At 41.4% G+C, this 57,671-nt stretch carries 48 protein-coding genes and 1 tRNA gene (2 of these 49 only partly in view); 13 read left to right on the top strand and 36 right to left on the bottom strand.

What is annotated here, in order from left to right; all coding sequences use genetic code 11:
* Both ACWATR_RS25860 and ACWATR_RS25855 read right to left on the bottom strand, forming a co-directional pair.
* Position 1 carries a 1-nt sliver of a vWA domain-containing protein gene (locus ACWATR_RS25860; protein ID WP_069071218.1) on the bottom strand. The gene continues 605 nt to the left of window position 1, outside the view, so only 1 of the gene's 606 nt is visible here; its start codon straddles the left edge of the window (only 1 of its three bases is visible, at position 1); its stop codon lies off the left edge, out of view.
* 218 nt (positions 2-219) lie between these two features.
* Positions 220-1,173, bottom strand: a complete 954-nt coding sequence (locus tag ACWATR_RS25855) for an NAD-dependent epimerase/dehydratase family protein (RefSeq protein WP_460338660.1) — start codon at positions 1,171-1,173, stop codon at positions 220-222.
* 429 nt (positions 1,174-1,602) lie between these two features.
* Here ACWATR_RS25855 and purD point away from each other — a divergent pair, with 429 nt between their 5' ends.
* Positions 1,603-2,880 carry a phosphoribosylamine--glycine ligase gene (gene purD / locus ACWATR_RS25850; RefSeq protein WP_460338658.1) on the top strand — a complete coding sequence of 426 codons (1,278 nt, stop codon included), beginning with the start codon at positions 1,603-1,605 and terminating at the stop codon, positions 2,878-2,880.
* Positions 2,881-3,033: 153 nt separating this feature from the next.
* Complete coding sequence (gene nblS / locus ACWATR_RS25845) at positions 3,034-4,980, top strand: two-component system sensor histidine kinase NblS (RefSeq protein WP_460338656.1); 1,947 nt, start codon at positions 3,034-3,036, stop codon at positions 4,978-4,980.
* Between the two features lie 77 nt (positions 4,981-5,057).
* Here nblS and ACWATR_RS25840 read toward each other — a convergent pair whose 3' ends face one another.
* Positions 5,058-5,429, bottom strand: coding sequence for a hypothetical protein (locus ACWATR_RS25840; RefSeq protein ID WP_460338654.1), 372 nt, complete (start codon positions 5,427-5,429; stop codon positions 5,058-5,060).
* 456 nt (positions 5,430-5,885) lie between these two features.
* Here ACWATR_RS25840 and ACWATR_RS25835 point away from each other — a divergent pair, with 456 nt between their 5' ends.
* The gene (locus tag ACWATR_RS25835) at positions 5,886-5,990 is read left to right on the top strand and encodes an IS1096 element passenger TnpR family protein (protein ID WP_460340680.1); all 105 of its coding nucleotides are present in this window, start codon (positions 5,886-5,888) and stop codon (positions 5,988-5,990) included.
* Positions 5,991-6,018: 28 nt separating this feature from the next.
* Here the strand turns inward: ACWATR_RS25835 and ACWATR_RS25830 are convergent, their stop codons facing one another.
* From ACWATR_RS25830 to ACWATR_RS25800, 7 genes are all read right to left on the bottom strand, one after another.
* Positions 6,019-6,786 (bottom strand): phosphatase PAP2 family protein, encoded by a 768-nt coding sequence (locus ACWATR_RS25830; RefSeq protein ID WP_460338652.1) that lies wholly within the window; start codon positions 6,784-6,786, stop codon positions 6,019-6,021.
* A gap of 36 nt (positions 6,787-6,822) precedes the next feature.
* Positions 6,823-8,064, bottom strand: a complete 1,242-nt coding sequence (locus tag ACWATR_RS25825) for a hypothetical protein (RefSeq protein WP_460338650.1) — start codon at positions 8,062-8,064, stop codon at positions 6,823-6,825.
* A 244-nt stretch (positions 8,065-8,308) separates the two neighbouring features.
* Complete coding sequence (locus tag ACWATR_RS25820; RefSeq protein WP_069071209.1) at positions 8,309-9,043, bottom strand: redoxin family protein; 735 nt, start codon at positions 9,041-9,043, stop codon at positions 8,309-8,311.
* Between the two features lie 75 nt (positions 9,044-9,118).
* A complete protein-coding gene (gene tnpB / locus ACWATR_RS25815) occupies positions 9,119-10,354 on the bottom strand; it encodes an IS200/IS605 family element RNA-guided endonuclease TnpB (protein ID WP_460338648.1) in 1,236 nt (411 codons plus the stop codon).
* Between the two features lie 98 nt (positions 10,355-10,452).
* A complete protein-coding gene (locus ACWATR_RS25810) occupies positions 10,453-11,382 on the bottom strand; it encodes an alpha/beta fold hydrolase (RefSeq protein WP_460338646.1) in 930 nt (309 codons plus the stop codon).
* 22 nt (positions 11,383-11,404) lie between these two features.
* Positions 11,405-12,229: an SDR family oxidoreductase gene (locus ACWATR_RS25805; RefSeq protein WP_460338644.1), complete on the bottom strand. Its 825-nt coding sequence runs from the start codon at positions 12,227-12,229 to the stop codon at positions 11,405-11,407.
* 132 nt (positions 12,230-12,361) lie between these two features.
* Positions 12,362-12,847, bottom strand: coding sequence for a glutathione peroxidase (locus tag ACWATR_RS25800; protein WP_069071206.1), 486 nt, complete (start codon positions 12,845-12,847; stop codon positions 12,362-12,364).
* 841 nt (positions 12,848-13,688) lie between these two features.
* Between ACWATR_RS25800 and ACWATR_RS25795 the strand changes: the two genes are divergently transcribed.
* The 3 genes from ACWATR_RS25795 (at position 13,689) to ACWATR_RS25785 (ending at position 17,856) form a co-directional block, all read left to right on the top strand.
* Positions 13,689-15,182 (top strand): ammonium transporter, encoded by a 1,494-nt coding sequence (locus ACWATR_RS25795; protein ID WP_460338642.1) that lies wholly within the window; start codon positions 13,689-13,691, stop codon positions 15,180-15,182.
* 393 nt (positions 15,183-15,575) lie between these two features.
* A complete protein-coding gene (locus ACWATR_RS25790; protein WP_460338640.1) occupies positions 15,576-17,132 on the top strand; it encodes an ammonium transporter in 1,557 nt (518 codons plus the stop codon).
* A gap of 268 nt (positions 17,133-17,400) precedes the next feature.
* Positions 17,401-17,856: a DUF2141 domain-containing protein gene (locus tag ACWATR_RS25785; RefSeq protein ID WP_460338638.1), complete on the top strand. Its 456-nt coding sequence runs from the start codon at positions 17,401-17,403 to the stop codon at positions 17,854-17,856.
* A gap of 347 nt (positions 17,857-18,203) precedes the next feature.
* Here the strand turns inward: ACWATR_RS25785 and ACWATR_RS25780 are convergent, their stop codons facing one another.
* The 4 genes from ACWATR_RS25780 to ACWATR_RS25765 form a co-directional block, all read right to left on the bottom strand.
* Positions 18,204-19,313 carry a peptidoglycan-binding protein gene (locus ACWATR_RS25780; RefSeq protein WP_460338636.1) on the bottom strand — a complete coding sequence of 370 codons (1,110 nt, stop codon included), beginning with the start codon at positions 19,311-19,313 and terminating at the stop codon, positions 18,204-18,206.
* 166 nt (positions 19,314-19,479) lie between these two features.
* Positions 19,480-20,547 carry a DMT family transporter gene (locus ACWATR_RS25775; RefSeq protein WP_460338634.1) on the bottom strand — a complete coding sequence of 356 codons (1,068 nt, stop codon included), beginning with the start codon at positions 20,545-20,547 and terminating at the stop codon, positions 19,480-19,482.
* A 436-nt stretch (positions 20,548-20,983) separates the two neighbouring features.
* Positions 20,984-21,187 (bottom strand): hypothetical protein, encoded by a 204-nt coding sequence (locus ACWATR_RS25770; protein WP_460338632.1) that lies wholly within the window; start codon positions 21,185-21,187, stop codon positions 20,984-20,986.
* Between the two features lie 812 nt (positions 21,188-21,999).
* Positions 22,000-23,652 carry a Ppx/GppA phosphatase family protein gene (locus ACWATR_RS25765; protein ID WP_460338630.1) on the bottom strand — a complete coding sequence of 551 codons (1,653 nt, stop codon included), beginning with the start codon at positions 23,650-23,652 and terminating at the stop codon, positions 22,000-22,002.
* 359 nt (positions 23,653-24,011) lie between these two features.
* On the opposite strand from ACWATR_RS25765, the gene ACWATR_RS25760 reads away from it, so the two are divergent.
* A complete protein-coding gene (locus ACWATR_RS25760; RefSeq protein WP_460338628.1) occupies positions 24,012-24,893 on the top strand; it encodes a 4-hydroxybenzoate solanesyltransferase in 882 nt (293 codons plus the stop codon).
* Between the two features lie 199 nt (positions 24,894-25,092).
* Positions 25,093-25,860, top strand: a complete 768-nt coding sequence (locus ACWATR_RS25755; protein WP_460338626.1) for a DsbA family protein — start codon at positions 25,093-25,095, stop codon at positions 25,858-25,860.
* Between the two features lie 422 nt (positions 25,861-26,282).
* Here ACWATR_RS25755 and ACWATR_RS25750 read toward each other — a convergent pair whose 3' ends face one another.
* From ACWATR_RS25750 to ACWATR_RS25730, 5 genes are all read right to left on the bottom strand, one after another.
* Positions 26,283-26,726, bottom strand: a complete 444-nt coding sequence (locus ACWATR_RS25750) for an acyl-CoA thioesterase (protein ID WP_460338624.1) — start codon at positions 26,724-26,726, stop codon at positions 26,283-26,285.
* A gap of 111 nt (positions 26,727-26,837) precedes the next feature.
* Positions 26,838-27,227, bottom strand: a complete 390-nt coding sequence (locus tag ACWATR_RS25745) for a tautomerase family protein (protein ID WP_460338622.1) — start codon at positions 27,225-27,227, stop codon at positions 26,838-26,840.
* A 4-nt stretch (positions 27,228-27,231) separates the two neighbouring features.
* A complete protein-coding gene (locus ACWATR_RS25740; protein WP_460338620.1) occupies positions 27,232-27,819 on the bottom strand; it encodes a TetR family transcriptional regulator C-terminal domain-containing protein in 588 nt (195 codons plus the stop codon).
* Between the two features lie 227 nt (positions 27,820-28,046).
* Positions 28,047-28,118, bottom strand: a tRNA-Val gene (locus ACWATR_RS25735).
* A gap of 136 nt (positions 28,119-28,254) precedes the next feature.
* Complete coding sequence (locus tag ACWATR_RS25730; protein ID WP_460340677.1) at positions 28,255-28,743, bottom strand: DUF1499 domain-containing protein; 489 nt, start codon at positions 28,741-28,743, stop codon at positions 28,255-28,257.
* 323 nt (positions 28,744-29,066) lie between these two features.
* Here ACWATR_RS25730 and ACWATR_RS25725 point away from each other — a divergent pair, with 323 nt between their 5' ends.
* On the top strand, positions 29,067-29,330 hold the full coding sequence (locus tag ACWATR_RS25725; protein ID WP_460338618.1) for a hypothetical protein: 264 nt from the start codon (positions 29,067-29,069) through the stop codon (positions 29,328-29,330).
* A 32-nt stretch (positions 29,331-29,362) separates the two neighbouring features.
* Here the strand turns inward: ACWATR_RS25725 and ACWATR_RS25720 are convergent, their stop codons facing one another.
* Both ACWATR_RS25720 and ACWATR_RS25715 read right to left on the bottom strand, forming a co-directional pair.
* Entirely contained in the window at positions 29,363-30,358 is a 996-nt protein-coding gene (locus ACWATR_RS25720; protein WP_460338616.1) for a 2-oxoadipate dioxygenase/decarboxylase family protein, read from the bottom strand.
* 129 nt (positions 30,359-30,487) lie between these two features.
* Complete coding sequence (locus ACWATR_RS25715) at positions 30,488-31,807, bottom strand: acetyl ornithine aminotransferase family protein (protein ID WP_460338614.1); 1,320 nt, start codon at positions 31,805-31,807, stop codon at positions 30,488-30,490.
* A gap of 814 nt (positions 31,808-32,621) precedes the next feature.
* Here ACWATR_RS25715 and ACWATR_RS25710 point away from each other — a divergent pair.
* The 3 genes from ACWATR_RS25710 to ACWATR_RS25700 all read left to right on the top strand — a co-directional run bounded on the left by ACWATR_RS25710 (position 32,622) and on the right by ACWATR_RS25700 (position 33,504).
* Complete coding sequence (locus ACWATR_RS25710; protein WP_460338612.1) at positions 32,622-32,894, top strand: DUF2281 domain-containing protein; 273 nt, start codon at positions 32,622-32,624, stop codon at positions 32,892-32,894.
* Positions 32,895-32,896: 2 nt separating this feature from the next.
* Positions 32,897-33,202 (top strand): type II toxin-antitoxin system VapC family toxin, encoded by a 306-nt coding sequence (locus tag ACWATR_RS25705; RefSeq protein WP_460338610.1) that lies wholly within the window; start codon positions 32,897-32,899, stop codon positions 33,200-33,202.
* Positions 33,203-33,282: 80 nt separating this feature from the next.
* Entirely contained in the window at positions 33,283-33,504 is a 222-nt protein-coding gene (locus ACWATR_RS25700) for a PIN domain-containing protein (RefSeq protein WP_460340674.1), read from the top strand.
* Positions 33,505-33,646: 142 nt separating this feature from the next.
* Here ACWATR_RS25700 and ACWATR_RS25695 read toward each other — a convergent pair whose 3' ends face one another.
* Positions 33,647-34,213, bottom strand: a complete 567-nt coding sequence (locus ACWATR_RS25695; RefSeq protein ID WP_460340670.1) for a DUF2808 domain-containing protein — start codon at positions 34,211-34,213, stop codon at positions 33,647-33,649.
* Positions 34,214-34,235: 22 nt separating this feature from the next.
* On the bottom strand, positions 34,236-34,673 hold the full coding sequence (locus ACWATR_RS25690) for a DoxX family protein (protein WP_460338608.1): 438 nt from the start codon (positions 34,671-34,673) through the stop codon (positions 34,236-34,238).
* A gap of 223 nt (positions 34,674-34,896) precedes the next feature.
* Between ACWATR_RS25690 and fabG the strand changes: the two genes are divergently transcribed.
* Positions 34,897-35,592 carry a 3-oxoacyl-ACP reductase FabG gene (gene fabG, locus ACWATR_RS25685; protein WP_460338606.1) on the top strand — a complete coding sequence of 232 codons (696 nt, stop codon included), beginning with the start codon at positions 34,897-34,899 and terminating at the stop codon, positions 35,590-35,592.
* Positions 35,593-35,961: 369 nt separating this feature from the next.
* Here fabG and ACWATR_RS25680 read toward each other — a convergent pair whose 3' ends face one another.
* The 13 genes from ACWATR_RS25680 to ACWATR_RS25620 form a co-directional block, all read right to left on the bottom strand.
* Positions 35,962-37,137 carry a homospermidine biosynthesis protein gene (locus ACWATR_RS25680; RefSeq protein ID WP_460338604.1) on the bottom strand — a complete coding sequence of 392 codons (1,176 nt, stop codon included), beginning with the start codon at positions 37,135-37,137 and terminating at the stop codon, positions 35,962-35,964.
* 366 nt (positions 37,138-37,503) lie between these two features.
* Positions 37,504-37,965 carry an ImmA/IrrE family metallo-endopeptidase gene (locus ACWATR_RS25675; RefSeq protein WP_460338602.1) on the bottom strand — a complete coding sequence of 154 codons (462 nt, stop codon included), beginning with the start codon at positions 37,963-37,965 and terminating at the stop codon, positions 37,504-37,506.
* A gap of 4 nt (positions 37,966-37,969) precedes the next feature.
* Positions 37,970-38,389, bottom strand: coding sequence for a helix-turn-helix domain-containing protein (locus tag ACWATR_RS25670; protein WP_460338600.1), 420 nt, complete (start codon positions 38,387-38,389; stop codon positions 37,970-37,972).
* Positions 38,390-38,498: 109 nt separating this feature from the next.
* Positions 38,499-40,409 (bottom strand): ATP-binding protein, encoded by a 1,911-nt coding sequence (locus ACWATR_RS25665; RefSeq protein ID WP_460338598.1) that lies wholly within the window; start codon positions 40,407-40,409, stop codon positions 38,499-38,501.
* Positions 40,410-40,450: 41 nt separating this feature from the next.
* Complete coding sequence (locus tag ACWATR_RS25660) at positions 40,451-40,684, bottom strand: hypothetical protein (RefSeq protein WP_460338596.1); 234 nt, start codon at positions 40,682-40,684, stop codon at positions 40,451-40,453.
* Positions 40,685-40,824: 140 nt separating this feature from the next.
* The gene (locus ACWATR_RS25655) at positions 40,825-45,039 is read right to left on the bottom strand and encodes an FG-GAP-like repeat-containing protein (protein ID WP_460338594.1); all 4,215 of its coding nucleotides are present in this window, start codon (positions 45,037-45,039) and stop codon (positions 40,825-40,827) included.
* 480 nt (positions 45,040-45,519) lie between these two features.
* Complete coding sequence (locus ACWATR_RS25650) at positions 45,520-49,980, bottom strand: DUF4347 domain-containing protein (RefSeq protein ID WP_460338592.1); 4,461 nt, start codon at positions 49,978-49,980, stop codon at positions 45,520-45,522.
* A gap of 326 nt (positions 49,981-50,306) precedes the next feature.
* Complete coding sequence (locus ACWATR_RS25645) at positions 50,307-50,489, bottom strand: hypothetical protein (RefSeq protein ID WP_460338590.1); 183 nt, start codon at positions 50,487-50,489, stop codon at positions 50,307-50,309.
* Between the two features lie 332 nt (positions 50,490-50,821).
* The gene (locus ACWATR_RS25640; RefSeq protein ID WP_460338588.1) at positions 50,822-52,132 is read right to left on the bottom strand and encodes a histidine phosphatase family protein; all 1,311 of its coding nucleotides are present in this window, start codon (positions 52,130-52,132) and stop codon (positions 50,822-50,824) included.
* Positions 52,116-53,966, bottom strand: coding sequence for an ABC transporter ATP-binding protein (locus ACWATR_RS25635; protein WP_460338587.1), 1,851 nt, complete (start codon positions 53,964-53,966; stop codon positions 52,116-52,118). The genes ACWATR_RS25640 and ACWATR_RS25635 overlap by 17 nt, the downstream gene beginning before the upstream one ends.
* Before the next feature lie 71 nt (positions 53,967-54,037).
* Entirely contained in the window at positions 54,038-55,024 is a 987-nt protein-coding gene (locus ACWATR_RS25630) for a glycosyltransferase family 2 protein (RefSeq protein ID WP_460338585.1), read from the bottom strand.
* Between the two features lie 304 nt (positions 55,025-55,328).
* Positions 55,329-56,540: a glycosyltransferase gene (locus ACWATR_RS25625; RefSeq protein WP_460338583.1), complete on the bottom strand. Its 1,212-nt coding sequence runs from the start codon at positions 56,538-56,540 to the stop codon at positions 55,329-55,331.
* Between the two features lie 23 nt (positions 56,541-56,563).
* Positions 56,564-57,671, bottom strand: partial view of a glycosyltransferase family protein gene (locus ACWATR_RS25620; protein WP_460338581.1) — the 3' portion only. 80 nt of this gene lie beyond the right edge of the window; 1,108 of the gene's 1,188 nt are visible here — the last part of the coding sequence; its start codon lies off the right edge, out of view; its stop codon occupies positions 56,564-56,566.

Raw genomic sequence — 57,671 nt, 5'->3', positions numbered from 1 at the left:
TAATCTTCCTCTAATTGTTACCCTGTAATTCTAGTCTAGTCCACGATTTTAACGATACAGCAAGCATTTTAAGGTTTCGTATTAATACCGCTACTCATTTGCTACTCAAATCAACAAATCGGGGTTAATTACGTGGGTGTTATTAATTGCAATGATGCCGATTACGAAGCAATTTCTTCTTTCCCAGACGAACATTTTCTCAATCAGCCATCCAAATTACTAGAGTAAATACAAAGATTTAATCCACTCCAATTCCTCTGCCAAACCCTCTCTCAGGGAGACTTGCGGCTCATATCCCAGAATTTTCTCTGCTTTAGATATATCAGCAGCGGTGTGACGGGCGTCTCCCATTGCCTTTTCTATGTAGTTTCTTTTGATTGCTTTCCCGACAATTTCTTCAATCGTATCCAAGACTTCTGCTAAAACCACTCTGCTACCACCACCAATATTAAAGATTTCTCCTACTGCTTGGGGTGCAGCAGCGGCAGCTAAATTGGCAGCGATGATATCACTAACAAAAGTAAATTCCCGCGTTTGTTGTCCATCGCCGTAAATAGGAATTGCCTCATCTTGCAAAATGGATTTAAAGAACTTATGAAATGCCATATCTGGACGCTGTTTGGGGCCATAAACAGTGAAATAGCGCAATGTCACACAAGGCACGCCAAAGTTTTTGTGATATAGTTCACACAAAAACTCTGCTGCTAGCTTAGTAATACCGTAAGGAGAAACTGGTTGAGGAGAAATCCCTTCGTGAGTGGGTAATGTTTCCGCATCACCATATACACTCGACGAAGAGGCAAACACTAATCTTTTTAGGTGTTTAGCATCCTTAGCTGCTTCTAGCAAAACTTGTGTAGCATTAACATTCCTTTCTGTATAATCTCGAAAAGCTTTACCCCAACTTGCTCTGACACCTGCTTGTGCCGCTTGATGGTAAACTACATCAACATCTTTTAGGAGTTTCTGCCAATCTAAAAACTGAATATCTCTTTCAATTAATGTAAAGCCAGGTGAACGATGTAAGTGTGCAACATTGTTACGCTTTAATATAGGATCGTAATAATCATTGAATTCATCAACCCCAATCACTTCTTCTCCTTGTTGTAGCAATGTTTCTACAAGATGAGAACCAATAAAGCCTGCTGCTCCAGTAACGATAATTTTAGCCATGTCGCCTATTTTTTATATCCCGATTTATCTCTATATTGACAAGTTAATAATTATAATCAATATTTTGCTATTAATTGAAAATTTTTTAATCTATTACTATCGGTCTATCAACATAACAGATAATCAAACTAATATACTTGCATTCAAAATACATTATTAAGTCTGTTGAGCAATAGGTAACAATAAAAATTATCAATTCATTCATTAGTGAATTGATAATTTTCAAATTGAAGAAGAATTCAGAAGTCAGAATTAAGGAGCGGAGCCGGAGACTCCGAAAGCTCCGGTCAGAATTTAGAATAACTATATGAGTTTATGCCTATATACTTAATTATAAAGGGCTTGCACAAGTGTAAGAATTGATGAAAAAATTGATCCGCGAGAACCGCTAAGGTATTCTCGTTTCGCAAGGAACGCACGAGGAAATCTGTGAAAGTTTTAGTTGTCGGTAATGGGGGGCGCGAACACGCTCTAGCATGGAAACTGTTGCAATCTAAGCAAATTGAGCAAGTTATCTGTGTACCAGGGAATGGGGGCACGGCAAGTATGGAACGTTGCCAGAACTTGCCCTTAGCAGTAGATGATTTTGAGGGCATGAGCCGATATGCTTTAGAACATGGCATAACTCTGGTTATAGTTGGGCCAGAAGTCCCCCTATCTAAGGGAATTACAGATTACCTCCAAGACAAAGGATTGATGGTATTTGGGCCAGTCAGAGCGGGAGCGCAAATTGAAGCGAGTAAAGCTTGGGCAAAAGCCTTGATGCAAGAAGCAGGGATTCCGACGGCACGGGCAGCGGTATTTACGGAGGCAGCAGCAGCAAAATCTTACATCAAATCTCAGGGAGCGCCAATTGTTGTCAAAGCTGATGGCTTGGCAGCTGGTAAGGGTGTAACGGTGGCTGAAACACTTGCACAAGCAGAAAGTGCCGTTGATGCGATTTTTCAGGGACAATTTGGCAGTGCTGGTGAGTTTGTCGTCATTGAAGAATGTTTGATTGGGCAAGAGGTTTCAGTTTTAGCGTTGACTGATGGGTTAACAATTAGACCCTTGCTGCCAGCTCAAGACCACAAGCGGATTGGTGATGGCGATACGGGGGAAAATACTGGTGGGATGGGAGCATACAGCCCAGCACCCATTGCTACCCCAGAGTTGATGGCACGCATTCAAACAGAAGTCTTAGAAAGAGCGATCGCCACCTTACGAGCTAAAGGCATTGATTACCGAGGCGTACTGTATGCTGGATTAATGATTGCACCCGATGGCGACTTGAAGGTTTTGGAATTTAACTGTCGCTTTGGCGATCCCGAAACCCAGGTAATTTTGCCACTGTTAGAAACACCCCTAGAAGAGTTGATTCTAGCCTGTGTACAACAACGATTAAGTGAATTGCCGCCCATTGCTTGGAAAGGGGGAGCATCTGCCACTGTCGTTGCAGCTTCAGGTGGTTATCCAGGAGAATATGAGAAAGGCCAGATCATTACTGGCATTGGTGAGGCAGAGGCAACAGGAGCAACTGTATTTCATGCAGGTACGAAGTTGAATCAGCAACAAGAAGTAGTGACAGATGGGGGTCGAGTATTAAATGTGACTGGAATTGGAGAAAATTTTGAGCAAGCGATCGCCCAAGCCTACGCTGGTATCAAATATATTCAGTTTGATGGGATATTTTATCGGCGAGATATCGGTCATAGAGTTAGGAGTTAGGAGTTAGGAGTTAGGAATTGGGAATTAGGAGTTATTCCCCATGCCCAATGCCCCATGCCCAATGCCCCATTTCCCTAACATATTTGTCAAATTAACTGTTAATTTTTTAGTTGTTGGGCTTTATAACAAAGACTACTAACAACTTTATTTAAGATGCTAACTCTGTTAAAAACAATTCGACATGCGATCGCTAGTTGGTGGTCAGAGTTCACACTCCAGACCAAACTGCTGGCTGTTGCCACGTTGGTGGTTTCATTGGTGATGAGTGGTCTGACCTTCTGGGCTGTAAATACAATTCAGCAGGATGCGCGGATGAATGACACCCGCTTCGGTCGTGATTTGGGGCTGTTGCTTGCTGCCAACGTTGCGCCCCTAGTCGCTGACAATAATCTCACTGAGGTTGCCCAATTTTCCCAACGTTTTTATAGCAGCACCTCTAGTGTGCGTTATATGCTCTACGCCGATGAAACCGGGGAAATCTTTTTTGGCATTCCTTTTTGGGATGCCGAGGTAGAAAATTCCCTCACCATTAAACGGCGAATACAACTGCCTGAAGATTACCCTGGTGATGGGGAAAAGCCGATGGTGCGGCAACACATGACTCCAGATGGAGCAGTTACCGATGTATTTATTCCCCTGATCGTCAATCAAAAATACTTAGGTGTATTAGCGATCGGGATCAATCCCAATCAGACCGCTGTTATCTCCACCAATTTTACCCGCGATGTCACCATTGCCGTTTTTATCACGATTTGGGTAATGGTGATTTTGGCAGGAGTGATTAACGCCTTGACCATCACCAAACCCATTAAAGAACTGCTAGTGGGGGTGAAGCAAATTGCTACCGGGAATTTCAAGCAGCGTATTGATTTACCTTTAGGGGGCGAACTGGGGGAGTTAATTTTAAGCTTTAATGAGATGGCAGAGCGATTAGAGCGCTATGAAGAACAGAATATTGAGGAACTGACCGCAGAAAAAGCCAAGCTAGAAACCCTAGTTTCGACGATCGCAGATGGTGCCGTGTTGATTGATAACAACATGCAGGTGATTTTAGTCAACCCCACAGCGCAGCGAATTTTTGGCTGGGAAGCCGCTGATGTGGTAGGGCACAATGTTTTACATCACTTGCCCCCATCAGTACAAATGGAAATCACCCGTCCCTTGTACGAAATGGCAGCAGGCGAATGTGAAAGCGCCGAATTCCGAATTTTTATTAACCAACCCACCCCACGGACGATCCGCATTCTCTTGACTACAGTACTCAATCTGCAAAGGGAAAGCATCAAAGGTATTGCAATCACTGTCCAAGATATAACCCGTGAGGTGGAATTAAATGATGCAAAAAGCCAATTTATCAGCAACGTTTCCCACGAACTGCGAACGCCTCTATTCAACATCAAAACCTATATTGAAACCCTGCACGACTACGGCGAAGACTTAGGTTTAGAAGAACGGCAAGAGTTTCTCCAAACTGTGAACCATGAAACCGATCGTTTAACCCGCCTAGTTAACGATGTTTTGGATTTGTCAAAACTAGAATCTGGTCGTAACTACAGCTTCGATGGCGTGGATTTAGCCCAAGCGATCGAGCAAACACTGCGTACTTACCAACTCAATGCTAAAGATAAAGGTGTTGAACTCCTTCAAGAAGTTGCTCCTAATTTGCCACTGGTAATGGGTAATTATGATCTGTTAGTACAAGTGTTTGGCAACCTGATTGGTAATGCCCTTAAATTCACAAAAGCCGGTGGGAAAGTAGCAATCCGCGCCTACCAACTGGATTTCATACCCAATCACACCCAATCTTGTCCAGTGCGGATTGAAATTTCCGATACTGGAATTGGCATTGCCACAGAAGATCAACACTCAATTTTTGAACGCTTCTTCCGCGTAGAAAACCGAGTTCACACCCTAGAAGGCACAGGTTTAGGTTTATCGATTGTCAGAAATATCATCGACAGACATCGTAGTAAAGTCCATCTGGTGAGTGAAGTTGGTATAGGCACAACTTTTTGGTTCGACTTAGCCGCATTTGAAGAAAAAGCACCACCGATACAAGTTGAAGCGATTGCGGAAGCATCCAAAATCACCACAGCTTGAAAGATTGGGCATGGGGCATTGGGCATGGGGCATTGCTTTTCCCTATTCCCTATTCCCTATTCCCCAGAAAACCCAAATCAAGACTTTAATATAACGAACAATAAACAGACCAATAATAAACCTAATAGCAACAGCAAAGCCTGATTGCGTTTTACCCAACTTTTCACAGTTATTGCAAAACTGTTAGTGTAACGCTGCTGTTCCAACTCTAACTTTGTCTCTTCAATATTTTGATAGAGAGTACAGTCTTTGGCGTAGGGACGCTGGGGAAAATTGCAAGTATCATCAGCGTGATAGGTGCAGGTGTCGCACAGATACCCGTCCCCAGTGGCGCGGTGCAATGGAATACCGGGATGACCGTAAGCTTTGAGTGTTGTCCGACAATAGGGACAACTAATAGCTTGATTATCAACGAGTTGATGGCAGTGGGGACAAGATACAGTAGCCAAAACCTTTAGCGCAAATAGGTAAACACTTTGATTCTAGCCATTTACAAAGGTAATGGGAAAATCACTCTCAGAAGTGGTTACTGTATCAGCAAAAGTACTAATTTTATGATGATTATTTATATTATTATAAGTTATTTATATCACTCATAATAATTAAGTGTATGCCATAATCTAGCAAATATGAGGTTTTATCCTAAGTCCAATAATTATTTAGAGGTAGAAAAATATTGCCTTTTAATCCTGAGCTATGCCGTAACGAAAGCGAAGTTGAAAGCAAACTCATAGTGCAATATTTGCTACCGCAGCTAAGTTAATCTTTATGCTAATTGACGAATTATGGAGTGGGTTGCAAGGTTAGTGAATCTCAAAACCTATTGAAAAACGTACTTATATGATCTTATCTTGGGCATCAGCACCATGATTTGGGGTAGAGTCAAAATCCGCAGCGACAGCACAATCGTCGATTTGCACTACATCATCCAGATAGCAATCAGATGGACAGATTCCCACTTACATCGTTTCATAATCTTGGTGGGAATCAACAACTGCCTAAAATTATAGCCAACCACTTGTCAAACATCCTGTAATATTAATCCTCATTTATCAACTTTCTCTCTTCAGGGAGTAAGGTAATTTCATCTTTAAGGCGATCGCTATCAAGGGATTTGGCTTGAGTTCTATACGGTTTGATAATTAGACTGACGCCTATTGTCCAACCTAATGCAACCATCCAACCTGCGAGAATGTCACTGGGAAAATGAACGCCCAGATAGATACGACACCACGCAATAGCTATGATGTATAAGCTACCCAATAGGAGAACCAGCAAGCGCCAGGAACTAGCCCAAGTGAAGAATAGCAAAATTGCTACCAAAGTTATACTTGTCATGGCATGAGCACTGGGAAATGAAAAACTAGACTCAGGTGCAATGGAATGCCACAATTGTGGACGCACTCGATGCATTAATTCCTTTGCTGTGCGGTTGATGATCACACTTCCCAATGAGGCGGTGAGTAAATAAGCTAGCGATCGCCAGCGTTTTTGACGTAGTAGTATTATTGCGATCGCACCTAAAATCGGTATCGCTGTCCAAGGCAATCCAATTATAGCTAGCGTCACGGCTAAAAAATCAAGCTGTGGGTTGGCTGTAGAATGAACCGCTAACAAAATAGGCACATCCCACGGAAAGCCTGCTTCATTCTCCCATATCTTCGCTGTCAGTATTTCAAAGACCTGCAAAGGTAAATATACTCCGATTAAGAGGAGTAAGAGCGATCGCCAATGAGCAATCAATAAGTTTTTCAGAAAAGAAAGCGGCGACTGACTCTCTTTATTCGCTATTTTCTCTTTTTCCATATCTAAGTTAAAAAGACTGAACAACGACTTCACTGATTACAAATTACTTAAATCTTGAGAAGTTCCACAATGTTTACAGTATGACAAATGTTTATAAGTAAGATTATGACAGTTTTGGCATTCAATATACTGATAATAACCACAGTGCGGACAGTAGGTATCAAGATGTTGAATTTTCTTGGCACAATTGACACAGCGTGATTTTTGGACTCTATTAGCTGCCTGAACTTTAGTATTAAAGACAACTTTTTGAAAAAACTGGATAATTCCAAAACCAATAATTGGAATCAGCAAGATATAAACATAATTTATCAGGAAAAGCAAACCACCAAAAAGGGCGCTAATAATCTCAAAGAGAAATTTAAATATTACACCTATTTGAAGAAACTCCAATATTTTAACGATTAGTGGGATAAAAAATATAACTAGCAAATGCCAGCTAATTAGCGAGATGAGTCCATATCCTCTTCTTTGAGCAAATTTGTGAACTGATAAGGCAATGATAATCAGCGGTAGAAGGAAGAGAGACTGAAAAGCAAGCTGGATACTTGGATACCAAAATGACGCTTGCTGATAGCCTTTGTCAACTTCTCGGAATTGATTGTCATTTTTAAGAAAAGCTATAAAACTAATACTTTCCGGTTTGGCAAGCAGTTCATTTTTAAGAGTATAAATTTCTTGTTTAAGAGTAGAAATTTGGCGATTATTTTGTTCTAATCTCTGTTTAGCTTTTTCAGCACTGACTTGATTAATTGATTGTTCACGACCCTGACCTGCAATTTTTTCTAAAAGCGTTGAGTCATATTGGGATTTAATAGTGCTATTGGCTTGTTCAAGGGTATTGATTTTAGCTTGTCTCTGATCAATAGTTCTAATGATTTGCTGCTTTTCAGGATTGTTAATTTTATCTTTGTAGTCTGCATATTGCAAGCACGTTGTAGAAACCTTACCCAGGTGACCTGCTTCAGCTTGTTGATAGTTTCGCTGAAAACTCAGTTGATTGTTTGTAGTATATGGCAATGAAAGTTTAATAATTTCATAGTCTTTATCTTGAGTGGTTTTTGCTCGGTAATTTTGCCACTCTGAATAACATGGATAAGCCTCGGTTGGGCTGATATGCCATCTGCTAATATCATCGAGTCCGGTAAAAACATTAATTAAGATAAAAATATCAATTATAATAACGACTATCAAACTCACCTTATTCAGTGGTTCGTTGTTGATTTTCCTTGATTTACTAAAAAACTGACTCAAAAGACGGCGAATTCTAGCAAACATATTTTTTTTGAATAAATTGAAGTGTAATCCGAATTAATTTTATATGATCGGTAGTGAATAGCTAGGCAAAAATACATCTATTCATCTGAAGATTTATTAATTACTGACTTTTGAGAAATAAAATCCCCAACTTCTTTGAAAAGTCGGGGATTTTATTTCAATTCTTACAAATCAGGCTGCGGTCAAAATACCATGACTTCATCTGAAGTTGATATAGGTGACAGATGTGTGCGCCCACTGAAACCTATTTAGCAGCAAAGTAGGCTTCTAGTGCTTCAGAACCACCAATTAATTTACCATCGATAAATACTTGAGGAACTGTTGTCGCACCTGTAACTGCTCGTAAAGACCGTGTGGTGATATCTTTACCCAAGGTAATTTCTTCGTAGTTCATGCCATGTTCTTTGAGCATTGCCTTAGCACGAGCACAGAAAGGACAACCCACTTTGGCAAACAGGGAAACTATTTCCGGCTTCACTGCTTGGGGGTTGAGATATCTGAGCATTGTTTCAGCATCGGACACCTTAAAGGGATCTCCTGGCTCATCTGGCTCAATAAACATTTGGTTAATTACACCATCTTTCACCAGCATCGAGTAGCGCCACGATCGCTTCCCAAACCCCAAGTCTGATTTATCTACCAGCATACCCATGCCTTCAGTAAATTCACCATTACCATCAGGGATTAGTGTGATATTTTCTGCTTCTTGATCCTTTGCCCACTCGTTCATCACAAAAGCATCATTGACAGAAATACAGATAATGTCATCGACACCATTTTCTTTGAAAACCCCAGCCAACTCGTTATAGCCAGGGAGATGAGTTGATGAACAAGTCGGAGTATAAGCACCTGGTAAAGAGAAGACAACCACTGTCTTATCAGCAAACAATTCATCGGTTGTCACATCTACCCACTGGTTGTCCAGACGAGTATGAAAAGTGACATTGGGAACTCTTTGTCCTCGGCGATTGGGGAACATAATTTTGCTTGCCTTTAGTAATCAATTCCAGTCATAACCTATCATGGGAGAACTGGTATGATCTAACTTTGAACCTCACACGACTTGAAGTCGCGTGATTCCTGCTTCAACGATCTCTGCCTGAATTGCTCCAGGACTGACGAGTTCTCCACAGGCGCTTTTTATAACCTCCGGCGTACCGACGGCGGTTAATAATCTCAAACCTTCGCTTAATATATTCAGTGCTGCGTTTTTATCCCTCAAATTATAGCTATTGCAACTAGGGCAAGACCATTCACGCAAGTTTAAATTCTTGACTAGTGGATTAATAAAACCACAACAGTTGCAAGTTTGAGAGGAGGGATAAAACATTCCGACTTTCTGCACAATTCTGTCATGCCATAAAGCTTTATATTCGAGCATGGTAATGAACTTCGACCAACTAGTGTCTGAAATACTCAGTGCTAACTTGTGGTTTTTCACCATATTGGCAACTCGTAAATCCTCAATGCAGATAATACTGTAATATTTGATTAGACGAGTTGATAGTTTATGCAGAAAGTCATCTCTGAGATTGGTAATTCGTGAGTATGTACGAGCCAGCTTGATTTTCGCTTTGACTCTATTACTACTGCCTTTTACAGTGCGAGATAGTTTCTTATGTGCCTTGCGTAACTTCCTTTTTTGAATTCTGTAATATTTTGGGTTATCTACAACTTCACCATCGCTAGTAACGAGATAGGACTTTATTCCCAAATCCAACCCGATATTCTGTGTTACTTGGGGATATTTCTCTATCTCGGTTTCACACAAAATACTGGCAATATATTTACTAGAAGAAGTGCGAGTTATAGTAACGTTGATAAGCTTCCCCGTAATGTCTTGCGACTTATGAAACTTTACCCATCCACACTTTGGAAGCTTTAAACGATTATCTATTACCTGAATATTACCGTTGGTAAGGTTGGTTTTGTAAGACTGCTTACAACCATGCTTCTTTTTGAACTTGGGGAAGCCGACACCTTTTTTATTTTTAGACTTCTTCAAGCCAGCAAAAAAGTTTTTGTATGCTGTCTCTAAATTCTTGAGTGAGTTTTGCAGAGCAAATTTATCTACTTCCTTTAACCACTCAATCTCCTTTTTGAGTAGAGTTAGTTGCTGGCTGCAAGTATTATAGTTTAAAGTCTTCTGCTCCGTGGCATATAACTCCTGTCTTAGTGCCAAAAAGCGGTTATACACATATCTGGCACAACCAATTGTCTTGTTGATTAAGACTTCTTGATTATGCGTGGGTATGAGAGTAACTTTAAATGCTTTTTGGATGGATGACAATTTCTTGAATTTGCTGAATATCATTCAATTTTAACTAATATAGAGCGCCTAACTCATGACTGGAAGTCACGAGTGTGCGGCTTGAAGACATCAATTAGCTAAGAAACTTCATTAATAAAGGTCGCGATCGCAGCTACAAATTCCGCAGTTGATTCATAGGGTAAAACATTCCGCCCATTTATTTTTATACCTCGACCTTGAGGCAAACAAGCGAGGTAGTGAGCCAAGCGTTCATCTGGCGTTTCTTTTTTATTGTCTTGGCTAATACTCGATGCAGTTTCTCCCATAACCGCTAATGTTGGTTGCTCAATAGAGGCGATAAAACTAGTATAATCATCTCGCCAAAATCCTGCTAAAAAAGAAAATACTGCATGGCGACTAGCAAGATTTTCTGCACCTGCAATCAATGTATTCAACCACTCTGTATCTACAGCATTCTCAGAGGCAAAGAGTTGACGAGTTGAAAAAGAACGCAAAAATTTTGGGGTGCGTGCATAGCGATAAAAAGCACTCCCAAAAGGCGAATCTAACACATTCCAAAGGAATTTTTCCTGCCATTTTGGTGGTTTATTTGTCATCAAATCCCACGCTGGCGGCCCAGAAAGTACCAAGCCGGCAATTAAATTTGATTCCTTTTGGACTAATTGGATAGCAACTGGTAATAAAGCACCTTGTACTACTACAATGACAGGTCTTTGCACTACTGTTTGTAAAAAGTACTGCAACTGTTCTGCCCAATCACTAGGAGTGTAAGCTACATGAGGCATATCACTTTCACCACATCCTAGTAAATCAGGATTGTAAATTGAATTACGCTGACCTTTATCATACCATTCGCGACAAAATCGCTGCCAAAATTGCCGCGACAATCCGACGCCAATCGGATGAATTAATAGTAAAGGAACGCCTTCAGACGTTGTATTAATTGGTTGATGAATTTCGTAGGCGCAACGATAATTCTGCCAACTGTAAAACTGGCTAGGAGATGCTGTCAAATTTGTTGTGTTCGCTACAGCAGATGGTTGCATAATTCCTAGTGGTTAATACTTCCTAAAAAATTATCTGTGGATGAATGAACTGGTATCCAGCCTCTTTGAGCTTTTCATTTGATACCCAAGCATTATATGGGCGGGTACTCTTAACAGAAGTATCCCATTTAACTTTGGGTAAATTATGTTTTTCAAATAAGCTATCTAACAATTCTCGGCTAGTGAGATGTGCATCATCTACTAGATTATAAATCCCTTGTAACCGACGTTGACGGGCAAATTCTATTGCACCAACAATATCATCTAGATGAATCCAATTTGTGATATCTTCGCCATTGCCAGGACGGACTGTATCAGAATATCTACTAAAGATTTTCACTAGTTCCCTACCAGTCCCATAAATTCCTCCTAAGCGGAAGATACAAACACGGAGATTTTCGTTAGATGCTGATAGCAAAACATCCTCTGTTTTCCGGAGGATTTGTGCATTTAAGTTAGCCGGTGCAAGTGGCGTTTCTTCATCTACCCATACACCATTTCTGTCACCATACACAGCATAACTACCTGTGTATATTAATTGTTTTACACTTTGAATTTGCTGCAAGGATGAAACTAAAGTCTGGGCGGTTTGTAGATAAGTTTCTTCATAAACTTCTCCACCTTTTGCACCAACACTCAAAAGTACAACATCTTGATTGTGCAAAACTGATTTTAGACTATCTAAGTTATTCCCATAGGTAACTACAACTCTTTGGGATACTGATTGTAATGCAGGGACACGCTCAGGGGAAGTTGTGGTTACACTAACAACAAAATTCATATTTTGATGCCAGTATTGAGCAACTTTATAACCAACATAACCACAACCAATGATTGCAACGTTCATGACAGATTCGACACAAATAAATTAAACTACTCATTGAGACAATATTCTCAATTAAAGAACTGGACGTCAATAAATTTGACAGTCCAGAAATAACAGTCAATAGTTAATAGTACAAAATTTTTTACCTAATGACTATTTTGCTAATTCTTTCTCAATTGCGGCAATTATCTCTGGTGAATTTGGCTGGACGCTACTATTAAATCGAGCGACTACTTCACCTTGTTTATTAACTAAAAATTTTTCAAAGTTCCAAGCAACAGTTCCCGTTGGCTCAACGGCTTTGGTAAGTCGTTCATAAAGTGGATGCTGCTGTGAGCCTTTGGCATGAACTTTATCGAATAGTTCAAAGCTAACGCCATATTTACTTGTGCAGAATTGCACAATTTCTTCATTGCTTCCTGGTTCTTGCGCTCCAAAATCGTTACAAGGGAATCCTAAAATATGTAATCCTGCTTCCCCATACTTCTGGTTCAACTTTTCTAACCCCTCGTATTGAGAAGTATAACCGCAGTAGGAAGCCACATTCACAATTAAGAGTACCTTCCCGGTGTAGTCGTTTAATTGCTTATCCTCACCATTGATGGTTTTAACCGCAATGTCTGAAATTGTGTTGCTCATCTTGAATCTGATTTATAGGGAATATTGCCAAGTCTCCCATATTACAGGTACTCTAAACCCGGTTTGTTTAAGGAATTTAGGTTTGTTAAGCTTGTTACCCATACGATTCTGTTTAACTCAGGCTACAAGGTTGTATGGAAGTTTCGATAGATGGTTCTGCTACTCGGTTAGGCGATGTCTAAAGATTAGCCAGAAGGCGGCGCGTCTCTACTCAACTGGTACACCCGATCAATTAAAATAGCGATCGCCTGTGATCACTCTTCTATCAATACCTCGACTCATCCTCTCTCAGGATCGGTTTTGGAAATCTGCGTTGCTTTTAATACAAACCTTTTCTCGCAGAGATGAATTAGGAGAATTATTGGTTTTCAACGCATCTTTAAAGTAACAAGTAATTAACTTTTTGTATAAAAAGTTAATTGTATGTATCATTGTCCGATGCTGATATCGGAAAATACTTAGCCAGAAAGGATATAGTCACTTATTTTGTTCTATCAGCAGCTATCCTCCATAACAGAATTGAAAAAATGTACTCTACGATACAGTTTTTTGGTGTAAGTAAATAGACAATCAATCAAATTTATCCGTTTAGGCATAAATTTACCAAAGTGAAACAAGAAGTAGTCTCATAATTTCTGTGAAGGAATGTTTATGTTTTTTGATCAGAGTTTTTGATATTAGAAAAAGTTGGTTCCCACAAAAATAACTGACACAGACAATGAGATAATGATTGACCAAAGTGTTTTCTAAAATCTTACTTGGCTAATCTAATTAAGTTAATTGATTTTGCTAAGTCTATTACCAACATCAATTACCGCTTTTCCAGCAGGAAAAAGTAGCAATGAGTAAGCATATTCGACCCTGGCATCGCCTACTGGCGCTAGCGATCGCTTCAATAGTGTTCGCAGTTTTTGCCCCCGCAATTGTACAGGCGGTAGATCCTCCCACCGTTCAGTCTTTATCTGAAACTACAACGAAACTGCAAATTTCCATTGATACTATCTGGGTACTAATCACTGGGTTTTTAGTATTTTTCATGCAAACCGGCTTTGCCATGTTAGAAGCAGGTTTAATCCGGCAAAGAGGTGTAGTTAACGTTTTACTAGAAAACTTCATTAATGCCGCTGTAACTATCTTAGTGTGGTGGGGAATCGGCTTTGGGATTGCCTTTGGTACAAGTGCTGGCGGGTTAGTTGGCATAGATAACTTTTTCCTCAGTCAGCTACCTGGTGCTGATGGTAGCTATATATTAGGTGCGCCAGGTTCTACAGCCGCCATCAATACCTATACCTTGTTCTTCTTCCAGTTTGCCTTTGCTGCTACCGCCAGTACAATCACCACTGGTTCAATGGCTGGAAGAACCGACTTTATTGGCGACTTAATTTACAGCGGCATTATGGGGGCAAGTAGCTACCCAATCATCGTTCACTGGGTTTGGAACTCCGGCGGTTGGTTAGCCAAATTGAGTTATCACGACTTTGCTGGTAGTTCTGTTGTCCACACCGTTGGTGGCTGGACAGCGCTAGTAGGTGCTTATTTGCTTGGTTCCCGTCCTGATCGTCCTGGTTGGGGAAGATTACCACCAGCACACAATTTAGGGTTAGCAACTCTCGGAACAATGATTCTATGGTTTGGCTGGTACGGTTTTAACCCTGGTTCAACCCTCAGTACTGGGAATCCAGGATTGATTGGTTTGGTCACAGTTAACACCACACTGTCCGCTGGAGCCGGAGCATTATCAGCACTAATTTTTCAATATACCCGCACAGGTAAGTGGGATTTGGTTTATTCTCTTAATGGTTCTCTAGCAGGATTAGTGGCAATTACAGCTCCTTGCGCCTATGTTTTACCTTGGGCTGCGGTTTTGATTGGGTTAACGGGTGGTATTTTGGCTACTTTGGGAGTGGATTTAATTGAGTCACTTCACATTGATGATCCGGTGGGGGCATTTGCTGTACATGGGATCAATGGCATGATGGGTACTCTATCCGTTGGCTTTTTAGGTCAAGGAGAACTCACCCTCAACAAAAAAGCAGGGTTATTTTTAGGTGGTGGCTTTGATTTATTAGGTATACAACTTTTGGGCGTAGTAGCGATCGCAGTTTTTACTGTTGGCTTTAGCTTTTTGATGTTCGGTGTTCTAAAAGCACTGGGACACCTACGTGTCCATCCTGAAGGCGATCGCATTGGTATTGATTTCTATGAACATGGCGCGTCAATATGGCCTGATGTTTATGCGATCAAGGAATTTATTGAAGAAGAAGACAAAAATCGCAATCAGACTCCTGAAGTCAGCGGTTTCGACACCGAAGAGAGCGAACAATCACGCTTTTAGCTGAAAAACAGCCATTTTACAGTAGTCATAATTCATATTGCACAAATTTGTTGTCACTTCCTACTGTATTTTTCATTGAGATTATCAAGACAATTTTGGGCAATTTACTCGCCAAAAACCCTTCTTCAAAAGATTAAAGATTAAGTGAAGAAGAGTTGACTATTTCAGAAACTACATCATAAATTTCTTACGAAGAACTACAAAAAATATTTACAGATGTGCCAATAGTTTCTTAAACTCCTATTAAGGTTATTTGAGTTTCTGTTTTTTAAACAAGTGGTCTAAAGGAAAAATATCAAAAACCACTGGATCTAACTTCGGACGCTAGTTTTTTTCTGTTTAACCTGTCTTTTCCCTTTTTTAAGGATGGTTTAGAGGATGATGCTCAAATTCATGTACAAACAAAAATCGAAAACAAAAAATAGGTATTCGTCTGCGAGAAATCAGGCTATCAACTCACAACCCAACTCTAAAGTCAAGCTATTTGATCGAGTGATGAAGCGGCTTTCTCCCAGTTGGCAAGCTTGTTTACCTATAGCTTGTTTGATTGTGTTGGGTTGGGGTTATGCCGCAGTCGCTCAGACTCCAGCCGCAGGGCCGACGACAGCAGAACTTAAAGTTGCTCTTGACACCCTGTGGGTTGCGATCGCAGCCTTTTTAGTGTTCTTCATGAACGCTGGTTTTTGTATGTTAGAGACGGGCTTCTGTCGTCAGAAAAATGCTGTCAACGTTCTTTCCAAAAACTTGATTGTATTTGCTCTGTCCACCGTTGCCTTTTGGGCCATCGGTTTTGCCTTAATGTTCGGTGATGGCAACGACTTCATTGGATTGAATGGGTTTTTCTTAGGAGGAGCAGATAACAGTCCCGCCACAGGAGACGCTTATAAAGGTGTCTTTGGTGCTCTTAATTGGGCTGGTGTACCTTTAGCAGCCAAGTTTTTATTCCAGCTAGTGTTTGCTGGAACAGCAGCAACAATCGTTTCTGGTGCAGTAGCCGAACGGATTAAGTTTGCTGACTTCCTAATTTTCAGCCTCTTACTTGTAGGTATTGCCTATCCCATTACCGGACATTGGATTTGGGGTGGTGGTTGGCTAGCAGACAGAGGCTTTTGGGATTTTGCCGGTTCTACGGTGGTTCACTCCGTAGGTGGCTGGGCAGCTTTAATGGGAGCAGCATTTCTTGGGCCCCGTCTTGGTAAATATCAAGACAAGCAAGTTGTAGCACTGCCCGGTCACAACATGAGTATTGCTACCTTGGGTTGTTTGATCCTGTGGTTGGGCTGGTTTGGTTTCAACCCCGGTTCTGTAATGGCTGCCGATCCTGGTGCGATCAGTCACATTGCTCTAACCACTAACATGGCTGCTGCTGCCGGTGGAATTGCCGCTACTATTACAGCTTGGTTGTATTTAGGTAAACCAGACCTGTCAATGATTATCAATGGTATTTTGGCTGGCTTGGTTGGTATTACAGCGCCTTGTGCTTACGTAAATATCCCTAGTTCTTTATTAATTGGCTTCATTGCTGGAGTACTGGTAGTTTTCTCTGTAACCTTCTTTGACAAACTTGGCATTGATGACCCAGTGGGAGCTACCTCAGTTCACCTAGTTTGTGGTATCTGGGGAACTCTAGCAGTGGGTCTATGGTCTGTCGGCCCTGGTGTTTATTCTTGGTATGCACTTGGCCCAGAAAAAGGTTTATTTGCAGGTGGTGGCTTTGGACAGTTTGGTGTTCAGTTGCTAGGCGTTCTCTCAGTAGGTGGCTTCACTGTTTTACTCAGTAGTATTTTTTGGTTGGCACTGAAAGCTACTTTAGGTATTAGAGTATCTAAAGAAGAGGAATTAGAAGGTTTGGATATCGGTGAACACGGTATGGAAGCCTACAGTGGATTTCTCAAAGAAGGTGATGCAACTGGATTTTCTGAAGGACAAGGCTCAATTGGGAGATTGTAGGGTAAATATTTTTTGGTTTCTCATGTGAGCTACCAACACACTATTAGTAGATTGAACTGATCCCGCAAAATTCTCTATCCAAGCGGGAAAAAGTAGGGGGTTTTATACCTCCTACTTTTCTAATTTTTTATCGAGGAAGGCAGGAGGCAGCCATCTATAGAAAAAATATGCCAGGATGCTTGCGATTATTGACCGAATAATGTAATCTCACGATGAGCCTGCGTGATCTGAATCAAAGTGAAAACTTATTTTACATTGTAGAAATTTTATGGTGAGAGGATTGAGAGGTAGGATGCTGCTATTGGCAGTTCTGGGAAATCTGGTATGGCCATTTGATGCCAAGGCAAATTTTAACGGCAAACTCACCGTGGAAATTGATGGCTTTAAGAATAAAGAAGGACAAATCTGTGCCAGTATATTTGCTAACAGTGAAGGATTTCCTGGCGATCGCGATCGCGTCTTACAAAAGCAGTGTACCAAAATTACTGACACTCCATTCCCCATTACCTTTGATAACTTGAAAGCAGGTAGGTACGCCGTTGCTGTCTTCCACGATCAAAATAATGACCGCACTCTCAATAGCAATCTTCTTGGTATACCAAGCGAAGGCTTTGGATTTTCCAGCAACCCAGAAATTCTGGCAAGAGCGCCCAAATTTAGCGAAGCAGCATTTTTAGTGGCAGGCCCGGATACCAATATCCAAATCCAGTTGAAATATTTTTAGAGCAGATTTAAACTTGGTGCATTTCCAGCACAACTGAGATTTTGGATTTTGGATTAGACATCTGGTGAAAATTAAATATGCATTACCTGAAACCCTTTGTAGGGACAATTCATGAATTGTCTCTACGCCTTTTCTGGAGATGTCTATTGAAAGAAAAATCTAAAATCTAAAATCTAAAATTGAACGAACTTTGGGGGTTTAAGTCCCCAACAAGACAAACAGCCCGTTTTGGGTGGGGGTCTAAATCCCCGGACGCTCGCAGACTCGCTAACGCAAAACGTAATTGCGTTAGCGGAGCGGGGCGTTAGCAAGAGTGCGAATTGCGAATTGTTTTAATAGCTCTTGCTCTATTGTTGTGAATCGTTGTGTGAATCTTCCGTTAAACTTTGTTGTTCCGATAAGCCACGCATTCGATTCATCTGAGTTAAAGCATATCGTGCTGTTGCTTGCACTTCGGCATCTGGGTCTTCCAGCGCATGGCGCAACATCTGACTCATTTGACCCATCATGTCATAAACGCGCGTCAGGTCACGAATCGCATTTTGCCGCACTTGTGGACTTTCATCTTGCAATGAAATTGCTAAACCACGATTCATCGGCTTGAGTGTGCGGATGCCAATTTCTGACAAAGCTGCCAAAATTAAACTGCTTTCTTGAGAATCAGCATCAATCATCAGGTCAACCATCGGCTGAATTGCCCGCGAATCTCCCTGCTGACCCAAATCCCAAATAGCCTTGCGCCGCTTCGTTGGGTCAGGACTGCGTAAGTCTTGAATTAATTCATCAACGATATTGAGTTTAGCAAGTCGGGAAGTTTTTTCTGGTAGTAGCAATTTTGTAGACAGTGGTGGTGTAGCTGTTTGTGGATTATTTGCTATCTCTGGTAAGTGTAATGTAATCGGTTTTATATTCGCTTCAGTCAGACTTTCATCATCTAATATTTCGGACTTTTGAACTTGTTTAACCTGACGAAACCACCTTAGCAGGTAAAAAAGTGCTCCCATACATCCCAGGACTCCAATGGCAAATATTAACCACCAGACAATGCCTCTCTCAGTTGGCTTGGGTGTTGTAGTTGCTGGGGAGGTTGGAGCAGAAGGGGCGACAATTGGAGAGGTGATTATTGGAGAAGTGACAATCTGATTTTTAGCTGCCAAATCTGCTTGCAGTCTCTCTCTAGTCGTCAGACCAGCAAGACCATCTATTTGTAAACCCTTTGCTTTCTGGAATTTAGCTACAGCGGTTTCCGTACTGGCGTTGTACTGTCCATCTACAGCGCCACTGTAGTATCCCAACTGCTTTAATTGGGTTTGTAATATCTGCACATCTGATTTTCGACTACCATATCTCCAAACATCTGGACTAGCAGTAACTCTCGAACTAGCTTGTGCAAGTTCTAAAATTTTAGGTGCTAGGTTAGGTGCAGCTGTGCTTGAGCGAATTGGATAAAAACCCACACAAGAAAAACAGGTAAATATAAGAATTGAGGAACGGCATAGCCTCATATTGCAAGTTTCAGCCTAAACGTGCTTTTGAAGTCTTCGATACCACAATAGCTTCTAGATGACCAAATGTTAATTGTCATTTTTTATTTTTTATTTGTCATTACTCTTTTTGAACGAGTTAGGGTGAAATTTCTGATTCAGATTCTCTGACTGTTAGTGTTATGGGATTTAATTTTTTAGTAGATGCTTCTAAAACTGGTTGCTGTATATTTGCTATTTCGCCGACAGTAACTGTGTCGTTATGCGCTCCTAAAGTATCACGTTGATTAATGAGATAGATGCTAATTAAAGTGAGAAATACTCCTATCCACTGCAACGGACTGAGGACTTCTGAGAGGAAGAGATTACCAAATAGTAGGGCAAAAACGGGCGTGAGGAAGGTGAGGGAACTAAGACTGGTGAGACTGCCACTAGAAGCAAAGTAGAAAAATAATCCATAAGCGATCGCACTGCCAAATACGGTAGCATAACCCAAAGCCACTAAATCGTATCCTCCGAGATTCTCCCATTGCTGGGATTCGACAACTGATGAAACTCCCCATAGTGGCAATCCACCCAAAATCATGTGCCATCCTGTAGCACTTACTGGGTCAGCATATCGGCACACAAACCGAATCAACACTGTTCCCACTGCCATTGATAGCGCAGCTAACAGCATCAACCACTCGCCACTAGCAAACAAATCTTGCCAGCTGCCAATTGTGACATTCACCCCTGAGTCGAGAAAATGTAAAATCCATTCATCAGGTAAGCCAATTAAACTAATGCCTGTGACTCCCAAGCCTAATCCTAGCCATCCCCAAAAACCAATGTGTTCTTGGAATAGCCACAATGATAGTAAAGCAACAGCCAAGGGTTGCGAGTCAATCATCACAGACCCTAACCCCGCAGTGGTTCTGACTAATCCCTCTGCCAAAAAGCCTTGAAATAACGTCCCATCTACAAGGGCAAATAAGGCAATCCACAGCCATGCAGCCCAACCCCTAGGCTGGGGTTTACCCATAAATGCTGCTGCGATCAGAATTAACATCCCTGCTGGTATCAAACGTACTCCCGCCATGAATAGCGGTGTGGTGTGGGGTATCACTCCTTTCATGGCTACCATTGCCGTCCCCCATAGGAAAAAGGGGGCAATTAACAAGAGGGGGGCGAAGGGAAGTCGAGATGCACTGAGTTTCAGTTGCATGGGTTTGCTGATGCCTTTGTTTAACAAGCGCAAAAATTGCTTTACCCAATTTTACCGAATTATGTAGTTTTGTGTTCGTGTAGCGTCTGAGAGAGAAGGAATTAATACTCAAATAAAGGTTGGGTTGAGGAAGGAAACCCAAAATTTTCAGGGATTTGTTAAGTTTCGCTCCGTAACTCTGCGGCTACGGTGTATACACAGGTCTAAAAAAGCTCGATTTCCCTTTGTTCTCTCATTTATCTCGCTATCTCGTTCCCATGCTCTGCATGGGAATGGGCTATTAGAGGCTCTGCCTCTAGTCAGACATTGAGTCAGAGACTCAATGAATGCATTCCCAGTCGGAGACTAGGAACGAGAAATAAGCCAGATTTTTAGGACTTGTGTGTACACCGTAGGTAACTCTGCAAGGAAGCAAGCTACAACCCAGCCTTGTATATTAGAGGAAGTAGTAGAACATAACCGCAAATTTCATCCAAGGATGCTCGGTTTTGGATACTTCAATTTCTAAAGTCACAATCTTGGCTGTTTTTAACCGAGTTTGCAAACTCTGACAGATAAATTCATCATATTTATTAAGTAAGTCGGTGCTACTATTTCCAGCTATGTTAATGAATTTCAATGTAGGGCGTGTGTCACACACCACAATGCACCGTCAACAATCCAAAGTGCCTTAGCCTACGGGATAACATACCTTGCTTACTTTATTATTTCTTCATATACATTGAATTTTTCTCGGCGACTTACTTACCTGAAGCTTTGATATCGAGCATAACTCCCAAATCTGATAAATTATCACAATAATGTAGTACGATATCTACGCTGAAATCTAGGTATTCACCAATGCAGAGAACTTAGCAATTGAGTCTGCTTTATTGAAATTTTATATAAGGATATCTAAGTTTTCCCGGCTTAGATATCCAATAGCAACATAACCTATATAAATAGATTGTTAATTCTATTCTAATTAGTAGTTTTTATTTTTAAATGCTTCTTAGGGCAGTTTATAAATTGGTACTTAAGTAGGATGCCAAAATTAGATAGGAGGTTTAATTAAATTTTGAAAGCATATTAAGGTAGATAAATTTATGTTATAATAGATGCTTTTCTTGCTAATTAGAAAGTAACTAGATAAATATCTATATCTAATTTTTACCCCAAGCTTTTATATTGAGCCTAACTTTTTAAGCTGATGAATTATAAGGGCGATGCTGAAAACCCCTGAGAAAAAGCAACGTATAGCAGTCCTAAATCATTCATGAAAAATTAGATCCCCGACTTCTCAAAGAAGTCGGGGATCTGGACAACGCAAATTTTCACAACTCATTTAGGATTGCTATAGTAGCATATTTCGTACTTCAGGCAGGGGGTTGGGGTTTTTGTATCTCACTCAAGCGAGAAACTCCATACAAACTATGTACAGGTGCGTTACACTCCGTTAACGCACTCTAGTTTCTAAGACAAGCTAGTAACGCTAGACTTTTCTAAACTCGCTACTAATTTCACTCCAAATTCTTCCTCAAATACTCCTTTTTTATAATCTAAGCTCCAAAGTTCTAAAGCACAGTCATCATCAGTTTGAGAAGGGAAAATTAGCAAATTTACCTGCCGAAACTGTGAATAATACTCACATTGGACTTGAGCGATCGCACCAATTTGTCGTCTATCTAATGCCACCGCTAATCTGAGAATTGCACTCAATTGACTGACCATTTGTCGCTGGTGTTTAGTCAGCAAACTCTGGTAATTTTCATGTTTTTTCTTAGGCGGCGATTTGCGATGATAACGCGCTAAATTGGCAATGATTTCAATCTCGGTTTCTGTATAACCAAGCAATTCACCATTGCGAATTAGATAGTATGAGTGCTTGTGGTGAGACGAATGACTGACATAATGACCGCAATTGTGTAATATTGCAGCCGCCCACAACAGTTGTCGTTCATCAGATCCCCAGTGGTGCAGAATACCTTGGGTTTGGTCAAATAAACTCTCGGCAAATTTTGCAACGCGATCGCTATATTCTAAATTGACATGGTATTTATTAGCGAGTTTGAGAACATTCCGTTCCCGAACTGAACTTTGGTAGCGCAGCTTATCTTCAATTAAACCGTGGGTTAGCATCCAGTCTACGATTACGCCTTCCCTCAGAGAACGCTCACAAACTGTGATCGATTCACTACCCAAAAGGGTCATCGCTTCCTGTAATATTACTGCGCCAGCAAGTATAACTTCAGATCGTTTATCTGGCATTCCAGGAATCGCAGCCTTTTCTGAATTACTGAGTTTCCGCAAGCGATTTACCAACTCTCGCAAGTCTTTAAGACTGAACTGATAGCCATTGAGTGTGGAAGGAATGACACCTGACTTTTCTCGCGCATGAATCATCGCCAGGGTTTCAATTGTGCCAGATGTACCTACCAAACGCGGAGACTCGCCAAACTCTAGGTTTGCTAGTATCTCATCCACAGAACGTTCTAACATCCCACGTGCGTATGCTTGTAGATACTGAAACTCAGTGTTGCTGATGGGATCGGTAGTGATTAACTCGCTAGTGAGTCGCACTGCACCGACTTTGGTACTGGTGAGAGTGCGTGCTTGGTGACTATCGCCCAAAACTAACTCTGTGGAACCACCGCCAATATCAACAATCATGTGGGGCTGGTTGTGAAATTCCATCCCCGACAGCACGCCAAGATAGATTCGCCGCGCTTCTTCTTGACCAGAAATCAAGTCAACGCTTAAACCCAACTCCGTTTCTATCTTGTGCAAAAAATCCTTACCATTGGGGGCTTCCCGCACAGCACTAGTTGCCACAGCGATGATTGTTTCAACGTTGATAGTTTTGGCAACTTCTTGGAAACGTCCTAAAGCTGCGATCGCCTTTTTAATGATCTCCGGTTTGAGTTCCCCTGTCGTCAGATCGCGATCGCCAAGTCTCACGGTTTCTTTTTCTCTAGCAATAATGCTGAAAGCTGGTAGTGTAGGGTCAATCTTCACTACTACCATGTGTAAAGAATTTGTTCCCAGGTCAATGGCAGCAATAATCCGGTCTTGCTTAGGTGGTTGAGTTGTAGCACTCTCCCAGCTAGCCGAAACTAAATTCAGCATCTAGTTTTCTCTCTTTATAAGAAATGATGGCAAACGGTGGTATGTCGGGGTAGCTGGCACTGATATTTATTGCAACACACTAGCTCAAACTGAATACTGAGTTTTGAGTAAACTAACAATACCCAGCAATCTTCATTTTTGGCTGAGGGTAATTGAGCTAAGTATATTCACCCTACTGCTTCTAACCTAGTGACTATTTAAAGATATTTAAAGTTGCCACTTGAGGTTATGTTTTTACAAATAACAAATAACGTTATTCTATAGATGTAAAGATGTGTGAACTAGGAAGTAGGGACTGACGAAAAGTTTTCCCAATCCCCAGTACCCAATCCCCAGTAACCAATCCCAGTAACAATTCTATGCTAAGGACGCCAGAACGCCCCCAGGAACCAGTTTGGCTTACAATTATCCGGCTTTTGCGATGGCATAAACCAGAAGGACGGTTAATTTTAATGATTCCTGCCCTTTGGGCTGTATTTTTGGCAGCTTCGGGGAAACCGCCTTTGCCTCTGGTTGGTGTGATTATATTGGGTACTCTGGCCACGAGTGCGACTGGGTGCGTAGTCAATGATTTGTGGGATCGGGATATTGATCCAGAAGTGGAGAGAACACGCGATCGCCCCCTCGCTTCTCGCGCCTTGTCTGTAAAAGTTGGGATTGTAGTTGCGATCGTCTCGCTAGCATGTGCAGCAGTCCTGGCTTTTTATCTTAATCCCTTGAGTTTCTGGTTATGTGTGGCAGCAGTGCCAGTAATTCTGCTTTATCCAGGCGCAAAGCGGGTATTTCCCGTACCGCAACTGGTACTTTCTATTGCTTGGGGTTTTGGCGTGTTGATTAGCTGGAGTGCAGTTACACAAACCATCTCCCAACCAACTTGGTTACTTTGGGGCGCGACTGTACTGTGGACATTGGGATTTGATACAGTTTACGCCATGAGCGACAAGGAAGACGATCGCCGCATTGGTGTTAATTCTAGCGCTCTATTTTTTGGAAATTATGCCCCTGTTGCTATTGGAATTTTCTTTGCTGGCACAATTTTGTTATTGGCTTGGTTAGGCATAGTCATAAATCTGCACTTAGCCTTCTGGATTAGCCTTGCAGTTGCTACTATCGGATGGGTTTGGCAGTCTCTACAATTAACAAAGCAAGACTTACCTAACCGTGTTTATGGTGAGATGTTCCGGCAAAATGTGTGGATTGGTTTTATTTTACTTGCTGGGATGATTGCTGGATCTTTTTAACAAAGACATCTTGCAAAAGTAACTTTTGCAAGATGTTGGGGAAAGGTTAAAGGTTAAAGGGAAAGGGAAAATTCCATCCTTTCCCCTTTCCCCCTGCCCCTTATCCCCAGAGGGGGCCCACCTTCCCCTTTACCCACTTCTGCAAGAAGTCTCAAGTAATGTATAGAATCCCCTTAAAGAAGTATTTATGAGTTTTTGTATGGGTAGATTCTTTGATTGCTTTAGTTCATTACTTCAGTATCTACGTACTTGGGCAGCAATAGGTTTATTCTGTTTGCTTATCACCTGGTCATTTCCTGCACAAGCTACCAGCACCATTGATCCAAAGTTGGAACAGCAAGTGTTACAAATTATCCGAGAACACCCAGATGTAATAATTGAATCTGTTCAAACCTATCAGCAGCAACAACAACAGAAAATCAAACAAGTACGGCAAGCATTTGTACAGGATTTCAAAACGAATCCTCAAATAGTAATTGGTGAGTCTCCCACCACAGGTTCAACTCAATCAAAAACTGTGCTGATAGAATTTTCAGATTTTCAATGTCCCTATTGTGCAGAGGCGCATAAAACCTTGAAAAATTTGTTAGCAAAGTATCCAAATAACCTAAGATTAGTTTACAAGAATTTACCGCTGACTTCAATTCATGCTGAAGCATTGCCAGCTGCGACAGCGGCTTGGGCTGCACATCAACAGGGTAAGTTTTGGGAATATTATGATGCCCTATTTACTAATCAAAAACAACTGGGTGAAGCGTTATATTTAGATATTGCTAAAAACCTGAATCTGGATTTGGGTAAATTTAAACGTGACTTGACTCTTGCCACTCCCGCAATTAATAAAGATATCCAGCTAGCTGAAAAATTGGCTGTTTCCGGCACACCTTTCTTTGTAATTAATAGTCCAACTTTTTCAGGAGTAGTGCAGCTAGCAGACATCAAAAATATATTGGCTGATGCCAAGTAAGATGATGTATCTAACAAATGGATTTACGTTGCTTTGATGATCGCTAGTATCCAGCAATAAGCTTGATAAATTTATACTGTGTGACTATTGTATCTCCATAAGAACTGTTTAGATAAATACCTCTTTATTTAACAATAATGTGCATCTTTAGTTAGAGGTTTAGTGCATCAGTAAACTGTTGTACTTGAAGCAAGTGTAAGGAGTAGCTTATGAGGAGTAACGAAGAGAAATTTTCCTTACTCCTCATGTTCTTAAAGATAGCTTTAGGCAACTTTCGTAAGACGCTCAACCAACTCTTTTCCTTTCTGTTTACCATGTTGATAAACTGCAACTAACTCCACTTCCGTAGCGCTATCTGACGCACAAGAATTTAATTTATGAAAAAATCTCAGTTGGTGTGTTAGCAGTAAGCTTCTAAATTGTTAAATTTTCTGAATCCCTTGTTGATACTGTAAATATTTATTCTGTAATTCCTCTGGAATAGAAACAAGACGATTATTTTGCAAACTGACAAAACCACCCTTCTGACTAGCCACTGCTGCTAACTCATTGTTAGATAAAATTTCAGCTTGCACAGTCCACTTCAAGCGTCCTAAATTACTCAGCCATAAACGTCCAATCACTTGATCCATAATCTTTATCGGACGTTTATATTCAATTTCAGTTCCAGCTAGAATCGGTGTATATCCTTGCTCAATTTGTTGATTGATTTGCCAATGTTCATCTAAAAACTTTAAACGTAAATCCTCTAGCCATCTGATATACACAATATTACTGACGATTCCCATAAAATCAATGTCGTATGTTTTTACAGGAATTGCTAATACTACTTCTAATGGTCTGTGTAAGTTGTTATTTACTAGCATTATTTCTCCCAATTTTTTTAAGCTCGATCGGTCTGTAAAAGCGTAAAATAATTCTATCTTTTAAGAGTTGGTAAATATTAATTGTCTAATAACCAATTGACCATAATAGTTTCAAACTTCTATTTTGTAGTTTAAATTTAACTCGTCACCGGGTAAACCTCTAATTCCCCAGTTATGTTTGGGCGGTTCAAAAATTGTGATTTCAATATCGTACACAGGAATATTCAACTTTTCATTAATATTTTTAATCAGCAGGCGAACCAACTCTTTTTTTGTTTCCACCGAGCGCCCATCAAACATGATAACTTCGATAATCAGATAATTATCTGATCTATCAGATGGATAGTAAAAATCTGATTTATCCAGTGGGAAAAAACGGTGAAATCTTTTTTCAGAGGTAAGCTGTAAAACTTCAATGACAGAGGTATGGATTATATTTGATAGTTCACTTTTAACAAGATTTAATTTATCTGCTAAACCATATACCTTGATTTGTACCATAAATTTAAAGGTGAGTTTCCAAGTACTGATTCAGGTGATTAATTACCCTGTGCATGTGAATAGAATCTCCATAAAGCTTGCTCATCATTATGGCTCCTTCTAATGTTGCAATTATGATGGTAGCGATTTCATCAGCACTCACTTCTGGGCGAATTTCACCCTTTTCAATTCCAGTTTCAATAATTCGACGAATCAGATGCAGCCAAGAGTTCATCGCTTGTTGAGCACGTTCTCGCAACGCCGGATGAGCATCATCACTCTCCACAGCAGTATTCAGCAGTGGACACCCTCCCTTGATAGGTGGATTTTCTGCGAAGCTACTAAATATGCTAATGATTGCTTGCAGGCGTTCTACTGCGTGGCGTTTGCTTCGTAATGCAAATCTAGTATGCTGTTTGATGCGAGCGATCGCAAAATCAAAAGCCTGTAGTGCCAGATCATCTTTGCTTTGGAAGTGATTGTAAATTCCTCCTTTTTGCAATCCAGTAACACGCATGATGTCTGACATCGATGAGCCTGCATAACCCTGTTGGTTAAACAATTCAGCTGCTTGGTGGAGAATTCTGCTTTTTGTTTCTTCGCCTTTGGACATTAGAGCAATTTTTGGAGGGGGGAATTTATTGAATTGAAAATTGCTATAAATAAAATATTACCGACCGAATGGTCTGATTGAAAATAGCATAATATTTGCTTGTAAGTCAATATTTTTTTGCCCTGAGTGATGAACTAGGCATTATTATAAAATCTCCTTTCAGAAGATGGCATACTTTACTGAAGGATATGTTAATTAATTTGGCTGAAAGCTTTACTGTGTATGAGTGGGCGATACTGGATTTGAACCAGTGACCCCATCCGTGTGAAGGATGTGCGCTACCCCTGTGCTAATCGCCCAAGACTATTTATACTATCATAAATTACTATCATTTTCGCTATTTTTCAATATTATGCAAATTAAATAAGGTGTTTCAGACAGAATATCGAGTGCCTAACTCATGACTGGAAGTCACGAGTGTGCGGCTTACAAAAATCAAATATTTAAATCACGTAGAGCCAGACGAATTTGCTCGCATCGTCTGCGGTTGACACCGAGATCCGACTCTCCCACGCGAGATGCCGAGCGCAGATGAATTACTGACTCATCGGGAGGTAAATAAAACTCTACATCATCAACAAATTTGAAGATGCGGCTTTTAGAAAGAGCGTGGATGTAATTATCTGTTTGTTCTACAATTTCTGTACGGGGAACAACGCCGATAACTTTTAGTAAGATTTCTCTGGCTGCACTGCGGTCTACATGATAGGGAATCGGGTCGATGGCGTGTTTGGAATCTGCGTTTTGACTGACAACACAGTTGTCTGAAGCCGGACAAGAACTAAGATGACCATTATCAACTCCCAAGCTAGAAGAAGCCCAAGTAACCCCAGGAAGTATTAAACTACTAATCAAAGTTAAGAGTATTGCAAAAGCAACACTCCGCAAGAATCGTTGCCGGAAAGCTTTTAGCAGGCGGGACATCATAAATTTACTCCTTTTGTTCGGTCATTTCGGGTGAGCGCTGCTAGTTGCGGGTTCGCTCTACACATTATCATCCATCCCGTTACACTCTGAGTTTGGGCAATCCGAATGCACCCGCGCCGAACAGTCCCTTTTGCCATTATTGGTGCCAATAAAGGAATAAAGCTAAAAAGTGACCAATAATTCAGATTTACATTGACTACGAACCCAAAATCATTACTAGGGCTTGCTACTGCATTCCCTGGTGATTCCAGCTTTGACTCAGAAGAATTGGCTGGTATCGGCTTCGTTGTGGCCAATGTTAGAAAGTTTGATGGTTGTAGATGAACATAGGAATAATTCAGCCTTACAGTAACGGGTTTTTAGAAATTGTACCAGAGAGCGATTATTGGCAGATTGCAGCTATACACATCAATGGCCAAGCCTACTGCCCTACTCCTCAGCTTTATCGATCAGAAAAAGTTGCATTAGCAAAAGCTACACAAATTTATGATTGGATAGCTGACCACGAACAGCAAATCAGTGATGAGACTTGCTACTGCTCTGAATTGAAACTCATCCTATGGCAGCAACCAAAAGTATTTTAGTTGACTATAGACCAATACGGTTGGGTTAAGAGTTATTGGTGTAGGTAATTGGTCTTTGAAGACGCGATAAATCGCGTCTCTACATGAGGGTTTTGTTGCTCATTCTGAACTGTATTGGACCATAGTCGAGTCATTTCAAACAATTGCTGGGCATTACTTCCTAAAAAAGCATCAAAAAGTACCTGCTTTCCAGATTCCACTTCTACTAAATAGCGTTGGGCAATTTCATAATAGGCGTAAGTCCAAGGAATCTGAATTTCTGCACCATTATCATCATCTAACACTGTCACCATTGACCTTACTGCTTGAGTTGCAGTTTGCCGCAAACCACAAGTAACATTTCCCTCTATCTCTGCTTTCATTGGTACACCCAGGTTAGCTAAAGCACTGGCGGTAGTATCTATGTCTGGATATTCTGGAGTATTCTGTCCGTTGACGTAGCCTGTAAAGTGGTTGACAGCATATCCGTGCAGCAATACCCAAGCCCCATACTGAGTAACCTGATTCACCTCTTCGATAACAGAACGTTGGGGAGGTTGCCAAGGGCGGATGAAAACTTGCTGAAGTCGTTTGGCGATGGTTTCAATGTTCCCATCTTTTTTGAGAAGATTCAGGGGTGAGGTGAGTTCCTTTGGGATTGAAGATACTGTTTTAGAGATGAGTTGGGCAATATTAGTAGGTAATTCATCGACAATCAACTCACTGATAAACAGTTTGGGCAAGTTAAATTCCTCTTGCTGTGGATGATGATAATGACGGGCGTACAGATGGGTTTGAGCAAAAGTATATTCTCCAGCCGCCACGTAACCCAAGGCTTCTGCAAGTTGCCCAAGGTAGTCAATTCCCAAGTTAACTTGACCTTGTGAACTATCTACTAATAAACGCAAAGACCGAAAGGCGATGTGGTCGTTGGCGACAGTCCCACCCGCAGCAGTAATCATTTGCTGGTAGGTACGGGCATGATTTACCCTGGCGCTGTATTCTTGCCAAAGTAATTTCCATAAATCAAGGGCTATTTTATTTGTCATTTGTCATTTGTCATTTGGTATTTGGTATTTGGTATTTGTCATTTGGTATTTGTCATTTGTTATTTGTTATTTGTTATTTGTCATTTGTCATTAAGCACTGGTTATTTCTCCCTTGTTCTCCCTAATATTTTAAGAACTTAAAATCTCGCTGATAATCTGAAGGGCAATTTGAATTTGGTCGCTGTCGATAATTAGAGGGGGACAGAAACGAATTGCTGCTTTACCGCAACCTAGTAATAATAAACCTCGTAAAAAAGCTTCTTGGATAATGCGATCGCGCAATTTATGATCGAGATTACCCTGTTCATCCAATAAATCTACCGCTACCATCAAACCTTTACCTCGTGGCGGCGATACTCTGGGACATTTTTGATGCAACTCGGTAAGACTAGCTTGTAATAATTCTCCCATCTGGGTAGCGTTAGTCATCAAACCACTTTCTAGCAGTCGCAGTGTGGCAATACCAGCAGCACAAGCTACGGGATTACCGCCAAATGTGGTGGCGTGAGAACCGGGAGGCCAAGTCATTAACTCTGGTCTGGCAAGTATCGCTCCTAATGGCATACCACTGGCGATACCTTTAGCAGTGGTAATGATATCAGGCATCACACCCCAATGCTCGATCGCAAATAGGCGACCAGTCCGCCCCATCCCTGCTTGCACTTCATCCACTACCATCAGAATACTGTGGCGATCGCAAATCTCCCGAATCCGTTGCAAAAAACCATCTTCCGGTACGATATACCCGCCCTCTCCCTGAATTGGCTCAACTACGATCGCCGCGACTTCTTGCGGTGGTAAAATCGTAGTAAATAGCTGTTGTTCCAGGTAATCTAAGCTAGCGTGAGTGCCGTAGGGGATGTGAGTAACCCCAGGAACTAGAGGCCCAAAGTTAGCTCGCTGCACTGCTTTGGAACCAGTGAGAGACATTGCTCCATAAGTGCGTCCGTGAAATGCACCTAAGAATGCCACGATTAGCGATCGCTTGGTGTAATATCTAGCTAGTTTAATCGCTCCTTCGTTGGATTCTGCCCCGGAATTGGTGAAAAATACTTTTGCAGGGAATGCACTCTTACTCTGTGACTGGGGAAAGGGAGCGCGGATTGCCAATTGTTCCGCTAGTTCCACCATCGGCTCATAATAAAAATCTGTCCCTGACATGTGCAGCAGACGCGCCGACTGTTCTTGAATTGCCTTCACCACTTCCGGATGGGCGTGTCCGGTGGCGGTAACGGCAATACCTGCGGTCATATCCAGAAATACATTGCCATCCACATCTTCCACCATACAGCCCTGACCGCGAGATACAACTAACGGGTAATCGCGGGTATAAGAAGGGGAAGTTACCGCGCGATCGCGTTGTACAATTGCTTGAGCGCGAGGCCCAGGTAAAGAAGTTATTAAATGGGGTATACGAGGTAAATTTAAGTTAATAGGTATACTTAACATTATTTTTTCTATTTTTTTAAAGATTACTGATGATTAAACGCTAAAGGTTGATTGGTTGCAGTAGCATTTGATGCCATTGGTGTAGAAATTACGCATTTACCGAAAAAGCTTCATACTAAAGATTTTCGTATTTTGTAAGACTTTGCCCGTTTTTATAACACAACTTTTGCGATCGCGTCATATTATATTTTTTGAAGCAAGCATAAGAGCTTCACTATTAGATGTCAGGCTGCAAGCTACAGAACATTTACGGAAGAAAGTGTATTAAATCCACAGAGAATTACTTTATGCAAAAATTAATAAAAGTCTCTGAGATAATTAACCAATGACTTGGGTATCTGGACAAAAGTTACACCGCGATCAGTAGGAAATTAAACAAGATTTAAGACAGGGTAACTTTGCTATCACTTAACTTGCAGAGGATCGGCATGGCAAGAATGTTGTAATTAAAACATTGGATTCCAATTTACTTAATCCATTAAGTGACGAAGACCGCGATCGCTTTCTCAAGGTAGACGAGGTTTAGGCTAGACTTACGCAAAAGTTAGCTTTTAAGTCGCATTAGCTGCTTTTGCAACTCCAATAGTTGGTTTTCAAGTCACATTAGCTGCTTTTGCGACTCCAATAGTTAGTTTTCAAGTCGCATTGCGGGTTCTAGCTTTTCGTTACCTGTCACTGTTTAAATAGGCAAGGCACTAAGGCGCACGCTTGGCAAACACAAAAAGCCGAAATCAATATTTCAACATTAGATAATATATAAATGTAATAACAAAATCATACCCAGTTTTTCAACCTTGTAAACACAGGGCCAATAATGACTACTAAGGAACAAATTAATCAAGAACTAGAAAAATTACCTGAACCCTTATTACAGGAAATTTTAGATTTTGTGCGATTTTTGCAAGCCAAACATCAAACAAACAGCATATCTTCAGATAGCCAATCTGCTCAGATGCTTACAACAGAGCATACCTTAACAGGTTCTACTGCTGAAGATTTATTAGAATTTGTGGGCAGTTGGGAAGGTTCAGATATTAGAGAATGCCTGCAACTAGTTCATGACAGTCGGATACCTCTAGAATTTTAATTATGTATCTCTTGGATACTAATCACTGTTCCTTCTTGATGGAAGGTGTGCCTAGCGTTGTAAATCACTTGCGATCGCTTGGTCAGGTACAATTAGCAACCAGTGTTATTGTTGCTGGTGAGTTGCACTTTATGGCACAAAACTCACATCAAAAAGCTGCTAATTTAATAAAAATTAATGCATTTCTCAAACGAATTAACCTATACGGGATCGATAAAGAAACAACAGAAATCTACGGCAATACTGCTCGGTTAAGGATTTTTAACTCGGAATTTGGTTTAGGGAAAAGGTTAAAGGGTAAAGGTTAAAGGTTTTTTCTTTCCCCTTTCCCCCGCCCCTTATCCCCAGAGGGGGCCCCACCTTCCCCTTTTCCCCTTAACCGACAAGTATTGAAATCTACGGTGACTTTAAATCAGAAATTATCAAACAATTCGGCCCAAAAGAAAAAAATAAACGTAAAACAACCAAACTAAATACCATAGGCATTAGTGAAAATGACCTCTGGATAGCTGCTACAGTTTTACGTCATTCATTGACTCTTGTTTCATCTGATAGCGACTTTGAGCGAATGCGACAAGTAAGAGAAATTTCTTGGGAAAGTTGGGTGTAAATTAAACAGGGTAAAAAAACAGCTAATTTACACCTACTCAATTAATTCAAAAACTTCTCCACACATCTCACAAATATTTCCACACCCATTCCCAACGCCGTACTTGTAGAAAATATTCCCCATTTCCCATTCCCTATTCCCACTACCGGAACCACCAACTTCCCCTATTGTTGTAAAACTGAAACCGTCCAAAGCCAAGAAATTGACCATGAGATTTTTCACCCACAGGAAATGCTGTGACACCCAATAAGTAGACACCAGAAAAGCTGGGATTACTCACAGGGCGGAGGGCGATTGTAATTGTCTGTCCCGGAATCACAGGTGGGTCAAAGTTTACAATAACCGTGCGTGTCTTGCGCTCGTTTGTGACTGAACCTAGTTGCAGTTGGGTTTCTTTGCGATTGCGTGTTCCGACAAATGCGCGGGTATCATTAAGGTCATAGCGGATATTTTCTGCTCCCTCTTTCTGAGTAATCGTTACCTTTTGGAGGGATTCTCCAGCATTCTCCGGCACATTGATGGTGAAATAGTAAGTTGCGCCCCAAACGTTCACATCTTTGTAAGTAGTTGTCGCATCAACAAGTTTCGGCGGTTGGACAAAATAGACTATGCCATCTCTAAGTTGCACAGCTTGAGTCACCGGAACCGAAACTGCTCCAATGCCTATTGCTAACGAGAGTGTTATCTTAAACAAAGTTGCAACGCGCATCATTTAGATATAAAAAACGCACTCATTCCAATTCTAGTTCTTTAGGAATAAGTGACTTGGGAATAATAGAAGCTTGTTTTTCCCCAAGCGAAGATTTTGTGTACCACCAAGCCCAAGCAATTAAAACAGCTTGGAAGGGAAGTCTAACTACGTGTACCCAAGGTGAGTTTGGTATATGTTCTAGCTGAATATGATTAACCGCCATGTTGATATTGGCTGGGAAAACCGCAATAAAAAGAGCAATAAGTCCCCAAGCAGCAGCTTGACTTACAGGCGGAACTAATAACCCAATACCACCCAAAATTTCATAAAAGCCACTGAGATAAACTAATCCTAAAGGATAAGGAAGTTGCGGTGGCATAATTTTGACGTATGGTTCTGGAATCACAAAATGTGTCACTCCAACCACAATGATGGATATGGCAAGGACAACACGTAAGATTTCTTTATACTTCTTCATAGCTTTTGCCTCATTGTATTAGGAATCTGGTTTGATTCGGAGAACTTAATTGTGTAGGGAGGGAACCGCGTAGTTTTGGCTCTTTGGGATCTAAGGCAAGACTGATTACGGAGTCATTATCTAGACAAGCTGACGCTGGTTTTAAATTTACCAAATGCTGGCGATAGCTGCGCCAACGACAACGCGCTATCTTGAAAAATGAACTTTCAAGTATGCGAAACTGATGAAAGGCAAGCAAGTTTTACTCACAGGCGGTACTGGTGGACTAGGTTTAGGTGTGATACCAGTGATTCTCGCTCAAGGTGCAGAGGTGACAATTCCTTATCGGAATATCAAAGATGTTGAACGCCTCAAGGGCATTCTTTCACCTACTGATTTTGCCAGACTTTCCTTTGTCCCCTCTAATCTAGAGGAAGAAGCTTCGGTAGAAAATCTCATCAACCACATAGGACGGGTGGATGTGTTAATTCATTTGGTGGGTGGCTTTTCAATGGGGAAAACCCATGAATATAGTTTTTCCAGTTGGAAACACGAATTAGATATCAACTTGAATACTACTTTCTTGACTTGCAAATATAGCCTGAAAAAAATGTTGGAACACGGTTATGGACGTATTGTCACAGTAGGTTCTAAAGCAGCTGTGGAGCCTGCTGGGCAATTTGCAGCATATTCCGCTGCTAAAGCTGGTGTGGTAGCTTTGACACAAGCGATCGCAGATGAAACTAAAGGTACTAATATCACCGCTAATGTCGTCCTTCCCAGCGTCATTGATACTCCCAACAACCGTAAAGCAATGGGTGCAGAAAATGCTGACAAATGGGTTAAACCTGAATCTTTAGCGCAAATAATTTGCTTTTTAGGTTCAGAAGCAGCTAAAGATATTCGAGGTGCAGCAATTCCTGTCTACGGCAATATTTAGGGCTTGCTGAAAAAGTCTGATGGCTGGGGTAGGCAATAGGGAATAGGCAACAGGCAATAGTTTCATCCTGATTTTTGGTGTTTTTTTGTGACCTAATCCATGAGAAATGCAAGATTTTTCAGCCTGATACCCCAATTTACTTGCACCTGTTTCTACAAAAATAGCCCCAAAGCATTGAGAAATCAACGTTTTATCATTATTCAGCAGACCCTATCTTAGATAGAAAATGTTACCGACAGGCTTGTTTTAAAGCAAAAGTTAGCAAGGCAAAGAGAAGATGACAACTTATTTGTTGATTGGAAAAAAGGGATGAAAGGGGAGTGGGAAGTGGTGCATATTAAAATTCCCTACTCCCTACTCCCTATTCCCCTAATGAGAATTTGGAATCAGCCGACCACAGGGATAAGTCGCTGTTTGCTGTGAAGCACTTTCAGCAACTGCTGCTGGAACTTGATCTGATGGTTGAGTTTTGGCTGCTAGATAGTCTTTTTGCAGTTTCGCTAAAATGGCTTCTCGCCTGTCGTAGACACGCTTCAGGGGACGAGGTTGGCATTTATTTAACACATACGCTGTCACCAGTGGTAGAGCGATCGTGCTATCGGTATAACAAACGATTGTGTTAGGTAACTCATCTGGGTCAATTTTACCCCAACTGACAGCTTCCGATGGGGTTGCTCCAGATAAACCGCCTGTATCTGGACGCGCATCGGTGAATTGTATAAAGTAATCGTGTCCTCGTTCTTCTAATCCTAAGACCTCATGAAGTTGCGGTTGAGTTTGTAGCAAAAAGTTCTTAGGGCTACCGCCACCGAGAATTACAGCCGCACTTTTACCTCCTGATTCACGGGCATTATATGCGATCGCTGCTGTCTCATTCACGTCAATTGATGGATCGATCACCAACTGCGAACCTTCCAATGCTAAAGCCGCCACGTTCATCCCAATGGAACTATCTCCTGGAGAAGACGTATAAATAGGCACGCCATATTCATAAGCTGTAGCTAACAAGCAAGAATTCTGCACACCCAATTGCTTTTCTACTTCTCGGACATATTTACCTAGTAAATGGTGAAACTCAGCCGTTCCCATCCGCTTCTGAAACGCTTCTCCTTGCAGAATTTTGCGGATGAACGCATCAGTTTCTAGCAGCACATCGTAACCAAAGATAATGTCATAAATGCGGATCGTGCCTTCTTGACGCAGTTTCACATCATCCAAAAACGGATTACCAGCAAAGAGTTCAAAACCCAATCCGTAGTGCATATCGTGGTAAAGATTTGCACCAGTACTAATCATCCAGTCAATAAAGCCGTTGCGAATTAAGGGTGCAAGTGCTGAAACCCCGAATCCAGCTGGCGTCATCGCACCGGAAAGACTAACTCCCACCGTGACGCCTTCCGTTAGCACATCACGACTCAGTAGTTGGCAGATTTCCCGCAACCGCGCTGAGTTGTAAGCGGTGAAGTATTGATCAATCAAATCCACCACATTGATATCATTTGATATAGGTGTGGGTGCGATTTTTTGACCCAGATGTTTAGACATTTTGGCACTCCCGAACAGTAAACACGCCCGAATCTAATGTTATCTAGCTTTCAGCCAAAGTGACAGCAATACTTTTTGATCACTAACTTGAAAAAGCAAGTGGGGAGTATGAGAATAAACCTTTTTCAGCCCTTTTGGGATTTTTCTATAACTAGCTATTTCACAGGCACATTAGTCACATTGCTGCGAAATTGCACCATAGCTTCACTAGCACCAAAATGTTCTGCAATTTGAGGTAATAGCATCTTGCGTTGTGTCGCCCACAGTAGACCACGTTTGGGAATTTGAAGGCATCCCCATAGTAGTTCGCCAAGTGAACTTGGCGGGGTAAAGGGTAAGGGGGAAGGGGGAAAGGGTTTAAATCTCTTACCCTTTTCCCTTTCCCCTTTCCCCAGTCCTCACAAGCGCATTTTTGGGTTGGCAGACTACTAGATAAGTTGCTTCATCTTCGTTGTTTTGTTTACGTTTTGGTATTCCAGTGACAGGATCAAAGCTTACAGACTTATGATTCAGCAAGACATGAGCTATTTCATGCATCAAATTTGATTCACGCCGTGTAGGTGCATGACGTGGGTTGTATACAATCCAGAGTGGGCGATCGCTTATAATCGCTCCTGACCACTCATCGCTAGCAAGTAGCAGTGTTACTTGCTCTGGCTCTAAATTTGGAACCTGATCGGGTGTAAAAAGTCTTGCTCGTAACTTGGTTGCAAGAATATCTGCGGGTAAAGGTTCAAACGATCGCACTCGAAGTAAGCTTCGTTGTTCAGTTGCGATCGCTTCACAGCGTTGCCTAAATTCCGGCGATAGACTTTGAATTAATGGCATATATTTAGGGATCTTGCTTCAATTCGCCATTATTTTGAGACAGATCGCGATACGCTGCTTTGACTAAGGATGCTAGAGCATTAGCGATCGCTGGATCAAGATTTTTGTCAGCGCGTAGTTGAATAGCGATCGCTTCAGGCGTATCCAGTTGCTCCTCGTCTGAGGTTTTAAACAACTCCGCAGGCGGCACTTCTAGCCAGTTACAAAGTGCCAGAAAAGTTTCCATATCCGGCATTTTGCCACTCTCTACTCGTGAAAGAGTAGATGGACTAACATTACCAATCTCCGCCGATGTTTCCCGTAGTCCTCTGCTGCCCCGTTTTTTGCGGACTAGGCTTGCTAACCTTTCTATATCTAGTTGACACTTTTGAAGCAGAAATACCAACAGATTATGTAGACTAAAAACACGACTTTCCTTGACCACCGGACTACACCAATTCTTTAAGTTCAGGAGACTAGAGATGGCGTTATTTCTCCCACTTCCCTGAATAATTACGACTTTTTATCATTATTAATAGCGATGAAGGTCTTGATTAATTAGCAAACTGCTGCTGTTTTAAAGGTATGATAATGACAAATGTTGTACCCTGATATGGAGATGAAATACATTCAAGGGTTCCATAATGATTTTTAGTCACAATTTGATAACTAATTGACATACCCATTCCTGTACCTTTACCAATTGGTTTTGTAGTAAAGAAGGGGTCAAAAATACGTTGTTTTATTTTTTCTGGTATACCTAGACCATTGTCGGAAATCTTAATTGCAATCTGATTGTGATTAATTATTTCTGTGCGAATCTTAATCACGCTAGGAAATTGTCGGATTTGCTGTTGAGTGTGTTGCTCATATCGTTCTTCTAAGGCATCAATAGCATTAGTTAAAATATTCATGAACACTTGATTGAGTTGACCTGCATAACACTCAATTAGAGGTAAATTTCCATATTCCTTAACAATTTCAATCCCTAGACAATTAGGTTTTGTTTTGAGGCGATTTTCTAAAATTAATAATGTACTATCAATTCCTTCATGAATATCAACTGCTTTATATTCAGCTTCATCTAGGCGAGAAAAATTTCGTAGAGAAAGGACAATTTGCCGAATACGCTCTGCTCCTATTTTCATTGAAGATAGAAGCTTCAGTAAATCTGTCATCAAAAAATCTAGGTCGATAGCCGCAATTTGTGATTGAATAACAGGCACAGGATAAGGATAGTATTCTTGATATAAGTTAATCAAATTTAGTAAGTTTTGAATGTAATCATGAGCAGGTGCAATATTGCCATAAATGAAGTTAACTGGATTATTGATTTCGTGAGCAACACCCGCTACTAGTTGTCCCAAAGAAGACATTTTTTCACTTTGGAGCATTTGGGTCTGAGTGCGTTGTAATTCAAAGAGTGCTAACTCTAGTTGTTGAGTTTGTTGTCTGAGCTGCATTTCTGATTGTCGTAGTGCTTCTTCGGCAATTTTGCGATTGTCTGATTCAATTACCAGTCGCACGAAGTCAGTAATTGAGCCAATAAAACTTTCTTCTTCTAGTGTCCACTGACGCTGAGTTGCCAAATGTTCACAACAAACTACACCAATCACCTGCCCTTTAGACCAAATCCTGGCATCAAGCATCGAAGTAATTCCCAGTGGGGTCGTATAAGTTGCAGAAAACTCCCAAGTACGAGGATCATTATGAACATCAGAAACTGCAATTACTTGTTCTTCCTTTAAAGCTTGAAAATACCTGGGGAAGTCGCAGAAAGATAATTCAAAACCATGACTGTGACAATTATTCTCACGTTTATATAAATCAATACATTGAATCCCTAGACCTTTTTCTGTGTATAACCAAACACTTACACGTTCGACATCAAGACCTAAACTAGCCACTTCCGTTACATATTGGATGGCAATTTGAAAATCGTCATGTTGTAGTTTTTCACTTTGCACAAGTTGCTGTAGAGCATTGCTATGTCTGCGAAAGCGTTTCTCTGTTTCTTGGCGTTCATGAATTTCCTGTTCCAACTTATTCACTGTCTGACATAGTAAAGCGGTTTCAATTTTATTTTTGGAACCAACAAACCGAATTGAACCCACTAAAAATGAATTACCAACTTCATCAGAAAATAAGCTTTTTTTCGTAGAAATTATCTGAGTTTCACCTTGGTAATCTGTGATTAATTGCTCATGTTCATCACTCAAGCCTGTGGTGAATATTTGTTCATCTCTCTCCCAAAAAAGATCGGCTTCTGTTTTGCAGAAGAAATCATAATCGGATTTACCAATTAGTTCTGCACGTTCATATCCCATGAACTGGCACAAGGCATCATTGACAAACATCCAACTGTGTTGCCTGTCTTTGACAAATATCGGATCTGTAATGCTGTTAAAAAGACTCCACAGAAAAGCCTGAGAAGATTGTTGCGGAACAATGTCGAAAAATACCATCTTGCTTAATCCTGCAAGGTACTGACTTTCTTCTAAGCTACTCATCCCAAATCAGGGATGAGTAGCTCAGAAGATTGCCTAAGTTCTTCCTTAGTATGCCCAAAATGCCATTTAACTACACTACTAGTCTGCCCCGCCAAAATTGATTGCTGGATAGGACAATACGCTTGGGTTAAGGGCGGCTGGCAAAAATTTTGGGTTTTCGAGACGCGATAAATCGCCGTCTCTACAAGTGTTTTGGTCTTATCTGAACTGTATTGTCCTATAGGACTCATATTTGATTTCTGAAAAAACTCAGTACAACTAAGAAGCCTTCTTTCCTATTGCCTATTGCCTATTGCCTGCCTATCGCGCTTGCGCTGCGCGAACGCGCACCACGCAAATCAGTTCAGAAATCAAAGCGGATTCCTATATCTTACTCAATAATGAAATGACTAGCGTTTAAATTTGATGCCATAATTCCAGTTAACAAAGCAAAATTAACGTTACCAGAAGTAACCTTAATCAAGGTATCATTGCCGCTTTGAGTAATAGACAAACCTGAGTAGGTTAAACCACCTGATAAAGAAATCAAATCTTCATTAATGTTGAAATCTTTGATTGTATCTCTACCTTCACCTTTGACAATTACAAAGATATCATTACCTGCACCACCTGTGAGATTATCAGTACCAAAACCGCCATAAATGCGATCGTTTCCTAGCCCGCCAACAATCACATCATTACTAGCAAAACCAAAAATAAGATCGTCTGAGCTAGTTCCCTGCAACGGGTTATCAATATTAGATGTACCAGTGATAATGCTATTAATTTGGTTGCCACTTTTAATGTTAACGACATCAATATCATCAGGATTGATAATGTTGTTATATTTGGTATCACTACTAACTGCTTTGGCAGTAATAATTTGGTAAATAGTGTTGTCATCTGCAACACCATCATCAACACCTGTAACCGTGATGATTTGGGGCGTATTCCAGTTAGCTGCGGTAAAGGTAACGCTAGAGACTGAAACAGTACCTTCATTCACATTGGAACTACTAAAACTTAAGGTGACATCAGCAGTGGGTTGGGTATCAAGTTGAATACTGAAGTTAGCTGTGCCACCAGTTTCGGTAGTTACAAGTGCAGTGGCAGGAGAGATAGTAATACCCGCTTTGTCGTCGTCAGTAATCGTACCAATACCTTGGTTATCAGCAATGGTGGCATTGGTGGGGTTTGTGAGATTGATGAAAAAGCGCTCACTGGATTCGGCAATAAAATCATCGAGAATCGGCACTGTGATTGTTTGAGTGGTAACTCCAGGGTTGAAAGTGAGGGTTCCTGTGAGTGGGGTGTAATCAATGCCAGCGATCGCAGTATCATTACTAGTGTTGTAATCAACTGTGATTATGTCAATGCTGGCATTGGAGAGTTTGACGCTAAAAACAAGACTCCCACTGTCTTCACTATCGCTTTTATTTGCAACGAAGGAGATAGCGGGCGGGGCGTCATCGTTAACTATGGTAACTGTAGCTGGGTCGGTAACAGGAGTTAACTGGTTCGGGTGACTCAGCGTCAGATTAATGGTTTCATTAACTTCAGTGACCTTTTCACCCAGAACATTAAATGTAATAGCCTTTGTTGTTTCCCCAGCAGCAAAGATTACAACTCCAGATACAGCACTTGTTACACCTGCAACCTTAATGGTGTTGTAATCACTGCCAAAAGTTGCCGTGCCATCCAAGGCATAATTTATGGTACTGGCAACGGCAGTATTGCCACTGCGAGTCACTGTGAAAGTAACAGTTTGGCTACCACTATTACCTTCAGTTACAGTTGGTGCAGTAGTTGAAATGGCGTAATTAAGATTTGCAGGAGGAACAAAATTAGTGCCTCCAATGTGATTTAATGGTTGACTAGCAAAGTTTCCAGGTGAAGTGTTAGTAGCATTACCTAATGAAAAATTTGGCGCTGTGCCAGCGATCAAACTTGCTACCCAATCCGAGGCTGTTGAACCTGTAGTGTCACCTGAACGTCCTACATATCCAGTAATAAATGAGGTGTCAACAACTGCGGCATTCGTTGGAACTGAACCGACAGAACCTTTTCTAAATACAATCGAGCCGTATGCTTTGTCTGTAGTTCCCCCATCTAAAACCGAAACTGAATCCAGCACAGTCCAATTTGAGTAAGTAGCACCATCAGCAATACCATTGTTATCCGAGTCAATATCATTGCTAAGGTTTGGTGCAGTAGTAGTTTGAATCAAAAAGAAATTAACAGACCCATTTTCGGTGTCATTTGCATTCGCCTGACCAATGTGACCGAGTGAACTTGAGGCCCCACTTCCCCATCCGGCTCCAGTTCCAGTATTAGTTACTACATTTGCATTGGGGTTAACTGCATAACTATTGCCTTTTTGCAAAAGAACTAGCAACCCATTGCTACCAAACTGCTTACCAGACAAATCAAAAATATCTTGAACATTGCCAGGGTTAGTAGCGGAATCACCCTCAATTCCAACGAAATAAGTTCCAGGTGCTAGAATTGCACCGGGAGTACCACGCAGTTCGATATATTCTTTCGAGGTATCTGTACTTAGAGGATCAAACAGAATTTCGTTGATAAGTATCGGTTGGGGGGGAACAGGTTCATAAGTTTCATCCTCAGCGTTTACCAGCGAAACGTTTTTAGATTCGCTGTTTGCCACTGCCAAGTCAGATTTACCATCCTTGTTGAAATCGCCTACTGTAACAGAATAGGGTTTTGTCCCCACGACAAAGTTCGTGGCAATTCCAAACCCACCATTGCCATCTCCCAGCAGCACTGAAACCGTGTCTGAGCCTGCATTTGCCACTGCTAGGTCAGAGTTACCGTCATTATCAAAGTCAATCACTGTAACGGATGCGGGATTTAACCCCACATCAAAGTTAGTAGCAATTCCAAAGCTGCCAGCGCCATTACCTAACAATATTGAGACATTATTAGAGTCATAATTCGCCACCGCCAGATCCAATTTGTTGTCTTTATTGAAATCGCCGACAACAACAGAATTAGGATTTGTTCCCACATCAAATTGAGTGGCTGAGTTAAAAGTGCCATCACCGTTACCCAAAAGAATCGAGACGTTGTTGAAGTAAGAACTCGTCACAGCTAGGTCAGATTTTCCATCCCCGTTGAAGTCGCTTACTGTGACGAAACTAGAACGGCTAGGAACTTTAAAGTTTTTAGCAGTTCCAAAGCCGCCTGCACCATTTCCCAACAACACTGAAATATTTTGGGAGGCGTTGTTTACCGTTACTATGTCAGATTTTCCATCTTTGTTGAAGTCACCCACTGCAATAGATATGGGTGCCGAAGCTGACTCCAAAGCAAAATTCACAGCAGTTTGAAAGCTACCATCGCCCTTGCCAAGCAACAGCGAAATGTTATTTGAGATACTGTTTGCCGTTACCAAATCCAATTTCCCATCTTTGTTGAAGTCGGCTACAGCAACAGAAGAAGGACTTAAGCCATTGAACCCCACCGTACTAAAGTTGCTAGCAGACTTAAAAGTGCCATCACCATTTCCCAAAAGTACCGAAACGGTTTGAGAGGACTTGTTTGCCGTTACCAAATCTGTTTTTCCATCTTTGTCAAAGTCGCCAACAACTATGGAATAAGGTCTTAATCCTACATCATAAGTATTATGTATAATAGAGACAGTAGCAATTTCAGCATTAATACTGTAAGCACTTGTACCTCCACCAACGCCGGGATCTACATTAGTAGTGCCGCTAATGTTGCCATCTGAGGTATCCCAAGCGCGAAAAGCGAATTCTGCTGTGCCCTTGTAGCCAAGGTTGGGGACAAAACGAATTTTTGCTGTATCTCTGAGCAATGTCGCAGAAGTATCGGACACAGCGAAATTAATCCAGTTGCCGCCGTCATTTATGGAGTATTGCCAAGTACCGTTGGTATTATCTACACCAATGACAGCAATTCCTTCTACTGCACCTGTGTCAGGATCGGTAATGGGGTTGCCACCTGCACCTCTAGAAAGGATCACGGAAATTAAAGTGCCGGAGTTATTGGTATCCGTTACGTTTTGGGCAATGGCAGCCAGTGTGGGATTACCGGTGTTGTTCAGTGTGGGTGCTGTGTTGGAGGCTAAAATTGAGCTGTAAGCCTTGGTTACTTCCGGTGTCAAGGCTAAATCTGACTCAATGGAGCCAATCTTCACTTCTAAATCCCAGTCACCCCCCAACTCGGCATTACCTGTGATGTCATCAGAGGCAGCCACATCTGCGCCTGTGATTTGGCTCAAAAGCTGCACAAAAACTCGATCAAAAGATGCCACGTTGCAACCGTAAAGCAGAATGTCGGCATCCTCAGTTAAATAATTTCTCCACTGCTGCAATTGATTGGTGTAGGAGTTCAAATTGTTGACATTGAGTAAGGTTGCCCCTAATTGCAAACTTCCGCCACTGCCGTGGGAGATAATTTGAACTGATTGGTATTTGCCACCCTGCAAAGCTTGAGTGATTTGTTCTACCCCATCCCTAGCGGAGTCAAGGATTACTACACTAGTGCCTGGTTGGATGCCAGCAATCAAGCTTTCGTAGTTGATAACTGCTTGATCAATAAAAATAATATTTTGATTTGACATTTGTAATTCCTCAGTAAAATTAATTTGCGTTTTAGAAGTTTTATTTTCTGACAGTTGCACTCTGATTGTTAGATCAGCCTTGAAAATACGGAGTAGGGAGTAGATATCAGTCATACAGCGCTGAATATCCGCTTCCATAGCTAAACTGAATCGGTAGTTATAACGTTTGTTTTGAGATCAAAAAGTAATATGATAAGTAAGTACAAAATTACGCTAAAAATACTATATTTTCTACTGTATTATTACTGCGATCGCTCAAATATCTTGAAAATTAAATTTTAGTGTTTATTTATCAACTTAAATACTTTTAATTTGCATATCTAAATTAATCAATGTCTTGTCGGCTAAACTTTCTAGCAGTAAAATCCCTAGAGTTAAAATTTTTAAAATTTAATGATGTAATTTTATTAATATAAAAATTTGATAAAGCCAATTGAGATAAATCAATTGGCTAAGTTGCTCTATTAGAGTGTTACTGTACTAGTAAGTAATGAAGTTGCTAGCGTTTAAACTTGATGCCGTAATTCCATTTAACAGAGCAAGACTTTCGTTATTGGCAGTAACCTTAATTAAGGTATCGTTGCCGCTTTGAGTAATAGACAAACCTGAGTAGAGTAAACCACCTGATAAAGCAATCAAATCTTCACTAATGTTGAAGTCTTTGATAGTATCTCTACCTTCGCCTTTAGCAAGGACAAAGATATCATTACCTGCCCCTCCTGTAAGATTATCAGCACCCAAACCGCCGTAAAGTTGATCGTTTCCTTCTCCACCAACAATTACATCATTACCAGCAAAGCCAAAAATCAGATCGTCTGAGCTAGTTCCCTGCAACTGGTTATCAGCTTTGGACGTACCAGTGATAATACTATTAACTTGGTTGCCACTTTTAATGTTAACGACATCAATATCGATAGGGTTGAGATTGTTATAATTGGCATCACTACTAACTGTTGCGCTAGTAATGATTTGGTAAGCAATGTTGTCATCTGCAACACCATCATCAATACCTGTAACGGTGATGATTTGGGGCGTATTCCAGTTAGCTGCGGTAAATGTAACGCTAGAAACTGAAACAGTACCTTCACTCACCTTGGAACTACTCAAATTGAAGGTGACATCAGCAGTGGGTTGGGTATTGAGTTGGATACTGAAACTAGCTGTATCACCAGCTTCGGTAGTTATGAGTCCATTGGTGGCAGAGATGCTAAAACCTGCCGTATCGTCGTTAGTAATCTTACCAAGAGCTTGGTTATCGCTAATACTGGCATTGGTGGGGTTGGTGAGATTAACAAAAAACTGCTCAGTTGATTCGTCAATGAAATCGTTGAGAATTGGTATGGTGATTGTTTGAGAGATAACTCCAGGGTTGAAAATGATGGTTCCTGTGAGTGGGGTGTAATCAATGCCAGCGATCGCAGTATCATTACTAGTGTTGTAATCAACTGTGATTACGTCATTGCTGGCATTAGACAGTTTAACGGTAAAAACAAGATTGCCACTATCTTCCTTGCCACTTTTATCTGCGATGGAAATGGTGGGTTGGGTGTCATCATTAACTATAGTGATTGTAGCTGGTGCGATCGCAACTGTTTGGTTAGGGTAACTCAGGTTAAGATTAATGGTTTCGTCAGCCTCAGTAACCTTATCGCCTACAACGTTTAATGTGATAGCCTTTGTTGTTTCCCCGGCGGCGAATTTTATAATCCCAGATGAACTACCTGTGACACCTGCAACTTTAATACTGTTGTAATCACTGCTAAAAGTTGCCGTGCCATTCAGAGCATAATTTACGCTAGTAGCAACGCCAGTATCACCACTACGAGTAACAGTGAAAGTCACCGTTTTGCTACCACTATTACCTTCAGTCACAGTTTGACTAGCAGGTGAAATGGCGTAATTTACATTAGCCGTAGGAGCAAAATTAGTATCCCCAATGTGATTTAACGCTTGACTGGCAAAGCTTCCAGGTGATGTGTTAGCAACAGTACCTAATGTCAAATTCGGCGCTGTGCCAGTAACTACACTTGCTACCCAATCCGAGGCTGCTGAACCTGTGGTATCACCTGAACGCCCTACATATCCTGCTATAAATGAGGTGTTAACAATTGTCGCACCACTTGGAACTGAACCAGCAGAATTTCTTCTAAATACAATCGAGCCGTAGGCTTTATCTGTAGTTCCCCCATCTAAAGCTGAAACTGAATCTAGCACAGTCCAATTTGAGTACACAGTACCATCAGCAATACCATCGTTATTTGAGTCAATATCATTGCTTAAGGTAGGTGCAATATTAGTTTGAATCAGAAAAAAGCTAACAGACCCACTTTCTATATCGGTTGTTCCACCAGTGTGACCGATTGAACTTGAGGTTCCGTTCCCCCATCCGGCTCCACTTCCAGTATTAGTTATTACATTTGCACCAGGCTTGGCTACATAAGTACTGCCTTTTTGCAGAAGAACCAGCAACCCATTAGTACCAAACTGCTTACCAGACAAATCAAAAATATCTTGAACATTACCAGGATTAGTACCAGAATCACCCTCAATGCCAACTAAATAAGTTCCAGCTGCTAGAGTCGCAGCGAAAGTGCCACGCAGTTCGATATATTCTTTCGGGTTATCTGTACTTGGGGGGTCAAACAGAATTTCGTTGATGAGTGTCGGTTTAGAGAAATCATCATTAATGATGTCTACTTGAACTGAACTGGTGGTAATTGTGGAACTTGCTGGCGCAGTTGTGAGATTAGGATTACTTAGAGTAACAATAATGTTTTCATCAAGTTCAACTGTATAGTCACCCAAAACATCGAGTGTAATTGTCTTTGTTGTTTCCCCAACTCCAAAGTTTAAAGTCCCCGATGAAGCAGTTCCTCCATTTGTAACTTGAATATTGTTATAGTCACTCTCTAAAATTGCTGTACCACTCAAGGCATAATCTACCGTACTCGCCACGCCAATACCACCACTGCGGGTGATGGTAAAGGTAGCAGATTGAGTACCGCTATTACCTTCAGTTAAAGGTGGGGTGGTGGTGGAAATTGCGTATTCAATGGAATCGTTAGCAGCAATATTCAGAGTAGTTTCAGTGATTGTCCCTGGAATAGCCCCCGTCAGTGTGCCGAAATTGAGTACAACCGTTTCGGCATTTTCAGGTAAATCGTCTGGTTGAATGCTAAAAGTTACTAGTTGGGTTAAATTTGAACCTGCTGCCCCAGCACTAAAAGTAAGACTAGCGGGTGAAAATGTGTAATCGTTGCCACTAGTAGCGGTGCTACTGTTGTTGATGACAATGGGAACTGTGACATCAATGTTGGGAATAGCGTCTAAGGTAACGGCAATAGTTACCTCAGTAGCAGTACTACCTTCTGTAGTGTTGTAGGTAGCAGCACCAAAGTCAACTTTTGGGGGTACGGTAGTATTATCTAGCACTGAAACGTTATTGGAGCTTGAGTTAGCCACTACTAAGTCCAAGTCGTTGTCTTTGTCAAAGTCCCCCACTGCTACGGAATTGGGAGTGCTTCCCACGCCAAAATTGCTGGCAGTTCCAAAGCTACCAGCCCCATTGCCCAACAGCACTGAAATGCTGCTGGATAAATAGTTAGTCACAGCTAAATCAGATTTGCTGTCTTTGTCGAAGTCACCCACTATCAAGGAAATGGGATTGTTTCCCACGCTAAAATTGCTGGCAGCCCCAAAGCTACCACTGCCATTACCCAACAGAACTGAAACGTTGTTGGAGCCATAATTAGCTGTGGCTAAGTCAAGGTTACCATCTTTGTTGAAGTCTCCCACTACCACGGAATTGGGAGTGCTTCCCACGCCAAAATTGGTGGCAGCCCCAAAGCTACCATTGCCATTACCCAACAGAACTGAAATGTTGTTGGAGCCATAATTAGCTGTGGCTAAATCAAGGTTACCATCTTTGTTGAAGTCTCCAACTGTCACGGAAATGGGACTGGTTGATGCGTTAAATGTGATAGCAATATCAAAACCACCACTACCATTACCCAATAACACTGAAACTTTGTTAGAGCCAAAGTTAGCTACCACTAAGTCAGAGTTGCCGTCTTTGTTGAAGTCTTCTACTGCCAAATAACGGGGAGAGCTTTCCACGTTAAAGTTGCTGGCAACCCCAAAACTACCACTGCCATTGCCTAAAAGCAGTGAAACGCTGTTGGAGCTAGAGTTAGCTGTGGCTAAATCAAGGTTACCATCTTTGTTGAAATCTCCCACTGTCACGGAATTAGGACTGTTTCCGACGCCAAAGTTGGCAGCAGCCCCAAAACCACCACTGCCATTGCCTAACAGCACTGAAACGTTGTTGGAGTCAAAGTTAGCCACAGCTAAGTCAAGGTTACCATCTTTGTCGAAGTCACCCACTGTCACGGAAGAGGGATTGCTTCCAACGCTAAAGTTGCTGGCAGTTGCAAACGATAAGGGTAAAATTGAGCGGTAAGCTTTTATTGTCTCTGATGTCAAGGCTAAATCTGACTCAATTTCGCCAACCTTCACTTCTAAATCCCAGTCACCCCCCAATTCGGAATTCCCTGTGATGTCATCAGAAGCAGCCACATCTGCACCTGTGATTTCACTCAACTGTTGCACAAAAGTTTGATCAAAAGATGCCACGTTGCAACCATAAAGCAGAATGTCGGCATCTTCAGTTAAATAATTTCTCCATTGTTGCAACTGATTCGTATAGGAGTTCAAGTTGTTGGTATTGAGTTGGTTTGAACCTAGTTGCAAACTTCCGCTACTGCCGTGGGAGATAATTTGAACTGATTGGTATTTGCCACCCTGCAAAGCTTGAGTAATTTGTTCTACTCCATCTTGATTTGAGTCAAGGATTACTACGCTAGTATCTGGTTGGATGCCAGCAATCAAGCTTTCATAGTTGATAACTGCTTGATCGATAAAGACAATATTTTGATTTGGCATTTGTAATTCCTCAATAAAATTGTTTTGGTATTTAGAAGTTGTTTATTCTTGGATTTACACGATGATTTTTGTTAGTAAGTAAAATTTAGCAATTCAAAGATTATGAATAAATGAAAACAGCACTAAACAGGAAGCAAATGCTGAAACATACGCTTCCATACCTCAATTCAATCGGTAATTGGAACCTCTTTTTATTGAGTTAAAATAGAAAAGTTAATTTGAGAACTTAGTAATCAACAAGTACGCAAGCCATTACAAAACTATGCTAAAAATATCATAGCTGCTATAGTATTATTACTTAATTAACTAAGCTCGACTTTATCCAATTACACGGCATAAACGGCAATGTCCCGCAAACGTTCAAACAAAGGGCGAGGTACTTTTAGCATCTCAAAGGATTCATGGGACATTGAAAAAGTACTAGCCCACAAAAATCGCCGCACTAAAGCCAGTGCATCTGAAAATGTTGGCAAATGTTTGGAGTACCAACTAGTTTGTCGAACTTGCAACTAAAAATAATTTTGTAAATGGTATAGAAATCCGCTTTGATTTATGAACGAATTTGCGTAGACAGGCAATAGGCAATAGGCAATAGGCAACAGGCAACAGTCAAGAAGGCTTCTTAGTTGTACTGAGTTTTTTCAGAAATAAAATATGAGTCCTATATGCCAAGTTGGCTGGTTATTAGCGATCGCTTCCACTTCTTTCAAACAAAATCTTGACTTATTCTTTTAAAATTTTCAAAATTTTGAGTTCAGAACCTCGAAGTTGAGCCTTTTAACCTGAACGTTAAGCTTTTTAACTAATGACCAATGACAAATGACCAATGACCAAGGACAAATTAAGTAATATTGATAGCTTGCAATACAGGGAAAGGGCTTTTTAGAGGATAGTAAACAACGCTCAGAGTGTTGGGGATTAGTTGCAAACACTGTAGTGAAATGCCCAAGACGTGAGTCAGCATATTTTCGATGATAGAGGGACAAGCAACTACTAATCCGGTTGTGGGACGGCTTAAATCTATTTCATTTGATGGCACTACGGCGCGTTTAGATAACAGGTTTTGCTGCCAGATGGCGGGAAAATCTTGGCGCAGTACTTGAAGTTGCACGGCTGTTGGATGATATTTCAGCAGTTGCTCGGCGTTTTGTTGGGAGCTATCCAAATCACTGCTGAGACTGAAATCTATTGGTACTGTCTGAAGGCGTTCAGCTAGTTGATGAATTAAATGTGGCGCTGTACCTGTGGCTGGGACTACAAGTAGACGCAAACCTTGTTTGCCGTTTTTCAGCTTGGGGATGACTTCACCTAAATGGGTGGTAATATTCATTGCCTCCAGTTGCCCTTGCTGTTCACCAGGTGTAGGAAAATTCAGGATGCTAATACCGCAGTTTGATTGCTGGAGGACATGGTATTGCTCAGATTTCATCGCGATCGCAGTACTAATTAATGACCGAATTGTGCCACTGTGGCTGACAATTAAAATAGTCTTACCAACATGGCGTGGTAAAATTTCCTGCCAGAATTGCTGGGCGCGATCGTACAAATCTAGTACCGGAAAGCATTGCCGCACAGATGTTGCAACTGCTACGCCACCTCTTCTTAACTCCCTTTCTGGCTGCGGTTCTGCCATCTGAAACTCATGGGGTCGCTCGTTCCAGCAGCGATAATCTGCCGCAAAGTGTTCTTGTACGTATTTGTATGTCAGTCCTTGCCATTTGGGGATATCGATTTCTTTGAGATGGGAAGATGTGAAGATTCTCTTTTTCTCTTCTACTTCCATCCCTTCGAGAATTTCAACTGTAGTTTCCTGGACTCGCCGGAGAGGACTTGTATAAATTGCATCTAATTCCGTTCCTCTCAGAGCAACACCAGTTTGGTAAGCATCGCTGCGTCCCTTTTCAGTCAACACTGAATCATCGCAACTTCCTTGATAACGCTTTTGGGCATTGTAAGTACTCTGACCGTGACGCACTAAAATTACGCGGGTTATGGGTATTGGGCATGGGGCATTGGGCATGGGGCATTGGGCATTGGGAGTATAGGAGGGGTGGGAAGCTTTTTTATAATCTCCCCACACTTCCTCATCCCCCTCATCCCCCAGTCCCCACTCCCCACTCCCCACTCCCTTGTCATTAAATTTCAACTGCATACACATCATCCTCCTGAGAATTTACCGCAGATTTCAAGGCATACATTGCGCTGTAATGTTCACCTAAGCGCAACAATTCTTTGTGTGTACCTTGCTCTAAAATCTGTCCGTCTTCGATGTAGAGAATTAAATCGGCTTGTTCAACGGCTCTAAGATTATGAGAAACTACAAAAGTGGTGCATTTTTGTGTCAAACGATCCATTGCTTCATTGACAGCGTGTTCGTTTTCGTTGTCTAAGCCAGTGGTCGGCTCATCCAAAATTACAATCGCAGCTTGACGAATAGCAGCACGAGCAATGGAAATTCTTTGCCGTTGTCCTCCCGAAAGTGTCGCCCCTCTTTCACCCAAAATAGTTTCGTAGCCTTCGGGTAGCGCCATGATAAAATCGTGGGCATTTGCCAGACGCGCAGCTTGTTCAATTGCTTGGTCTGAAGCCCCTAAAAAACCGTAGGCAATATTATCTTTGATACTTGCAGCAAATAAAACGCTCTCTTGTAATACCACACTAATTTGCTGACGGATAGATTGCACCTTGTATTCGCGCAGGTCGTGACCATCAACTAATATTCGCCCTTCTAATGGGTCATAAAGTCGCAACAGCAAACTTACTAAGGTGGATTTTCCGCCACCAGACGGCCCCACTAAAGCAACGTGTTGACCAGGTTGCACTTCAAAGTTGATGTTGTGTAAAATTTTCTTGGTCGGTTCGTAGGCAAAGGTGACATTTTCAAAACGCACGCCTCCCAACAAAGGCGGTGCATCCATTGCTCCCCGCGAATCGCGGATTTCGGGTACTGTATCCAGCACATCCAAGATGCGCTCGCCGGAAGCGGTAGCTTTAGCGATTTGCCCGGTGTATTTGGCAAGTTGGCGCATCGGCTTAAAAGCAATCCTGAGATAGTTGACAAATACGAGCAAATCCCCTGGTGTGATTGCCTTTGCCAATACTAGCTGCACACCCCGCCATAAAACTAAAGCTGTGGCAATGCCTACTAGCAGTTCCACCATGCGTTCTAAACCGGCTGCGAGTTTTTGCGCCTTGGCACTTTCTTTTAAGCTTTGGCGATTATGACCGGAAAAGTTACTCTCCAGCATATTTTGCAGGGAAAGGGCTTGAACAACTTTGATTGCCCCGATGGATTCCGCCGCCGTTGCTGCCATTGCCCCTTCCCGTTGACGTTGCGATCGCACTACTTGCCGAATGCGTTTTGTCAAGCGCGTGGTGAAGAAAATAAATAAGGGAAACACGGCGACGGCAATCAGCGCTAGTTCCCAATGCAGCCAGAACATGACACAAATCATCCCCACTAAGGTGAGGGAATGGGCAATTAGGGGTAATACTGCCATCACCGTTACCTCTCGCAGTCGTTCAATATCGGAGGTAACGCGAGTAATTAAATCGCCGGTTTTAGCTTTGTGGTGAAATGATAAAGATAGATTTTGGAGATGACTGTAAAGGTCAGAACGAATCTCAGTCAATACATTACTAGCTGCCAGCGACATGCCCACCACACTGAAGTAAGCAGCAGTAGCCCGAAGTAAAGCGATCGCAACTAACCCTAACGTCAAACCTGTTAATAGGGCAAAGGAGCTAAGTCCTGAAAGTAGGGGAATACCCAAAGACTGAGGCTGAAAACCAGCTACAAGGATGTAATCAAAAATAAACTTTAGCGGCCAGGGTTCCAGCAGGTGCAAGAAAATCTCAGCCATCAGTGCCACAAAAGACACAATCAGTAGCGCCTTTTGTTTGCTCAACTGGGGCGAAAAACGCTGCAAAATCCGTACAATTCCTGGTAACGCAGCCCTTAGACTTTTAGGATCTCGATGCGCCATATCATACCAACCAATTCTCCAAAACCCATACTAAAACTGACTTTCAAAAATTACGAATTACGAATTACGAATTACGAATTACGAAAATAGCGATCGCTAATGTAGTGATTTAATTTTCTTTCAAGAGCGATCGCTATTTTCTCCAGCCACAGGGGATTTTGCCCAAAGGTGAGATGACTTAGCAACGGTTTCAAAAATCCCTGATGGCGACGATGCCCCATCCGCTTATAGCGCTTTTTAAAATACTTGTCATTCATTGTCAAATTCCACTTGACGGAAAAGTGTTCTAAACTGGCAATTTCCCAAGCATTACTCCAGCGCAACATAAAGAATGCTAGTTCTGACAATTCAAACTTTAGTCCTGGTACATAAGTAACTACAGAAGCCGGTTCACAGTAAAATTTACCTCCTGCCTCAGCTACTTTTAGACAAAAATCGATGTGTTCTCGCGTACTCAGGAATTCCTCATCTAACAGCCCGATTCGCCCAAAAATCTCGGTGCGAACTAACATACAGTGAAACTCGGCAAACTCACATTGTGTACGATGAAGTTGATCCTGCACCTCAGCAACTTTCCGATTTACAAAGTAATGTTTTTCATGCACCCGTCGCTTGATTCCAGTCTCCTGTATCTCCACAACAATATGAGCTTCACCACCTGCCAAATGTACTGTTTCCCCCAAAGGCTGACCAATGCAAGTTAGCGGACAGACTACAGTCGCGTTTGTTTCTTTAGCGCATTCGAGTAAGGAGTTGAGCCAGCCTGGACTGACAATTACATCGTTGTCAACAAATACTAAATACTCGCTATTAACTTGTTGTAAACCCAAGTTGCGGGCTTGGTTGGGTGAAAGGTACTGTTCTGTGCGGATTAATTGGAATCCTTTTTCTAGTGCTTGTTCTTGGAGGTAGCGTTGGATATGTCGAGGTGAACCGCCATCTATATAAACTAGAGAAAAAGGTAGTTGAGTGTGCTCGTAAATGCTTTCTAACGATTCGCGGGTGTAGCTGAATCGCTCACGCTGGGAAACAATTATAGTGATTTGTGGTTTATTCATGGTTAAAATCTAGAGTTTCTGCGTACTGCACGCCGTTTACCCCACCCTAACCCTCCCCTTGCAAAGGGGAGGGAACAAGATTTTCCGGTTTCCCACAAAGTTCTATTAAATCGGGGTTAAAAACCTTGCCTTGCAAAGGGGAGGGGGGAACAAGATTTTCCGGTTTCCCCCCTTTACAAGGGGGGATTAAGGGGGGTAATTCGACTTGTAACGCCGACAAGGGAAGGGGAGCAAGAATCAAAACCTCAAAGCCTCAAAGGTGCAAGTCAATGCAACAAAGTTGCAGGTCATTGTTAGGAAGGGACTACACGAAAGATATTTCGCCTAACAAAGCTGCATCAGATATCCCTAAGACTCGTTCGTAAACACTCATCCAGTTTTGATATTCTACTGATGGGGCAAGCTGTTGAGTTACTTTTGTCTTGGCTTTTGCACCCAACTTTTGCCGCAGTTCTGGTTGAGTTGCCAGATATCGGATTGCAGCAATTAATTCTTCTGTACTGCCGGGGTTGATAAGTAAACCGTCTACACCATCTTCTATGATTTCTGCGATCGCATCTACACGAGTGCCAATTATTGCTCGACTCGCTAGCATCGCTTCCAACAGGGCATTGGGACAACCCTCATTCAGCGAGGGAATCGCAAAAATATCTAAATGTGATAAATAAGCCAAAGCCTCTTGGCGACTGGTAATTCCAGTGATGCGGAGGCGATGACCAATTTCACTTTGCTGGATTTGTTGCTGCCAATATTCTTGTTCTTTATCAACAAAATCACCTATTAATAAGAGTGTTAAATCTAACTCTTTACCCAACTCGGCACAGGCATCAAGGAGAAATTCAATCCCCTTCTTATCTCGGAATCTCCCTGATGAACCGATAACAATACCTGATAATTCCTTAACTAAAGATGGAGTGGGGAATTGCTCAAACTCGATAGGTGCGATGGAATTCCAGAAAGCTGATGATTTTAACTTCACACTGGGAGTAATAACACTAGCTCTTTTGAGCAAGTCACGGCTGACAAATGTCACCCAATCAGAATTCTCTAAAATCCATGCTATCTGAGCATGATTCTTAGGATTAAAAATATGTTTGTGCAAGTCGCTACCGCGAACACTATTGATTACCGGAACATCATTTTCTCTAGCTAAAAGCGTTGTTACATAACCTGCTTCATTTAGAAAGAAGGCGTGAAACAAGTCAAAGTTATGCTTTTGATGCAGACATTTGAGTTGAAAATAAACATCGCTAAAAAAATCTTGGATTTCTGTTGTTTGAGTCCGAACGGCTGACTTAATGCGATGTACAAACACACCATCTTGAAGCGTTGATGTGCAACTTGCGCGTCTGCGACTTCCATCAAAAACTAGTCGTTGTTTAGAGCGAAAAACGGCAATATGAACTTCATAGCCGCTATCACTTAGCATCTTGGCAATCCGATGCACTGATTCACCAACTCCGCCAACATCGGGTGGATATTCGAGTGTAGTAATACAAATTTTTGTTTTATCCATGATTTGATTTTTATGTGAATTTATTACGCAACTTTTTGCTTAAATGCTAGAGCTTTTAAGACAGTTGCAGTTTTTTCAACTCCATTAGAATCAAAGCTAATTTTATTAGGTTTCTCTTTCAGGTAATGAATAATATTAATAGCTAAGTAATCTGGTTTCAAATCATTAGGATTGATAAACTTGACGATTCCTAAATTACTTAACTTTTCGGCTCTAATAATTTGTTCTCGATCCTGGTTGCCTGTAAAGGGAAGAATCATAGCTCGTACACCTGTAGTTAGAACATTCATTGTGGTGTTATAGCCAGACATATTTATCGAGAGGTCTGCCTTTTTCATGTAATTTAGCAAGTAAGGAGTATAGCGTCGAATGTGGATATTCTTACTAAACTTTGCCATTGCTTGCAGTTCCTTAAATTTGGAATCGGGGATAAATGGCCCGGTAAAAACCTGAATATTGTGTGGCAACGATTTCTCTAAGAAAGGGGCTGTGTTCACTACACATTCAAGCAATTCATGACCAAATCTCCCACCGCCTACGCTAACTAAAATCAGGGGCTTATCTGATTTAATAATTTCTCGATCTTCATCAGTAAGCGCAGGATTTGTCGGTGGTTCTTGTACTACATATCCGGTGTAATATACTTGACATTTGAGGTCATGGACTCTAGAAAACGTTTCTTCTAGTGGAACTAATTCTGGGTCGCCGTGAACCAGCAACATATCAAAATATTTGTTGATTAAGTTACATACTTTTTCTTCGTGTTTTGCCTGTTTCTCTGGTTTAGCAACTACAATATCTCGTAAACTAGAAACGACTTTTGTTGAGCTTCCATTTGATTTTGCTCTTTCTAATAAGGGAATTAATTCAAAAGAAAAGCGTCTTCTCCCAAAGGGGAATAACTCAACTATTAAAATATCAGGCTGGAATTGATCAAATATTTCCAGAAGTCGATTTTTTCTGATTTCCTTCACTTCCGCGAGATTCAAGGCATCATCTACTACTTGCAGTTCTGTAAATTCTGCATCAGTTTTAATTGCAGGTAGGTTTATGACTTCGACACCCGCAGGAATTTCAAATCCTTGAATTATTTCACCACCATTAATAAAACAAATTTGGAAGTCTTGGGTT

The organism is Nostoc sp. UIC 10890, from assembly GCF_054786515.1.
The sequence above is the reverse complement of the archived record's forward strand: the minus strand, read 5'-3'. Positions and strand labels throughout refer to the sequence as shown.

Bases quoted from the DNA above. Each gene is read 5' to 3' on its own strand.
- ACWATR_RS25785 (WP_460338638.1), top strand. From the start codon at position 17,401: ATGGTGAGAGGATTGAGAGGTAGGATGCTGCTATTGGCAGTTCTGGGA.
- ACWATR_RS25755 (WP_460338626.1), top strand. From the start codon at position 25,093: ATGGGTAGATTCTTTGATTGCTTTAGTTCATTACTTCAGTATCTACGT.
- ACWATR_RS25825 (WP_460338650.1), bottom strand. From the start codon at position 8,064: ATGTTTGCTAGAATTCGCCGTCTTTTGAGTCAGTTTTTTAGTAAATCA.
- fabG (WP_460338606.1), top strand. From the start codon at position 34,897: ATGAAAGGCAAGCAAGTTTTACTCACAGGCGGTACTGGTGGACTAGGT.
- ACWATR_RS25810 (WP_460338646.1), bottom strand. From the start codon at position 11,382: ATGCAACCATCTGCTGTAGCGAACACAACAAATTTGACAGCATCTCCT.
- ACWATR_RS25650 (WP_460338592.1), bottom strand. From the start codon at position 49,980: ATGCCAAATCAAAATATTGTCTTTATCGATCAAGCAGTTATCAACTAT.
- ACWATR_RS25655 (WP_460338594.1), bottom strand. From the start codon at position 45,039: ATGTCAAATCAAAATATTATTTTTATTGATCAAGCAGTTATCAACTAC.
- ACWATR_RS25745 (WP_460338622.1), bottom strand. From the start codon at position 27,227: ATGGTACAAATCAAGGTATATGGTTTAGCAGATAAATTAAATCTTGTT.
- ACWATR_RS25680 (WP_460338604.1), bottom strand. From the start codon at position 37,137: ATGTCTAAACATCTGGGTCAAAAAATCGCACCCACACCTATATCAAAT.
- ACWATR_RS25695 (WP_460340670.1), bottom strand. From the start codon at position 34,213: ATGCGCGTTGCAACTTTGTTTAAGATAACACTCTCGTTAGCAATAGGC.
- ACWATR_RS25640 (WP_460338588.1), bottom strand. From the start codon at position 52,132: ATGCAGTTGAAATTTAATGACAAGGGAGTGGGGAGTGGGGAGTGGGGA.
- ACWATR_RS25635 (WP_460338587.1), bottom strand. From the start codon at position 53,966: ATGGCGCATCGAGATCCTAAAAGTCTAAGGGCTGCGTTACCAGGAATT.
- ACWATR_RS25725 (WP_460338618.1), top strand. From the start codon at position 29,067: ATGAACATAGGAATAATTCAGCCTTACAGTAACGGGTTTTTAGAAATT.
- ACWATR_RS25690 (WP_460338608.1), bottom strand. From the start codon at position 34,673: ATGAAGAAGTATAAAGAAATCTTACGTGTTGTCCTTGCCATATCCATC.
- ACWATR_RS25715 (WP_460338614.1), bottom strand. From the start codon at position 31,807: ATGTTAAGTATACCTATTAACTTAAATTTACCTCGTATACCCCATTTA.
- ACWATR_RS25855 (WP_460338660.1), bottom strand. From the start codon at position 1,173: ATGGCTAAAATTATCGTTACTGGAGCAGCAGGCTTTATTGGTTCTCAT.
- ACWATR_RS25765 (WP_460338630.1), bottom strand. From the start codon at position 23,652: ATGCTGAATTTAGTTTCGGCTAGCTGGGAGAGTGCTACAACTCAACCA.
- ACWATR_RS25710 (WP_460338612.1), top strand. From the start codon at position 32,622: ATGACTACTAAGGAACAAATTAATCAAGAACTAGAAAAATTACCTGAA.
- ACWATR_RS25830 (WP_460338652.1), bottom strand. From the start codon at position 6,786: ATGGAAAAAGAGAAAATAGCGAATAAAGAGAGTCAGTCGCCGCTTTCT.
- ACWATR_RS25795 (WP_460338642.1), top strand. From the start codon at position 13,689: ATGAGTAAGCATATTCGACCCTGGCATCGCCTACTGGCGCTAGCGATC.
- nblS (WP_460338656.1), top strand. From the start codon at position 3,034: ATGCTAACTCTGTTAAAAACAATTCGACATGCGATCGCTAGTTGGTGG.
- ACWATR_RS25675 (WP_460338602.1), bottom strand. From the start codon at position 37,965: ATGCCATTAATTCAAAGTCTATCGCCGGAATTTAGGCAACGCTGTGAA.
- ACWATR_RS25705 (WP_460338610.1), top strand. From the start codon at position 32,897: ATGTATCTCTTGGATACTAATCACTGTTCCTTCTTGATGGAAGGTGTG.
- ACWATR_RS25665 (WP_460338598.1), bottom strand. From the start codon at position 40,409: ATGGTATTTTTCGACATTGTTCCGCAACAATCTTCTCAGGCTTTTCTG.
- ACWATR_RS25760 (WP_460338628.1), top strand. From the start codon at position 24,012: ATGCTAAGGACGCCAGAACGCCCCCAGGAACCAGTTTGGCTTACAATT.
- ACWATR_RS25800 (WP_069071206.1), bottom strand. From the start codon at position 12,847: ATGAGCAACACAATTTCAGACATTGCGGTTAAAACCATCAATGGTGAG.
- ACWATR_RS25820 (WP_069071209.1), bottom strand. From the start codon at position 9,043: ATGTTCCCCAATCGCCGAGGACAAAGAGTTCCCAATGTCACTTTTCAT.
- ACWATR_RS25740 (WP_460338620.1), bottom strand. From the start codon at position 27,819: ATGTCCAAAGGCGAAGAAACAAAAAGCAGAATTCTCCACCAAGCAGCT.
- ACWATR_RS25775 (WP_460338634.1), bottom strand. From the start codon at position 20,547: ATGCAACTGAAACTCAGTGCATCTCGACTTCCCTTCGCCCCCCTCTTG.
- ACWATR_RS25720 (WP_460338616.1), bottom strand. From the start codon at position 30,358: ATGACAAATAAAATAGCCCTTGATTTATGGAAATTACTTTGGCAAGAA.
- ACWATR_RS25750 (WP_460338624.1), bottom strand. From the start codon at position 26,726: ATGCTAGTAAATAACAACTTACACAGACCATTAGAAGTAGTATTAGCA.
- ACWATR_RS25790 (WP_460338640.1), top strand. From the start codon at position 15,576: ATGTACAAACAAAAATCGAAAACAAAAAATAGGTATTCGTCTGCGAGA.
- ACWATR_RS25625 (WP_460338583.1), bottom strand. From the start codon at position 56,540: ATGGATAAAACAAAAATTTGTATTACTACACTCGAATATCCACCCGAT.
- ACWATR_RS25805 (WP_460338644.1), bottom strand. From the start codon at position 12,229: ATGAACGTTGCAATCATTGGTTGTGGTTATGTTGGTTATAAAGTTGCT.
- ACWATR_RS25660 (WP_460338596.1), bottom strand. From the start codon at position 40,684: ATGAGTCCTATAGGACAATACAGTTCAGATAAGACCAAAACACTTGTA.
- ACWATR_RS25630 (WP_460338585.1), bottom strand. From the start codon at position 55,024: ATGAATAAACCACAAATCACTATAATTGTTTCCCAGCGTGAGCGATTC.
- ACWATR_RS25730 (WP_460340677.1), bottom strand. From the start codon at position 28,743: ATGTCCCGCCTGCTAAAAGCTTTCCGGCAACGATTCTTGCGGAGTGTT.